This window comes from Chryseobacterium sp. ZHDP1, assembly GCF_018603435.1.
GTDB lineage: Bacteria > Bacteroidota > Bacteroidia > Flavobacteriales > Weeksellaceae > Chryseobacterium > Chryseobacterium indicum.
This window is the reverse complement of record NZ_CP075682.1, coordinates 1,845,491-1,903,161: the sequence shown is the minus strand read 5'-3', so window position 1 is coordinate 1,903,161 and position 57,671 is coordinate 1,845,491. Positions and strand designations below refer to the sequence as shown.

The following is a 57,671-nucleotide window of genomic DNA, read 5'->3' as shown; positions in this document are numbered from 1 at the left end:
TATCAATAGTTGTAAATCAGGTATAAAATCATTATTCGGAATGCTGAAATCTCGGTGAAAATTTCGTACTTTTGGCATGAAAAATTTCAAAAACTAAAAGTAAAATGGATATTATTTTCGACCTGATTGAAAAGGAAAGACTAAGACAAACTCATGGTATTGAGATGATTGCATCAGAAAATTTTGTTTCTGAGAATGTAATGAAAGCTATGGGAAGCGTATTGACCAACAAATATGCTGAAGGGTATCCCGGAAAAAGATATTATGGAGGTTGTGAAGTTGTAGACGAGGTTGAAACTTTGGCAATCAACAGAGCTAAAGAACTTTTCGGAGTAGAATATGCGAATGTTCAGCCCCACTCCGGATCTCAGGCGAATGCAGCAGTTTACTTAGCGGTTTTGAAACCGGGAGATAAGATTATGGGAATGGATCTCTCTATGGGAGGGCACCTTACGCATGGTTCTTCGGTTAATTTTTCAGGAATTCAATATGACGTTGTTTCTTATGGGGTTGAAAAGGAAACTGGGCTTATTGATTACGATCAGATGAGAGAAGTTGCTTTGAGGGAAAAACCTAAGATGCTGATTGCCGGTTTTTCTGCTTATTCAAGAGATTTAGACTATGCAAAATTCAGAGAAGTTGCTGATGAAATCGGTGCTACACTTTGGGCTGATATTGCCCACCCTGCAGGTCTGGTGGCAAAAGGTCTTTTGAACAATCCATTTGAATACTGCCATGTTGTTACTACAACTACTCATAAGACGTTAAGAGGGCCAAGAGGTGGGATGATCATGATGGGGAAAGATTTTGAGAATACTTACGGTCATAAAACTCCAAAAGGAGAAATCAAAATGATGAGTCAGGTTCTTGACGGTGCTGTTTTTCCTGGTATTCAGGGAGGTCCGCTGGAGCACGTTATTGCAGGTAAGGCGGTTGCTTTCGGTGAAGCACTGGACGATCAGTTCTTAATCTACGCAAAACAGGTTCAGTCTAACGCACAGGCTTTGGCTAAAGCAATGATCGACAGAGGTTTTGATATTGTAAGCGGAGGAACAGACAATCACCTAATGCTGGTTGATCTTAGAAATAAAAATGTAAACGGAAAAGAGACCGAAAAAGCACTTGTTCTTGCAGATATTACGTGTAACAAAAATATGGTTCCTTTTGATGATAAATCTCCATTTACAACATCAGGGATCAGATTGGGAACTGCAGCGATTACAACAAGAGGTCTGAAAGAGAATGATATGGACACTATTGCCGGATTAATTTCTGATGTGGTAGATAATATCAAAAATGAAGAAGTTATAACTTCTGTCAGAAAAAAAGTAAATGAATTAATGGAGGGTAAAGCTTTATTCAACTATTAATTTTCTTAGAAATAAATTATAAAGAATGGGCTTAGCTCATTCTTTTTTATGTAGAATATATGGAGAAAAAGTCTTTCACTTTTGACGAGATTAAAATGAAGCTGGTAAACTATTGTGTTTATCAGGATCGTTGCCATGCAGAAGTTGAACAGAAAATGAGGGAGTTTCTCCTGATTGATGAAGCGAAAGAAGAAATTTTGCTTTATCTGATGAATGAAAATTATCTGAATGAAGAACGTTTTACGAGAAGTTATATTCGCGGAAAATTTTATATTAAACATTGGGGGAAAACAAAGATTAAAATTCATCTTAAACAGAAACAGATATCAGATAAGTTAATTAATCTGTGTTTTGATGAAATTGATGAAGATGATTACGGTAAAACGATCCGTAGAATTTATCAGGATTATTATGATAAACAGAGCGGACTGAAAGAATATCAAAGAAAAGCCAAAACAATTAAATATTTAATGAGCAGGGGCTTTGAATATGAGAAAATAATTGATAATTTTGACAAAGCATAAATGATAAAATTATTTTAATTTGAAAGAGGAGAGAATCTGGCTTTCACCTCCGCATATGGGAGGCAGTGAGCTTAAATATATAAAAGAAGCATTTGATACCAACTGGATTTCTCAGTTTGGAAATAATATAGACCATTTTGAGAATATTCTTGAAGAATATTTGGGTGAAAATTCTTTTGTGGCTGCTCTTTCCTCCGGAACGGCTGCTATACATTTAGCTTTGAGATTATTAAACGTAGAAGAAGGAGATTTTGTGATCTGCCAGTCTTTTACCTTTGTAGCATCAGTAAATCCCGTATTATATTTAAAAGCTGTTCCCATTCTTGTAGACAGTGAACCTTCAACATTTAATTTATGTCCTAATGCGTTGGAAGACGCTGTGAAATTTTGCCTGCAGAAAGGAAAAAAACCTAAAGCTATTATTGCTGTAAGTCTTTACGGAATGCCTTTTATGGTAGACGAAGTTTTGGAAATTTCCAGAAAATACGATATTCCGCTTATTGAAGACAGTGCAGAAGCTTTGGGCAGTAAGTACAACAATCAGGCATGTGGAACTTTTGGCGATTTATCCATTATCAGTTTTAACGGAAATAAAATCATTACTACTTCCGGTGGAGGGATTCTTATTTCGAAAAGCCAAGTTACCAAGAACAGAGCCATTTATTTTGCGACGCAGGCTAAGGAGAATGAGGATTTTTACAGTCATTCAGAATTAGGATATAATTACCGGATCAGCAATATTTCAGCTGGCGTCGGAAGGGGACAGATGGAAGTGCTTGAAGAAAGGATTCGGGCAAGGCGGGAAAATCATCTCTTTTATAAGGAATTATTTGGAAGTTTTGATGATCTTCATTTATTTTCTGAACCTTCTGCAAAATTTTATTCAAATTATTGGTTGAATGTAATTTTGATTGAGGGAGAATATTGGAATAAAAAAAAAATGCGAAGCATATTTTCTGAAAATAATATAGAAACCAGATACTTATGGAAGCCAATGCATCTGCAGGTGCTTTATAAAGACTGTATTTTTTTTGGCAGTAATATTTCTGGTGCTTTTTTTGATAGAGGTCTGTGTCTTCCGTCAGGAAGTAATATTACGGAAAATTGTAAAGAAAGAATTACCAGAGCATTATATGACTATAGAAATTAAATTTGTTATTAATTCAAAAATCGATGAAATTTTATTGTAATTTTACGCGAAGATAAATAAGTTTATTTTTCTAGACATTAATTTTAAATTATATGAACACAACTCTAGACAATGTACGATTCTCTTAGAAAGAAGATTTTTGGAGGAGATAATGTTGTCAGTCTCTCTGATGTAAGATATTTACCCAGATGGATAATATTAATAATTGATATTATTATTCTGGTAGTATCCTTATTTTTATCTACCTACATTATAGAAAAAATTACCCAAAAGGAATTTATCTACGATGATAAGAATCTTGTATTTTTATCAATTATTGTTGTGAATGTTTTTTACATGTATATTTTTAAGACTTATGCAGGAATAATCAGACATTCAACATTTACCGATCTTTTTAAACTTCTGACTTCATGCTTCTGTACGATGGCTACCGTAGCAACAGTCAATATTTTTTATTTCTGGTTCACCGGAGGAAAATTCATTCTAACACCATATCTGATACTTTTTTTCATTATTTCCTTTATGGGATTATTTCTATTCCGATTATATGTGAAAGAATTTTTTCATATTGTAAGAGAATATAGAAGAAGTACCCTTAAAAAGAGAATTCTTGTTTTAGGGATTGATGAGCAGTCTATAGCCATTGCAAGAGCGATTTTGGATAATCCAAGCCTTCCTTATCACGTAGTGGGATTTCTTACTCAAAGATCAGATTCTAAGAGAGCATCACTATTAGGAAAACCAATCCTTTCAAAAGAAAAAATTGAAGGCCATACAAAGGAAGAATTGGTTGTAGACGGAGTGATCATTATAAAAGAAATGATGTCTAAAGACGAAATGAATTCGTGGGTGAATCTGTTTCTGGAAAAAGATCTTAATATTTTTAAAGCTCCATCTGTTCAAAAACTTAGAGACAGTGATCTGGGAGGATCTATCAGGAATCTGCAAATTGAAGATTTACTGAACAGGAAGCCGATTAAAATTGAAAGTGAAGATGTAAGAAGCAGACACTTTAATAAGACAATTTTAGTAACAGGAGGCGCAGGATCTATCGGTAGTGAAATTGTTAGACAGGTTGCACAATTTAACCCCTCTCTTATCGTTGTATTAGATCAGGCTGAAACACCTTTATATGATATTGAACTTGAAATGAGAGAAAAGTTTCCTCATATCACTTTTAAGTTCGTCTTAGCGGATGTTTCCAATAAACATAGAATAGAACCATTATTCCAAATGTATAATTTTTCTATGGTATATCATGCAGCGGCATATAAACATGTACCATTGGTTGAAGAAAATCCGCATGAAGGGATTATAGTGAATGTATTGGGATCAAGAATTATTGCAACACTTTCCAGTAAGTATAAGGTGAATAGATTTGTAATGGTATCAACAGATAAAGCTGTAAATCCTACCAATGTGATGGGAGCTTCTAAAAGAGCTGCGGAATTATTTGTTCAGTCATTACAGAATGTAGAAGGAAATAAAACCAAATTCATCACAACAAGATTCGGAAATGTTTTAGGATCTAACGGATCGGTTATTCCTTATTTTAAAAAGCAAATTGAGGCAGGAGGTCCCGTTACAATTACACATCCGGATATTGTAAGGTACTTCATGACAATACCGGAAGCTTGTGAACTTGTTCTTCAGGCAGGAACAATGGGGCATGGTGGAGAAATTTTTGTTTTTGATATGGGAGAGCCTGTTAAAATTTTGGATCTTGCAAGGAGAATGATAAAATTATCAGGATTCGAACCTAATATCGATATTAAAATTATTTATACGGGACTGAGACCCGGAGAAAAATTATACGAAGAGCTTTTGAGTGATGATGCAAAAACACTGCCAACGCATAATGATAAAATTATGATCTCAAAAGATCCAAGTATGGAATTTTCGGAGATAGAATCTATGATAAATCTTGTTACTAAGGCTGCTATCAAAAGAGATAAAGTGGAAGTGGTAAGAATTCTAAAAACCATAGTTCCCGAGTTTAGAAGTAATAATTCTATTTATGAAATACTGGATAAATAGAAAAATAATAAATGTATATTTGTACAATTTAAAAATATGATGAAAGCTAAAATACTGGCTGTATTACTGGCAGTTGCATTAGTTTCGTGCAAAACCAATCCCAGCGCACACAACGATCTAAATTATATGCAGAATATAGAAAATGTTGCAATAGATGCTTCTGCTAAAAATTCTCAAAATACTATTCAACCGGCAGATCAATTAATTATTCTGATTACTGCAAAAGATATGGATGTGGTTAGACCATTTAACCAAAATTATTCTTCTTCGGAATTTGTTCAGAGTAATACATTGGCAGGCGGCAATACACCAGGACAAGGATCAACAACTATTTCAGGACCAACTTATATTGTAGATTCAAATGGGGATATAGATTTTCCAATTTTGGGAAAACTCAATACAACAAACAAAACCTTAGTCCAATTCAAGGAGGAAATAAGTAACAGAATGAAAGAATTTGTTATTAATCCTACGGTATCTGTAAGACTTACCAACTTTAAAATTTCAATTTTAGGCGAAGTAAACAGGCAGGGCGATTATATTGTGACAAACGGACAGGCAACTATTCTAAATGCCTTGGCAATGGCCGGAGATCTCACTACCTATGGCCGAAGAGATGATATCCTGATAATAAGAACAGAAAATGGACAAATTACTCATGGAAGAGTAAACGTGCGGGATGCCAATCTTATTAATTCTCCTTTCTATAATCTCAAGCAGGGTGATGCTATAATTGTATCTGCGAACAATACAAAAGATGTAATCTCAAAACAGAATCCGAATACACCTCTTATTTTATCTGCAATTTCTATCGGTGTAACAGCAATCGCAGTTGTGATAGGTCTATTTAAGAAATAAAATGATGGAACAACAAAATATTCACTCAACAGAAATTGAAACAGAACTGAATGTAAGAGATATAATTCAACCTTATTTAAAACGTTGGATGTGGCTTATTGCAAGTGTTGTATTATCGGTAACTCTTGCGTATCTATATCTTAAAAGACAAGTTCCAATTTTTGAAGTCGCTTCAACAGTACTTATTAAAGATTCTAAATCAAATAATGCGGGAACACAGGATTTTGCAGCTTTAAGAGATATTTCGGGTATTGGTAAAATAGGTAGTAATGGAGTTGAAAATGAAATGGAAATTTTCAAGTCTAAAAAACTTGTACGAGAAGTTGTAAAGACATTAGGTCTCGAAACTAATATTTATAATGGAGATTTAAAACATGAAATTTACGGTGAAACCTCTCCTATAAAGGTTAGAGTTTTACAAGAAAAAGATGTAAAAGGTAAGATTTCAGGGGTTGTAAATTTAAAAATTGACGGAAATCAGTTGAAACTGTCTTCAGAGACTATACCCACTATTAATACAACCTTCAATAAAGTTATCAGTCTGCCTTTTGCTAATATAATGATTTTAAGAAATGAGGACTATAAAGCCGGCAAAAAATTAAATGAACTTATATTAGATATCTCTACAATTGATTCCAGAACGGATGCTTATCAAGCAGCTTTAAATGTATCACTTATAAATAAAGATGCTACTGTTATCAAGCTTGCAATGAATCATGCCGATGTTGATAAAGCTAAAGCAATTATTAATAAATTGGTTCAGGTATACAACGAGGATGCAATTGAAGATAAAAATACAGAATTTAGAAATACAGCTAAATTTATCAGTGAAAGGATAGAGCAGGTTGGTAAAGATTTGGGCGATGTAGAAAACCAAAAAGAAAGGTTTAAGCAGAGTAACCAAATATCCGATATAGAAACAGAAGTTAAATTAGGTTTACAAACAAATGCGGAAGCAAAGAGTAAAGAGTTGGAAATTAATGCGCAGCTTGAACTTACCGATGCTTTGTTAGGATATGTCGGTAATCAGAATTCTTATCAGACTTTACCTAGTAATTTAGGACTAAATAATCCTAGTGCAACGACTAATATTTCTTCGTATAATCAGTTAGTTCTGCAAAGAAATAAACTTCTTCAAAGTGCTACACCGGAAAACCCGCTTGTTGTTGATATTACAAAGCAAATCAATAATATCAGAAATTCTGTTATTCAGAGTTTACAGAAAAACAGAACAGGGCTTCAGTTAGCTAAAAATGGTTTAGCATCAGAACAAAATAGCATTTCAGGTAAAATTGCTAAAGTACCGGTTCAGGAAAAGCTATTCAGAAGCATTGAAAGACAACAGCAAATAAAAGAATCACTATATCTTCTTTTATTACAAAAAAGAGAAGAAACGGCTATATCCATGGCGGTTACTGCACCTAAAGCAAGAGTTATTGATAAGGCTTTTGTAGGAATGAATGTTGCGCCCAGAGCCATGGTAATTTTACTTTCCGGGTTTTTAATAGGCTTTTTGATTCCGATTGCGATCATCTATCTTCAGCAGTTATTCAATGATAAAGTAAAAACAAAACATGATCTTGAAAAACTAACGAACAGAAAACCAATCATAGGAGAAATCCCTAGTATGGAAAGAGGACAGGATGAGTTGGTAAAAATGAATGATCTGTCGCCAATGGCGGAGTCTTTCAGAATTTTAATTACTAACATGAATTTCATGTTCCCTAAAAATATCAAAAAAGGAAGAACTGTCTTTGTAACTTCAACCGTAAAAGGTGAGGGTAAAACGCACGTGTCGGTAAACCTTGCATTAACGATGGCAACTCCTAAGAAGAAGATTATCATCATTGGTTCAGATATAAGAAACCCTCAGTTACAAAGATATAATACGACAAGAAAAGGTTTAGCCGGACTTACAGAGTTTCTTTATGATGACCAGGTTTCTGTAGAAGATATTGTACACCAGAGTGCATTTAATCCTTATTTGGATGTAATTTTCTCAGGAAGTATTCCTCCAAACCCGACAGAATTGTTATCTAACGGAAGATATGAAGATCTTCTTGCAGACCTTCAAGGTACTTATGATTATATTATCATTGATACTGCTCCATTAATGCTGGTTACGGATACGTTGTTAATTGCAAATATGGCAGATGTAACGCTATATGTAACAAGATCGAGACATACTGAAAAATCTCTGATTGATTTTGCCAACAAACAGGTGGAAGGACACAAAATAAAGAATGTTGCTTTTATATTGAATGACGTAAACAAAGAGTACTTTGCTTATGGAAACAAATACGGGTATGGATATACAGCAACAGATGACAGAAGCTTTTTTGATAAGGTAAAAAGCATTTTTATTAAAAATGATGAAAACAAATAAAGATTTTAAAATTGCCGTAATCGGTCAGGGTTATGTTGGGCTTCCATTAGCTCTGGAATTTTCAAAACACTTACCTGTTTACGGATTTGATATTAATATCAAAAGGATTGAGGAGCTTAAAGAGGGTGAAGATCATACCTTAGAAGCTAATTCTGAAGAAATAAAAGAGTGTCTGAGCATTGCAGTTAAAAGTAATTTTACAAAAGGATATATACCATCTTGCTCTTTGGAGGAAATTGCAAACGCAAATGTATACATTGTAACAGTTCCTACACCGATAGACCGATTTAATTCTCCTGATCTTAGCCTGTTGATAAAGGCAAGTGAAATGTTGGGTAGAATTCTTAAAAAAGATGATATTGTGATTTATGAATCTACCGTATATCCTGGCTGTACAGAAGAAGAATGTATTCCGATATTAGAAAAAGAATCAGGATTAAAGCTCAATGTAGATTTTTACGTTGGATATTCACCCGAAAGAATTGTTCCCGGAGATAAAGTAAACACTTTGGTGACCATTAAAAAAGTCACATCCGGTTCTACACCCGAAATTGCTGAAAGTATAGATAAACTATATCAGCTGATTATTAAAGCAGGAACTCATAAAGCGCCAAGTATTAAAGTAGCTGAAGCTTCAAAAGCAATTGAAAATGCTCAAAGGGATGTAAATATTTCTTTTGTAAACGAGCTAGCATTAATTTTTGACAGAATCGGTATAGATACCCATGATGTTTTAGAAGCTGCCGGTACAAAATTTAATTTTTTAAAATATCGTCCTGGTTTAGTAGGAGGACACTGCATTTCAGTAGACCCCTATTATCTTGCTCACAAAGCAGGGCAGCTTGGTTATCATCCTCAGGTGATTTTAAGCGGCAGGAGAGTAAACGATATGATGCCGGAATTCATTGCAGGAAAGGTTGTGAAATTAATGATCCGGAAGGGTATTCAGATTAAAAATGCAAATGCTCTGATATTAGGAATTACTTTTAAAGAGAATTGTCCAGATATTAGAAATACAAAAGTCATCAATATCTATTCTGAGCTTAAACAGTATGGTCTTAATGTGGATATTTATGATCCGTGGGCAGATAAAGACGAAGTGAAATCTGAATATAATATCGAAACTCTTGAAAATATCATTAAGGATAAAAAATATGAAGTTGTTGTTTTAGCAGTTTCACATAATGAATTTAAATTACTCGATATTGCTTCATTAAAAGCTGATAGTTCTATATTATTTGATGTGAAAGCATTCTTAGATAGAGATGTCGCAGATGCACGATTATAAATAGATTTTGAATCTCAGGATAAGAATTACTACATAAGGCTGTAGGGATTAAATTAGAATATCTAAAAAAGATAATGATGCTTGAAAAAAAAAAGTTAGTAAGAAATATTGCTTCTTTGGGAATTATTCAGATAGTTAACTATATATTTCCATTGATTACCGTACCATATGTCTCCAGGATAATTGGTCCGGACGGATATGGAATTATTAATTATGCGATGGCATTTATTGGATATTTCACGCTTCTTATTGCTTATGGTTTTGATTTGACGGCTACCAGAAGAATATCACAAAATTCAAATAATAAAGAATATATTAATGAAGTTGTTTCTGAAGTATTTACATCAAGAATAATTTTATATGCAGTATCCTGCATTTTATTTGTTATTTCTCTTTATTTTTTTACCCCTATACAGAAAGATCTTTCAGTTGCAGTAATATTATTTACCGGCTGTATATCTACGGTAATTTCGCCACAATATATCTTTCAGGGATTACAGGAACTGGAAATTTTTGCTAAACTTAATTTTGTTAAAGGTATTATAAATACAGCATTAGTTTTCATTTTAATTAAACATAGTTCAGATTATTATTGGATTCCTCTGCTTTCGACAATTTTTCTAATATCTACGAATGTATTTCTTTTTCTTTACGCTGTCAGAAAATTTCATATTAAATATAGGTTGATATCGTTTAGAAAGTCATTCAAACTTATTCTTGATGAAAGAATAATTTTCTTTTCTACTATAGTAATTAGTCTATACACTTCTACCAATATTGTAGTTTTAGGTTTTTTTGCGGATACTAAAGAAGTTGGTTACTATACAACAAGTCAGAATTTCCTTAATATAGTTAATTCAATGCTTATGCTTCCGATTTCAACAGCACTTTATCCTTTTATTGGCAGGGCATTTTCTATATCAAGAGAGCATGGAATAACTCTAATTAAAAAAATTGTTCCAATAGTTTTTTATCTTACCTTTTTTGCGTCTGTTGCTGTTCTTTTATTTGCGCCATTTTTAGTTAGGCTTATTTATGGACATCAATTTGATAATTCCATTAATGTTCTAAAAATTATCTCTTTTGTACCATTTATTGTTGGTCTTTCAAATGTTTTCGGCATACAGCTTATGTTAAATTTAGGACTGGATAAAATGTTTTTCAGAACAACTTTCATAGCAAGTATCGCAGGTCTCATATTAAATATATTTATGAGTAAATATTGGGGATATATAGGAACGGCCTGGAATTGTGTAATCATAGAATGCTTAGTTACCATTTTAATGTATTTTGCTTTGAAAAAAGAAAAAATAGGTATTTTTAAAATGGATTACTTCAACCCAAAACAAATTTTCTTGACATTAAAAAATAGAAACGAATAATAAAATGAAAAAATATCTAATCATTGGATCTGGATTTTCCGGAGCTGTTATTGCAGAACAATTAAGTAAAAATCCGGAAAATCACATCACTGTAATAGATGAGCGGGATCATATAGGGGGAAACTGCTATACGGAGAGAGATTCGGAAACCAATGTAATGGTACATAAATACGGTCCACATATTTTTAATACAGACAATAAAGAAGTTTGGGATTACATCCAGAATTTTTGCGAAATGGTTCCGTTTGTAAATCGCGTAAAATCAATTTATAAAGGAAATGTTTATTCTATGCCTATTAATCTGCATACCATAAACCAGTTTTTTAATAAAACTATGCGTCCGGATGAGGCAAAGATATTTATAGAATCTATTGCTAAAAAAGATATTGAGGAGCCTCAAAATTTTGAAGAGCAGGCCATGAAGTTTATCGGGGAAGATCTTTATAAAGCTTTCTTTTATGGTTATACAAAAAAGCAGTGGGGATGTGAACCCACAGAATTACCTGCAAGTATTCTCAAAAGATTACCTGTAAGATTTAATTATAATGATAATTATTATGCAAATCCTTATCAGGGAATTCCAAGAGATGGATATACCGCAATTTTCGAGAAAATGCTTTCTGCCAGTAATATTGAAGTTAAACTTAATACGAAGTTTGATTCTTCATGGGATCTTTCAGAATATGAAAAAGTTTTCTATTCCGGACCTATAGATGCTTTTTTTGATTATAAATACGGAAGACTTTCGTATAGAACCGTTTATTTTGAAAGAGCTGTAGCAGAAGGAGACTATCAGGGCAATCCTGTCATAAATTATGCAGATCCTGAAGTTCCATATACCAGAGTACACGAGCATAAACATTTTACTCCTTGGGAAGAACATGAGAAAACAACTTACTTCAAAGAATTCAGTAAAGAAACTGAGGAAGCAGATATTCCTTACTATCCTAAAAGATTAACGGAGGATATGGAAAAACTTGCATTGTACGAAGAGGAGGTTAAAAAGATGGATAAAATTTATTTTGTGGGAAGATTAGCAACCTACAGATATATGGATATGCATCATGTAATAGGCGAAGCTTTAGAAATTTGTAAAAGTTATGGAAAATAAGATATATGTTTTATGTCCAGCTAAATACCAGACAGGAGGGACAGAATTAGCTCATCAACTTGTGGACTATCTTAATAAAAAAGGTCTGCAATGTTATATAGTTTATTATTTAAAGGATAAAATAGTAAATGAGGAAATTCCAGAAGGCTTTAGAAAATATAAGATTAAAACTTCTGTTGATATTGAAGATAATGATAAAAACTATTTGTTTATACCAGAAAGTTCTTTATACTTTGCTAGACAAACAAAAAATATTAAATTATTTTTTTGGTGGATGTCTTTTGATAACTTCTTTGGCATAGCTTCAATTTTTGACTACTTAAAGTACTTTTTTAAGGGATATTTTACATGGAAACAGTTATTAATTAACATATATTTTTATAATATTAAGTTGTGTACAAGTATTTCATCACTTAGAAAATGCTATAAAGATAGACTAATCAATGTTTATCAGTCCAAATATGCTCAGCATGAAATATTTAATTTAGGATTTTACAATCAAATGCCCCTAAGTGATTATATTAATAAAGAATTTATACAAGATTATCTTGCAGGAAACTCCAATCTTGTTAAACAAAATATAGTTTTATACAATCCAGCAAAAGGAATTAGGACAACCAGAAGATTAATTAAATCTGCACCAGAAATAAAATTTGTACCATTATCCGGACTTACACGTGTACAAATGAAGGAATTGCTTAGAACGGCAAAAGTTTATATTGATTTTGGTAATCATCCAGGAAAGGATAGGATCCCAAGGGAAGCATGTATAAATGGATGTTGTGTTATTGTAGCTGCAAAAGGATCTGCAAAATATTTCGAGGATGTTCCAATAAGTGAAAACTATAAATTTTCTAGAATCGATATTAAAAAGATTAAAAATACAATAAATAATATATTTGATAATTACGAACAACATAATAAAGACTTTGTCTACTATAGAAGTAGAATTGTCGAAGAGGAAAGTATATTTTACAAAGAGATAGATAATATTATTGAGTATATTAACTTGAAGAACATAAAGTCTTCTCACTAGATAAAATTCAGTAAATGCAGGTTTCAATAATAATTGTTAATTATAACACAAAAGATATTACCAATAATTGTATAAATTCTATTATCTCTCATACAAAAGATTTGGGGTATGAAATCATTTTAGTGGATAACGGTTCTAAAGATGGCTCTAAAGAATATTTCGAAGAGAGGAGAGATATAACGTATATTTATTCTATTGAAAATTTGGGGTTTGGCAAAGCTAATAATCTTGGAGCAGAAAAAGCTAAAGGAGAACTTCTGTTTTTATTAAACTCAGACACCATTTTAATTGAAAATTCCATAAAAAAAATGTTTGATTTCTTTTGTCAGAACGAAGAAGGGTTAAAAATTGGAGTTTTAGGCTGTCTTTTAATTGATGATAAGTATGAAATTAATGGATATGGCGATGAGTTTCCTTCCTGTAAAAAAGAGATTAGTAATTATTTATCATTAATTCCAATTACTAATTTTTTCGTTAAAAAGGAAAAGAGAAAACCGATTGAATTAACAAATGATTATTTTGAAATTGATTACGTGATCGGCGCGGATATGCTTATGAGAAAGAAAAATTTTCTCAAACTTAACGGATTTGATGAAGACTTCTTCATGTATTATGAAGAATCTGATTTACAGAAAAGGATGAGTAATTTGCTTGGTGTAAGAAATTTTATCTATACAAAAACTAGAATTATTCATCTAGAAGATGCTAGTGGAAAAAATATAAAGCGGTACACAAATAAAAAAAGGATTATTGTACATAAAAGCAAAAACTTATATTTGAAAAAGAACGATTTTGAAAACTTCAAGTTGTATAAAATTTATGACAATTTATTTTTGTGGCTCAGTAAATTCAATAAAAAATATACAAAACAAGAATATTTTGAATACTTCACTGAAATAAAAAAGACACATCTATGAAAATAGCGATTATAGGAAGCAAAGATTTTGATAGCTTAGAATATCATATACATGATTCTCTTACTTTTTTAGGACATGAGGTATTTCATATTGATATTTCAGATGTAATAAAAATTCCGTACAGATATAATTATTATGCTACAAAACTATTCCCAAAATATGATGAAAAAGTATTTCTTAAAATAGCAGATCGAGTTATTGATGAAAAACCGGATTTGGTAATCGGGGTTTATCGCTTTATACATCCGAAATGTATAAGAAAAATAAAAGATGAACTTAAAAATGTAGTAGCGATTCATATTAACCCGGATGCTTTAACCACTTTTGAGTATCAACAGATATTTGTTTCCGATTATGATGCATATTTTACAAAAGATCCTTACATTGTAAGTTTTATGAAAGGTAAAATGTCTCTGAATGCGCATTATCTTCCTGAGGCTTTTAACCAAAGAGTTCACAAACCTTTTGAAGAAAAAGACAGAAAAACATTGGAAGAAGAGACGAATATAGATGTTGTAACCTTTGGAAATATGTATCCTTACCGTGCCAATATGATTAAAAGTTTGGTAGAAAGCAATATAAACATAAAATTATTTGGCATACCGGATAAGAGATTCCCACAGAAGGCAGTTCAGAATAACTTTACCAATGAATATATTACTGGTGCCAGAAAATCAGAGGTTTTGTTAGGATCTAAAATAGTTTTTAATAACTTTCATTATGCGGAGATAGAATCTGTGAATGTAAAATTCTTTGAGATTGGTGGCATCGGTGCTTTTCAGATATGTGATTATAAACCTATAATTAAAGAATACTCTATAATTGACCCGGAACAATTTACGTTTAAAAATATTAATGAAGCTATAGAAAAAATTAAGTACTATATTGATAAGCCTAATGAAAGACACCTTTTAAGCAAACAGCAACGAGAACATTTCTTAACACATCATACTTATGACATAAGATTGAAAAAAATGTTAGATAGTATATTGTAATTTTCAAAAATTAGCAATTTGTGAGTATATATTTATTATTGTAGATTTTGATTATATTAAAGTGATAAAAAATTAATATATACAGTCAAATAGAAAAACGTAATGTTAAAATTAAAATTAAATAAAGCTACATTTATTGCTATAAATCTAATGGTATTTGGATTCATTGCATATAAATCTTTTTTTTTATTGAATGAGGTAAAGAATAGAGAAATTGAATATGAATTGTTATTAGCTTTTTTATCATCGCTGCTATCTATAGTGCCATTTACATACTCTTGGTATAAATTAGGAAAACCAAGACTTACAGATTGGGTGAAGTTTTCTACTTTTTTATATTTGATTTTTAATTATTACGATATAGCTAATTTGTTGGATTCTAAAGAGGTAGGAATATATGCGGAAAATTATGTGAACATTTCTTATGTTTATGGTGCTTTACTAACTGTTGTTATTGGTTTAATGACAATTAATATTGTAGATTTTCTGTTCATTTTTTTTGGTGCTGTAAAAAATAAAAATGTACTGAATTACGAGATACAAAATAAATATATTTTGAGAAATGAAAAACTTTTTATTATTTCTTCACTATCATTTATAGGACTCATGTATTTATTACTCGCGTTGGGTGTTATAGGGTATGGAGCTTCGGATGAAGTAAACATAGGATCTTTTTCATTCATATTTCAGGTAATTAATATCGTATCTCCTATTTTTTATTTGTCTTATTTAATCCTTAAGTATTCCATGCATTATAATTCTAGAATGTTTAATATAGCGTTTAAAACGTATATGTTTTTATATATTCTTTTTGGATTAATTGCCGGTATGAAAGGAATTCTTATTTTTGGAATTGTTCTTTTTTTAATTCCTTATCTTAATTCCGGAAGGAAAATAAATATAAAATATGTAGTGTTTTCATTTTTGTTTTTACTTATTCTTTATCCATTAAATAACAACTACCGAGATATTTTAGTTAAGAATCCAGGAGTAAGTAAAATTGCTGCTTTACAAGTCGCAACCGCCCAAACTGTATCATTAAATTTTGGAAAAAATGTTTCTTCCAGTACAAATAGCTACACTGATAGAATAGCAATGTTGCCCTATCTGGTTTTTGCTTTAGAAAAAGAGAAGGATTGGAATAATTATAAAAACTTAGATAGATTTATTTACTTACCTGTTTCATTAATCCCAAGATTTATATTGTCAAACAAACCGCAAGAAGACAATGGGGCAAAACTACAAGAAATGATTGTAAAAGGAATAAGAAATTCTCCCACGCCAACAATGTATGGTTGGGCATATTTGGAAGGAGGATTTATATATGTTGTATTTCATTTTTTATTACTATCTGTAGTACTCAACTATGTTGATTTTTGCATAAAGAAAAAATCTATTTTTCATTTAATTTTTTATGCAAATCTTTTGGTAAAAAGTATTATTATCGAACAAGATGTTTATTTCTTTATTGCCTCCTTGTTTCAAATGATATTAGTCTATTATTTTTTTACAAAGTTTTTTTTCGTACGATCCTATATTAAGTAATTAATTTGCTTTAAATTAAGTTTAGAATTAGTAAAATAATTTAACTTTATTTTTATTAGTTCTGGAGTATTGAAAAATATTTTTATAAAAAAAGAATCAAGAATATAACTTACCAGACAACTTTAGTATAGAATCATATCTTTAATGAACCACATAAAACAAGGCTTAAACAAAATGAAGAAGATTATAATTTTTATAAATAAATTGAAATACAATTTATTTATAGAAATTACATAATTAATAGAATTGCTTGTATTTAGATATTATTAATTATTATGATATTACTTACTCTATTTTTACTAATTGTATTTTCGATCTTATCATTCTTTGATTTGATAAAAACGAGAAAGAATATCATACTATATTTCTTTTTAATATATCTCGTAATCTTAGAGGCAATTAAGTATAGTAGTGGTACAGATTATTTTTTTTATTATTATGATTATCAAAATTATTTTACTCATCAAAATTATCAATCAAGATATGAACCTTTATATTCAATATTTTCAAAATTAGCTGTAGTTTTAAAATTACCATATCACCTATTTCTATTTATTTATTATTTCATTTATTATTTATTAATAGGGATTGTTTTAAAGAAAGTTTCTCCTTATCCGATAATATCATTATTATTATTATTTTGTATTTCTATAGGTCTTATGGGAAGCAACAGGCAGTTGATGGCAGCCGTCATCGTTTTTTTTACCTTTTTTACTTTTTTTATTAATAGTGCATCATTTAAAAATTATTTTTTGTTTTTTTTATCTGTTCTTATTGCCTGTGGTTTTCATTATTCCGCTATAGTTTTCTTACCTATAGCTTTATTTAGGAATCGAATAGCATATAGTTTTTGGATTTCTTGTCTAGTGATTGCTTTTTTGTTTTTAGCTTTTAACATTAATAGCTACATAATTTTTAATATAGACAATTTTATCCCTCAAGCTTATTCTAATCTCATAAACAAATATAAAACAACTGAAAATGTAGTTATACCTGTAGATTCCAATATAATACTAGGTTTTTTGCGAAGAGCATTACTTGTGATATTATTTTTAATATTTAAGACTGAGCATAAATTTCGTCCAATCTTTAATATTTTATATAATATTAGTTGGTTTTCGTTGATATTTTATATTCTTTTTTATACAATTCCTTTTTTAGCCTCAAGAGCTGGAACTTATTTCTTAATTTTTGAATGTATAAGTTATGTTACTCTTTTAAAATTGTTAAATCAGAAATATTTACAGCATATTTTTTTAGCTTTTATTATTTTATTTTCTATATTTTTGTTTTGCAAGAATATAGCCCCATATCCTCACTTATTTATCCCTTATAAAACAATTTTTGGAATTTTTTAAATGAAAATAAATTATTTTTTCAGAGCATATAATAGTCATCAAATAAGTATCGAAAAATTATTTGACATTATCATAAAATCCATAGAGGAAAAAGGTGTAAAAACTTATAAAATTGTTAATCCCTATAATTTTTCTTTTGTTAGCATGTTTAGATCCATGTTATATTTTAGAAAAAATCAGGCACAAATAAATCATATTACAGGAGACATCCATTGGGCAAGTTTGTTTTTAGATGCCAATAGAACAGTACTTACAATCCACGATTTAGTAGGATTAGAACAGATGAAGGGTGTTAAAAGAAAGTTATACTTTTTATTATGGGTTTATCTGCCCATTAGAAAACTGAAATATATTACTGCAATATCCGAAAAGACAAAGCAAGAAATTGTTAACTTAATACCCTGGTCTAAAGATAAAATTACGGTAATACCTAATTGTGTTTCCATTGAAATTAATAAAAAAGATGAGGTTAAGGAAATAAGTGATATTCCTAATATTTTAATAGTAGGGACGAGACAAAACAAGAATATAGATAGAGTTTTTAGAGCATTAAAAGGACTCAACATACATTTAACAATAGTAGGTAATTTATCAACTATACAAGAGATGTATTTGATGGAAAATAAATTCAAATACGATAATTTGGTTGGTATTACAGAAAGTGAGCTGTTAAAATGTTATCAAAAAGCTCATATTTTATGTTTTGTATCTGTTTACGAAGGCTTTGGCTTGCCTATATTAGAAGCGCAGGCTCAAAATTGTTGCGTTATAACATCGGATTTATCTCCAATGAATGAGGTAGCAGGAGAAGGAGCCCTACTTGTTAATCCATATTCAGTTGAAAGCATTCGCTCTGCAATAAAAGACCTTATAAATAACAAGGAAGAAAGGCAGCGTTTAACATTATTAGGTAAAAAAAACGTAGTAAAATATTCTGTAGAAAATGTGGCTAACCTGTATATAAAATTATATTTCAAAATATTAAGTAAATCATGATACTAATAGACGCATTATACATCAACAACAGCGGTGGGAAAGTTCTGTTAGATTATCTTATTGAAGAACTGGAGAAAACCGATAAAGAAGTTTTTTATCTTTTGGATGAACGTATTCAGAAAGAAAAATTACAGTTAAAAAAAAATAAAGTAATATACTTAAAGGCTTCTTTAATAAAAAGAAGAAACTTCTACAAAGAAAATAAAAATAAGTTTTCTTCGATACTGTGTTTCGGAAATCTTCCTCCTAATATTAAAACTTCCGCTAAAGTTTATACCTACTTTCATCAGCTTTTATTTTTGGATCTTCCAAAAGAAATGTCTTTTATAAGCAAAAAGATATACTACATCAAAACACGTTTTCTGAATGCTTTCAAAAAAAATACAGATTACTGGCTGGTTCAGACAGAGTTGGTTAAAGAAAAGCTGTCAAAAAAATATGGGATTCAGGGAAGTAATATTTTGGTCATTCCCTTTTATCCGCCTTTCACTTCAGAAGTTAAAACAAATATCAGAAAAGAGCATCAGTATATTTATGTCAGCAATGTATCAAAACACAAAAATCATCTTAGGCTGATTGAAGCATTTGCGAAATTTTATGATAAACACAAAAAAGGAAAACTCATTCTAACGATTCCTGATGATGCCTCTGAAATATTAAATTCAATTAATGAAAAAGTAAATCAGGGATATCCTGTTGAAAATATTGGATTCGTAGATCGAAATTCTTTATGCCAATTATACACAGAATCAGAATATCACATATTCCCATCCCTTACAGAAAGTTTCGGTCTAGGCTTAGTGGAAGCTATAGAAAACGGCTGTAAGATAATCGGTGCAGATTTACCTTATACCTATGCTGTCTGCAAGCCAAGTCTGGTTTTTAATCCTTTAGAAGTAGATTCTATTACTGAAGCATTATCACTATCTTTGCAAAAAAATACAATCAACTCAGAGTCTAAAGTAAAGAATGAAATCAATACATTAATTTCTTTACTGCATTAAAATATAAATTATGGAAATACAAAATAAAGTCCTTCTTATCACAGGTGGAACAGGTTCATTCGGAACGGCTGTTTTAAGAAAATTCATCAATACAGATCACTTCAGAGAAATCCGTATTTTTTCCCGCGACGAGAAAAAGCAGGATGATATGAGAAACCAGTTTAAAAGCGATAAACTGAAATTCTATATCGGAGATGTAAGAGATTACAGAAGTGTAGAACCTGCAATGAGAGGAGTAGACTATGTATTTCATGCCGCAGCTTTAAAGCAGGTGCCTTCCTGCGAATTTTTCCCGATGCAGGCTGTAAAAACCAATGTGGAAGGAACCCAAAACGTAATTGATGCCGCAGCTAAAAACAATGTAAAAAAAGTAATCTGTCTAAGTACAGACAAAGCCGCATATCCTATCAATGCAATGGGAATTTCCAAAGCAATGATGGAAAAAGTAGCCGTTGCCGCATCACGTAATCTGGAAAATACAACAGTTTGCCTTACAAGATATGGAAACGTAATGGCTTCCAGAGGATCGGTAATTCCGTTATTTGTAAAACAGATTAAAAGTGGCGAATCCATTACCATTACAGATCCGAGTATGACAAGATTCTTAATGTCGTTAGAGGAAGCGGTAGATTTAGTTCTTTTTGCTTTCGAACACGGAAACTCAGGAGACCTTTTCGTTAATAAAGCGCCTGCAGGAACTATCGGAGATCTTGCTCAGGCTTTGAAAGAAATGTTTAAAGCCGATAATCCGGTAAAAGTAATCGGAACGAGACACGGTGAAAAACTCTACGAAACCCTTTGTACGCGTGAAGAGATGCTGAAAGCCGAAGATATGGGAGATTTTTACAGAATCCCTGCCGATAACAGAGATCTTAATTACGCACAGTATTTTTCAGAAGGGGTAGAAGATATTTCCAAAATAGAAGACTACCATTCTCATAATACAAAACAGGAAGATGTTGAAGGAATGAAAAAACTTTTATTAAAACTCCCATTAATCAGAAAAGAAGTTCTGGGAGAAGATATAATGCAATATCCTGATTAATTTTTATTATGGCTATTCCTGCAATCATAGAAGGAGGAAAATATTCTGACGAAAGAGGCAGTTTGTTTTTTAACAATAACTTTGATGTTTCGGCAATTAAAAGAATATACTGTATCGAAAATAAAGATACAGATTTTATAAGAGGTTGGACAGGTCACAAAACTGAACAGCGATGGTTCTCTGCATTACAGGGAATCTTTATCATAAGATTAATAAAAATTGATCATTGGGAAACACCCTCAAAAGATTCAGAAATTTTGGAATTTGAACTTCATGCAGATCAGTTGGATATTCTTCATATTCCACAAGGATATGCAAGTGCTATTCAATCCAAAGTGCAAGAATCAAAATTATTGGTAATGGCAGATTATGCTTTGGGAGAAATAGAAGATGATTATCGATTTTCTATTGATTACTTTAAAAATTTACAGCAATGAAAAAAATAGGAATTACCGGACAGAACGGCTTCGTTGGTTCGCATTTATATAACACTTTGGGCTTACAGCCTGAAAAATTTGAAAGAATTTCTTTCGAAAGAGATTTTTTCGAATCTCCTGAAAAACTGGACGACTTCGTAAAGCAGTGCGACGTTATTGTACATCTTGCAGCCATGAATCGTCACCCCGATCCGGAAGTAATCTTCAATAATAATGTAGAGCTTGTTAAAAAACTGACAGACTCTTTACAGAGAACAGGATCAAAAGCACACGTTCTTTTCTCATCATCTTCTCAGGAAGAAAGAGATAATCTGTACGGTAAATCTAAAAAAGAAGGCAGAGAATTATTTGCAGACTGGGCAAAAAACAATGGAGGTAAATTTACAGGGATGATTATTCCTAACGTTTTCGGACCTTTTGGAAAACCGAATTACAATTCTTTCATCGCAACATTCTGTCATAAACTTACCCACGGCGAAAATCCTGTGATTGATAATGATGGAGAAGTAAAATTAATCTATGTCGGAGAACTTGTTCAGGAAATCATCAATCAGATTGAAGTTGCAGAAACCAACGAATTATATGAAGTTCCTCACACATCCGTAAATAAAGTTTCTGAAGTTTTAGCTAAACTTGAAAATTACAAAAAGCTTTATTTTGATAACGGAGAAATTCCGGTGTTGGAAACGAAATTCGATCTTAATCTTTTCAATACATTCCGTTGTTATTTTGATATTAAAAATCATTATCCCGTAAAATTTACACAGCACACCGATCCGAGAGGGGCTTTTGTGGAAGTAATTCGTTTGGGAATCGGCGGACAGTGTTCTTTTTCCACTACGGTTCCGGGAATTACCAGAGGAAACCATTTTCATACAAGAAAAATCGAAAGATTTGCGGTAATTAAAGGCAAAGCCCTTATTCAATTAAGAAAAATAGACAGCGATGAGGTCCTAGATTTTTATTTAGACGGAAACGAACCCGCTTATGTAGATATGCCGATTTGGTATACCCACAATATTAAAAACATCGGAGAAGAAGAACTGTACACTATTTTCTGGATCAATGAACCCTTTAATCCGGAAGATTCAGATACCTATTTTGTGGAAGTTTAATAATATTTAATTATAAACTTCACGGGCTTCTCCAATAAACAGACATTAAAATTTATCTTTGCAAAGGCAAAAAAAATACAATGAAAAAACTAAAAGTAATGACGGTTGTAGGAACACGACCGGAAATCATTAGACTATCAAGAGTATTATCAGCTTTGGATGCTTCCGAAGCCATTGAACATATTATCGTCCATACAGGTCAAAACTACGATTACGAGCTGAACCAGATCTTTTTTGAAGATTTGGGACTTCGTAAACCGGATTATTTTCTGGAAGCAGCAGGTAAAACGGCAACAGAAACGGTGGGAAATATTTTAATTAAAATAGATCCTCTTTTGGAAGAATTGCAGCCTGAAGCATTTTTGGTTTTAGGAGATACCAATTCTTGTCTTTGTGCCATTCCTGCCAAGAAAAGACAGATTCCTATTTTCCATATGGAAGCTGGAAACAGATGTTTCGATCAGCGGGTTCCGGAAGAAACCAACAGGAAAATTGTAGATCACACTGCAGATATTAATTTAACCTATTCAGACATCGCAAGAGAATATCTTTTAAGAGAAGGTCTTCCTGCAGACAGAATCATCAAAACGGGTTCTCCTATGTTTGAAGTGCTGAATCATTATCTTCCTCAGATCGAGAGTTCAGATGTTTTAAGCCGTCTGAATTTAGAAGAAGGAAAATACTTTGTGGTATCATCCCACAGAGAAGAAAATATTAATTCTGAGAAAAACTTCAACGGATTAATAGAAAGTTTAAATGCCATTGCAGAAAAATTTGGTTATCCGATCATTGTTTCTACACACCCGAGAACCAGAAACATGATCGATAAAAAGCAGGTTGAGGTAAGACCGGAAATTCAGTTCTTAAAACCGCTTGGATTCCATGATTATAATGCGTTACAGATGAGAAGTTATGCTGTTTTATCAGATTCTGGAACTATTTCAGAGGAGTCTTCTATCTTAAATTTCCGTGCTTTAAATATCAGAGATGCACACGAAAGACCGGAAGCAATGGAAGAAGCATCCGTAATGATGGTCGGTTTATCTCCGGAAAGAATCTTACAGGGATTAACGCAGCTTCAGCAGCAGAAAGTAGGAACAGAAAGAAATTACAGACCGGTTTCAGATTATTCAATGCCGAATGTTTCAGAGAAAATGGTAAGAATTATTCTGAGTTATACGGATTACGTTAACAGAGTTGTTTGGAGCAAAAAATAATGAAAAATCTCTGGATCGCAACCGAACTTTTTTATCCTGAAGAAACTTCAACTTCTTTTATACTCACAAAAATAGCAAACAGACTTTCGGAAAAGTATGATGTAAAAGTTGTTTGTGGAGATCCTGTGTATGACAAGCAAAAGAAAAGCAGTCATTTTAGTCTGGATTCCCGCGTAAATGTTCACAGAATAAAAGGATGGGGCGGAAACAAAAACAGTCTGTTGAGCAGATCTCTAAGATTTGTTTTTCTGTCTCTTTCTATCTTTTTTTATCTTTGGAAAAACGTTAAAAAGGGAGAAAAGGTTTTTATGGTTACGAATCCGGCGCCTTTAATTCTGCTTGTTTCAATCCTTAAAAGATTAAAAAAAATAGAATTAATTATTCTGGTTCATGATGTTTTTCCCGAAAATACCATTCCTGCCGGAATCATTAAATCTGAAAAGTCAGTACTATACAGAGTTCTCAGAAGTATTTTTGATAAAGCGTATTCAAAAGCTGATCTGCTGATTACATTAGGCAGAGATATGCAGCAAGTTATTGAAGCTAAAATCAGAAAATATAACCGCCATTCGAAAATTGAGATCATTGAAAACTGGGGAGATACGGAAGGTATTTATCCGCTCTTGAAAGAAGAAGTACTTAATGAGGATTCATCTTTAAAAGACAGGATCATCTTTCAGTATGCCGGAAATTTAGGAAGAGTTCAGGGATTAATTGAATTATTGCATATTATAAAAAAAGTGAAAAATAATCGTCTGGTTTTTCATTTTGTCGGAGAAGGAGCTGTTAAGAATACAATGTTGGAATATGTAGAGGAAAATAAGCTGAAGAATGTTTTCTTTGACGGAGCTTATTCAAGAGAAGATCAGCTTCAGGTATTAAATAAGGCAGATGTGTCATTTGTAAGTTTAGCGCCTAAAATGTTCGGATTGGGAGTTCCTTCAAAAACATACAATATTTTAGCTGCCGGAAAACCGGTTTTATATGTTGGAGAAAAAAACAGCGAAATAGATTTACTTTTAAGAGAAGAAAATATAGGGTATTCATTTCAGCATTTTGAAGAACAGAACATTCTGGATTTTTTTAATTCTTTCGATGAAACGTCTGTTCAAGAATTAGAAATAATGAAACAAAAAGCAAGAAAAGTAGCAGAGAAAAAATTTTCAGAAGAGATCATGCTGAATAAATTTTATAATATTATTTAAATGAAAGTGCTATTTACAGGAGCCAACGGTTTTTTGGGAAAAAATGTAATTCCTTTGCTTCAGAAGAAAAATTTTGAAGTAAAGACCTTTGGAACTTCCAATGCAGATTATATATTTAATATTACCGATGCCATAACTCCTTTTAAAGAAAAGTTTGATATTATTTTTCATGCTGCTGGTAAAGCGCATTCTGTTCCTAAAACTAAGGAAGAAGAAAGTGTATTTTACAAAGTAAATTTTGAAGGAACAAAAAACCTTTGTAATGCTTTGGAAGAAAATCTGCCGGAATATTTTGTTTTTATAAGCACAGTGGCTGTTTATGGTAAAGATTTCGGTGAAAATATAACTGAAGATATGCCATTGGAAGGATACACGCCTTATGCTGAAAGCAAATTGATGGCAGAGGAATTTCTTACTAAATGGTGCAAAGAAAAGAATGTAAAACTGTTCATTCTCAGACCTTCTTTAATTGCAGGACCCAATCCTCCGGGTAATCTGGGAGATATGATTAAAGCGATTAAATCGGGAAAATATTTTAATATTGCAGGAGGAACAGCAAGAAAAAGTGTATTCTGGGTGGAAGATTTTGCTGAGATAACCGTGAAAATGCTGGGAAAAGAGGGTGGAATTTATAATGTTTGTGATGATGCAAATCCTGCTTTTAAAGAAATCTCTGAAAAAATATCAGCCAAATTAAAAAAGAAATCTCCGAAAAGTATTCCTTTTTTTCTGGCAACATCAATGGCTTTAGTGGGTGACTTATTGGGAAATAAAGCTCCAATTAATTCTTTGAAATTAAGAAAAATAACAGATTCTCTTACATTTTCTAATGAAAAAATAAAGAGAGAATTAAATTATAATCCTTCAAACGTAATAGAAAAATTTCAACTGTAAACTATGGAATTTTTAATCGTAACAATTCTGCTTTTTATATCTATGCTCATCTATTTTAAAATAGCAGATAAATACAATATTATAGATAAGCCTAATCACAGAAGTGCACATACACAAATCACATTGAGAGGAGGAGGAATTATTTTTCCTGTTGCTTTCATTATATTTTCTGCATTTAATTTTAATGAAGTCATAGAAAACTACTGGTCATTTGGTTTAGGATTACTGGCAATAAGTACGATCAGTTTTATAGATGATATTGTAACCCTTTCAAATAAAATAAGGCTTTCCGTTCATTTTATTTCTGTAGTTTTATTACTGTATTTTACAGGAGCATTTAATTTAATGCCAATTTGGGTTTGGCCCATACTGTTTATTCTGATTATTGGTACCTTGAATGCTTATAACTTTATGGATGGCATCAACGGAATGACGGGTTTATACAGTTTAGTGGGCTTATCATCATTATTGTACATTAATGAAAAGGTAATTTCATTCACCGATGAAAATTTTATTCTTTATCCTGTTTTAGCCTGCGTCGTTTTTCTGTTCTTTAATTTCAGAAAAAAAGCAAAATGTTTCGCGGGTGATGTCGGAAGTATGGCAATCGCTTTTTGGGTAATCGGTCTTATTACCTTATTAATTATGAAAACTCAGGACTATAAATATATATTTCTTCTTTCCGTATACGGAATCGAAGTAGTTCTTACCATAGTAGAAAGATTACTGCTTAAAGAAAATATATTTGAGGCACACAGAAGACATTTATACCAGCTCTTTGCCAACGAAAAAAAGGTTTCCCATCTGCTGATAAGTTTTGTTTATGCTTTGGTACAGGCAATTATAAATTTATTTTTAATATATTCACACTGGGCAATCTGGATTATTATTCCTGTGATTTTTATTCCCGTAGGCATCATTTATCTCGGATTGAAATGGAGCTTGAAAAAACAATATCAACTATAATAAGTACTGATTCAAGAAATAAAAGTTATGAAAATAAAAGAAACTCCTTTAAAGGACTGTTATATTATAGAACCGACAATTTTCGAAGACGACAGAGGATATTTTTTCGAAAAATTCAATGAAAAGAAATTTGAGGAACTTACCGGAATGAACGGACATTTTGTTCAGGATAATATTTCAAAATCTTCTTATGGTGTTTTGAGGGGGCTTCATTTACAGAAAGGAGAACACGCACAGGCAAAACTGGTATCCTGTCTGGAAGGGAAAGTCTGGGATGTAGCGGTAGATCTTAGAGAAGACTCTCCAACGTTCGGAAAATGGTTTGGGATTGAGCTTACGGCGGAAAATAAAACACAGCTTTATATTCCAAGAGGTTTCGGACATGGATTTTCTGTTTTAAGCGAAACTGCCGTTTTCTCATATAAATGCGATAATTTTTATAATAAAGAATCAGAAGGATGTGTAAAATACAATGATCCGGATCTGAATATCGACTGGAAAATCTCTGACAGTGAAGCTGTACTTTCTGAAAAGGATGAAAATGCAGCAAGCTTTAAAGAAAAGAATTTTTAATATTATGAAAGCCACTTATTGAAGTGGTTTTTATTTTTTAATACAGACTCTTCAATATTTTGTATCTTTGCAAACTCAAAATCAAAAAGATGCGTACAAAATCCGTAGGGAAGAAAAAAATAAATGTAGTAACGTTGGGTTGTTCCAAAAATGTATATGATTCCGAAGTTTTAATGAGTCAGCTTAAAGCCAATGGTAAAGAAGTGGTACATGAAGACAAAGGAGACATCGTTGTAATTAATACCTGCGGATTTATAGACAATGCAAAAGAAGAATCTATTAATACGATTCTTGATTATGTAGAAGCAAAAAACAGGGGAGAAGTTGAGAAAGTTTTTGTAACAGGATGTCTTTCGGAAAGATATAAGCCGGATCTGGTAAGAGAAATTCCGGATGTTGATCAATATTTCGGGACGAGAGATCTTCCTATTTTATTAAAACATTTAGGGGCAGATTACAAACATGAATTGGTTGGGGAAAGACTTACCACTACACCAAAACATTACGCATACTTAAAGATTTCCGAAGGCTGCGACAGACCTTGTTCATTCTGTGCAATCCCTCTCATGAGAGGAGGTCACGTTTCAACTCCGATTGAAAAACTGGTTACAGAAGCACAGAAATTGGCAAAAAAAGGAACCAAAGAACTGATTTTGATTGCGCAGGATCTTACTTATTATGGTTTAGATATTTATAAAAAACGCGCGCTTGGAGACCTTTTAAAAGAATTGGTAAAAGTGGAAGGAATTGAATGGATTCGTCTTCATTATGCTTTTCCGAGCGGATTTCCGGAAGATGTTCTGGATATCATTAGAGAAGAACCCAAAGTTTGTAATTATATAGATATTCCTCTTCAGCACATCAATTCAGATTTACTAAAATCGATGAAGAGAGGGACTACTCACGAAAAAACGGATGCTCTTCTTTCAAAATTCAGAGAAAAAGTTCCGGATATGGCGATCAGAACAACGCTTATCGTTGGTTATCCCGGAGAAACTCAGGAAATTTTCAATGAGCTTAAAGACTGGGTAAGAGAACAGAGATTCGACAGACTGGGATGCTTTACTTACTCTCACGAAGAAAATACAGGAGCTTATGTATTGGAAGACGATGTTCCGCAGGAAGTGAAAGAAGCCAGAGTGGAAGAAATTATGGAAATCCAGTCTCAGATTTCATGGGAGAAAAATCAGGAGAAAATTGGGAACGTGTATAAATGCATCTTCGACAGAAAAGAAGGAAATTATTTTATTGGACGAACAGAATACGATTCTCCGGACATAGACAATACCGTTTTGGTTTCTGCAGAAAATACATATATTTCTATCGGAGATTTTGCGGAGATAAAGATTACCTCGGCTGAGGAGTTTGATCTGTATGGAGAATTAATTTAAAATTATTCCCAATTAGTTGATTTTTTATTAAAAAAAGACGTATATTGTTCTGATTAATATAATGTTATTGATTTATTAATAAAAATTAACATTTATGAAATCACGATTGTTAATTTTTTAATTTACTGATTATCAATATTGTTTTGTTTTTGTAAATTAAATTGTTAAAACTTTTTCATCTATTGTTATGAAAATAATTTTAAAAATATTAACTTTGCATTATAAAGAGATTTTACATAAGTATTAAGCTATCAATTAAGCTTTTATAAAATGTAAAAAAAATGTTTTTTGAAATTATATAATTAAAAATATTTTATTTTTACTAATGGATGCACACATTGGGGATGGCACCCTGATCTGAGAAACACATTCGTTAGTTAAAATGTAATTTAAAATCTTTAAAAACTTATGAAAAAATTTTTATTAACAGCGACTATGTTAGTCGGATTTGTAGCAATCGCTCAGGCTCAGCAAGGAAGAGTGGGGATTAATACAACTACTCCCGCTGCTACTTTAGATGTTGTCGGTACTCCTACTGACGCAACTAAGCCGGACGCATTATTGGTCCCTCGTTTGACAAGAGGTCAGTTACAGGCAAAAGATGCTGTGTATACTGCAACACAGAACGGGGCATTGGCATTTGTTTCCTCAATTGCTGATGGTGCTGCTTCTGGAAAAGCAGTAAATATTACTGCCACTGGATTCTACTACTATGATGCAACAAACTCAGTTTGGGTTGCCGTAGGTGGAGGAGGTTCTGCTACTGATACAAGTATTTATCTTAATGATGGTACTTTAGCAGGAAATAGAACTGTAACACAAAACAACAATAATTTAACTTTTTCTACGGGAACAGCAAAAACTATCGTGAATGGTAATTTCCAGACACAGGGTGCTGTATACGCTACCAGTGTAAGAACATATACAGGTTCTTCTAACGTAGACTGGAATTCTAGCGACTATTTAGTTGTTATTACAAATAATGCTATTAGCGGACAGCTTGCATTACCAAGCCCGACAGGAGCAAATACTGGTAGAGTTCTTATGATTAGAAATAATACGGGGGGTGCTGTAGCTCCTACAAATGCAAATGGTATTGCATGGCCTTTGAACTTTCCTAACTTAGCCGGAGGTTCTGCAGCTATGTTTATTTCAGATGGAACTAACTGGTGGAACAGTGCAAGTAGATAATACATTAATATTTAATAAAACAAAGCAATGAAAAATATATTTAGAGCCTTATTAGGAATTTCCCTTACGGTATTGGGTGTTAACTCTGCATCTGCTCAGGTAGCTAGTAATGGTATCGTAGCTAATAATATTACTGGAGAAAATCCATTCTTTGATGCTTCTTCTAATTTCGATACAGCATCTACAGGTACTGCCAATAATGTTGGAAAAGGATTGTATTTTCCAACTACTAACTTGGTAACCTGGACATTTAAAACAACAAATTTAGATGGTGTAACTTTCCCAACTGCTTTTGATGGTATGATTGTTTACAATAGCGGTACAGGTAATACTGTTTCAGGACAAGGTGTTCAGGTAGCTGTAACTCCAGGGTTTTATTACTTCTCTAATCCTGGTCAGTCTACAAGTATTGCCAATGGAAGATGGTTGCCATTAGGTGCTGCTTCTGCAAAATTTAATGCTGTAAATAACGCTTTAGCCGGTGTTGCAACAAACACATTGGTAGATGGTAATCCTGTTTATGCATATAAAGGACAGTTTACTACAACAGGAAGTTCAACAGCGGTAACTTTAGCTGTTCCAACAGGTCTTACTTCAATGTACGGAATTACAATCTTTAAAAAGGCTTCTACCGGAAATAAAATAGTTTTCTCTAAAGAATTATATTCTTATGATTCAACAACCGGTGCGGCAGTTACAGGTTCTCCAAGCATGTCTGTTGTTTATCCTGCAGATACTTATGACTATATTATTGAATATTTCAAATAATATTTTAAAAATATCTATATACAAAACCAATGAGACTTCTCATTGGTTTTTTTATTGATGAATTTGTTTAAATTTTTTATTAATCTTAAGTCTTAAAAACGCAGTAAAGTCAAAGATTTTTAATAAGGATTCAATCTTAATTTCATCGTAGATAAAATCTTTGCAGCTTAAGAGGAGAACGTATTTAATGAATATTTTGCGCCTTTGCGATGTTTATAGTTTAAATAATCAGAATGCTTTAAAATGTTTTTTGATTAAAGGATTTTTAAAAATCAAATGCTAAATATTATTATCCTGAATTCATACTAATTCATATTGATTGTAGGTCAGTATAACCGTGAGATCATCCAATTGATTTAAAATTTATTTGTTGGAAAACAAATGCTAAAATTCATTAACTTATTGATTGGTAGATGAATAATTATGTTAAAAAAATCTTAATCTTAATTATTTAGTTAAAATTGTTAACTTTTGCTTTTGTTTTTTAACACTTTTTAACACTGTGCCTTAAGTAGCCTGTTTATAGGGCGTTAAGAAAAATATTAACATAAAATTTTATTTTCATTAACACTTGTTAACAAATAAAGTAGGCACTTTAAAAGATTCCTTATAGATTTGCCCCTGTCAAAACCAATAAAATTTCAAAATGATGAAAAGATTCATTCTCGTAATCATAATGATGATTTCAACCCTTGGTATTTATTCTTTCAAAATGAATGCCATAGATGCGAAAAAAACAAGTTATGCATCGTACTACCACGATAAATTTAACGGTAGAAAAACAGCAAGCGGAGAGATCTTTGATAATGCAAAGTTCACCGCAGCCAACAGAACGCTTCCATTTGGAACAAACATTAAGGTAACCAACCTTAATAATGGTAAAGAGGTAATAGTGAAAGTAAATGATAGAGGACCTTACCATTCATCAAGAGCTTTAGATATGTCTAAGGCAGCGTTCGATGAAATCGGAGATACCGGCAGAGGTACAATTCCGGTGGAATATGAAATTGTCGACTAAAATTTATGATTTAAATTTTAAAAAGCCAACTGATTCAGTTGGCTTTTTGCTTTGTTTTAAAGGCTTAATTCTACCAGCGCAGGACAATGGTCAGAATGTACGGCTTCCTTCAAAATAACGGCTCTGGAGAGCTTATCTTTTAAACTGTAGGAAGTGAAATTATAATCCAGTCTCCATCCCTTATTTCTTTCCCGGGAATTTTGTCTGTAACTCCACCATGTATAATGGTCGGGTTCATTATTAAAAAACCTGAAACTGTCGATCAGTTCACATTCATTGATGAAATTCGTCATCCATTCTCTTTCCATCGGTAAAAAGCCGGAAACATTTTGTAAACCTTTCGGGTTATGAATATCTATTTCTTCATGACAGATATTAAAATCTCCTGAAATGATCAGATTCGGAATTTCTTTCTTTAAATTTTTAATGTACTCTAAAAAATCATGGCAAAACTGCATTTTAAAATCCAGCCGTTCGATATTTGAAGCAGAAGGAACATATACAGAAATGACGGAAAATTCATCAAAATCTGCACGGATGATTCTTCCCTCATTATCATAGCTTTCAATACCGCAGCCGTATTCTACATGGTTGGGCTTTATTTTAGACGCAATTCCAACGCCGCTGTAGCCTTTTCTTACTGCGGAATGCCAGTAACTGTGATATCCCAGTTTTTCGAGACTTTCAATATCGATCTGGTCATTTCCTGCTTTACTCTCCTGAATGCAGATAATATCCGGATCAGCCGTTTTCAGCCAGCCTAAAAAATCTTTCGTAAAAGCAGCACGGATTCCGTTGACGTTATAAGTGATTAATTTCATAATTCAAAAGTATTAATAAAAAAGAAGCGGAAAAAATCTTTGATTTTTTCCGCCCCTCTCGTCACCCGAAGTCAAACTATGAAAAACTACTTGGGTTCCAAAATACTGAATGGAATGATACACTCTTCCAGTGAAATCCCTCCATGCTGGTACGTTTCTTTATAGTAATTTACAAAGTGATTATAGTTCTTTGGATAAGCAAGGAAAATATTATTCTTCGCAAAAATATATTTAGAACTTAAATTTCCTTTCGGTAAAAACAGCTTTTCAGGATTCGTAATTGCCCAAACATCACTGTCGTCATACGTTAAACTTTTTCCGGTCTTGTAACGGATATTCGTAGAAGTTTCTCTGTCTCCTACAACTTTACTCGGTTTTTTTACGTAAACTGTTCCGTGATCAGTAGTAATCACCAGTTTGAAACCGTTTTCTGCGGCAACCTTGATGATTTTCAATAAAGAAGAATTCTCAAACCAGTTCAACGTTAAAGATCTGAAGGTTTTATCATCACGGATCAGCTGATCTACAATATGATTGTCCGTTTTCGCATGAGAAAGAATATCAATAAAATTATAAACAATTACCAATAGATCATTGTTTTTATGCTGGTTAAAATCGTCGTAAATCTTTCTCTCGAAATCAGCATTCAATACTTTCAGATATTTCATGGATTTCGAGCTTAAACCGATTCTTTTCATCTGATCTTCAAGAAAATCGCGCTCAAATTCGTTTTTATTTCCTTCTTCATTGTCGTTAAACCATTTGTCAGGAAAACGTTTTTCAATCTCTGAAGGCATTAAACCTGCAAAAAAAGAATTTCTTGCATATTGGGTTGCAGTCGGAAGAATACTGTAATAATAATCCTCAGAAACCTTGTTGTAATACTTCGTAAATAAAGGTTCAATAACTTTCCACTGGTCATAACGAAGATTATCAACCATCAGAAGCAAAACCTTATCTTTTTCAACCTCAGGTTTCACTTTATCCTTGAAAAGCGTATGGCTCATGATCGGTTTATCCGAATCGTGAAGCCAGTCTTCGTAATTTTTTTCAATAAATTTGGCAAACTGGATATTGGCTTCCTCTTTTTGTGACTGAAGAAGATCCGCAAACTCATTATCCGTTACTTTATCAAATTTAATTTCCCAGTTAAGAATTTTCTTATAATATTCCGCCCAATCCTGATACGTTCTTAAATAAGAAAGCTCCATAGAAAGATTCCTGAATTCCTGCTGATACTGCAGAATCGTTTTCTGCTCCACAAGGTTATCCTGCTGAAGATTTTTCTTTAATGACAGTAAAATCTGGTTAGGATTTACCGGTTTCAGGATGTAATCTGCAATCTGCGATCCGATTGCTTCTTCCATGATATGTTCTTCCTCACTTTTCGTTACCATAACGATTTTCAGTGAGTTGTCTTTATCCTTAATCATCGGAATCGCTTCAAGACCTGAAATTCCGGGCATATTCTCATCAATCAGCGTCAGCGCAAACTTCTCCGAGTCCATAAGTTCCAGAGCCTCATTAACGTTATTAACGGGAGTTACCTGATATCCCTTTTTTTCAAGAAAAACGATGTGTGGTTTAAGTAGATCTATTTCATCATCTATCCATAATATCTTTTCCGACATAATTATTTTTTTACATGGTTATTGTATCAAATTGCTGACCAATTAATTCTAAAATCTGCCAAAATCCGCAGACGTAAAGTTAAATATAAGTTAAATGAAATAACGGAATAATTACGTTTTTCTTTTATTTAATTTCCACTTTTTAAATATTCCAGAGCTCTTTCCATAATTTCGTCTTTTCCCTGCTGTATTCCCTTCACGGTCGGTCGTACGATAATATCCGGAATAATCCCGATGCGCTGCGTTTCTCTTCCGTTCGGATAATAGGCTCCCAAACCTGTAAAACACGTTTCGAGACCGGCAATATTAAATGAAATGACATCACCGTTTGCGCCGGAAGTATAGCCTCCGATTACTTTTGCTTTCGGATGCTGCTTAAGCATCATTACAGTAGTTTCAGCCTGACTTTGGGTAACTTCATTAACGAGAATGACCACATTTCCTTTATAATAGTCCGGATTATTTCTTCCAATGCTGTTTTTACGGCGGTAAAATTTGCTTAAATACCGGGTTTCAGGAAAAATAAACTCATAGTAAATTTTATTTTCTGGAAGCAATAATCTGCTTAAAGGCAAAATCGTCATATTCGGATAATTTCTGGAGTCGAAAATGATGGATTCCGTATTTTTCAGATTTTCAAACATGTTATTCAAATCAGATCTTTTAATCAACCCCATGTTCACATAACCCACCTTTTTTTCATCATCAAGAAACTTCCATTTTTCAGGAACCGGAGGATTTTCCCGGATAATTTCTTTTTGTGAGTACGTTTTTACTTTTAAGGCTGAATTTTTGCCATTCCTTTCAATTTTAAGCTCAAGTGAATCTTTATTGGTATACAGAAAAAGATATTTTCGACTTGTTGATCTTTCCCCAGGAATTCGAAGCTGGAATATATTTTCCAAATAAATTAACTTTCTGAGGAATCGTTAATCCTTCAATATCATAAATAACATCGCCGGTTTTCAGCGGATTTTCTTCATTGAAAATATTCGGATAGGCTTTCGTTACAACAAGCTTTCCTTCCGCGTAAGAATACTGCACCGGAACATTTTTCCTTCCATATTGGTTTAAACTAATCAGCCTTGAAAATAAAAAAGCATGCGAATCATCCGTTTTGGTCACAAGTTCAGCTAAAGTTAAATGATAGCTTTCATCATTATCAACAGCAAGAAATTTAGGAATCATTTCTCGTAAAACATCATTCCAGTTCTGATCGGTTTTATATTTGTAGGCAAAAAAATATTCTGCATAATTCCAATATCTGAACAGTTCAAAAAGGGCAATTTGTTTTGAAGTAAATTTCGATCCGTAAGAATTTTCATTCTTGAAATAAACCTTTCTTCCGTTTAATCCGAAATAATAATTTTCACCGATATTCCTGTTGTTCTCAATAAATTTCAGCTTTTCACTTACATTTTCAGAAAAAATACGCTGATCATCCATCCATCCGAGATCAAAATTTTTTAAGAAATAAACTTTATCGTTATCATTTATACAATTTTTACAATCTTCAGTTTTTCCGAGACTTTCAATCCAGTTAGAATACAATTCATTCAATTGATCTTTATCGTTAATATTTTCAAGTTCATCAATTTTCTGAAATAACTGCTGATCCCAGTTAAACTTACCTTTTGCTACATTCGGATGATAGTATTTCAAAAATCCCCATACTTTACATAACGATTCAAGCTTTTGGGTTTCCGATAAAGCCTGTGCTGAAAATTGTAAACAGAAAAATAGAATGATAAAGAGTGAGAGTTTTCTCATGAAAAGGTTATTCAGTCAAAGATAGCTTTTAAACACAAACAGCACAACTATTTATTAGAGAAGATTTTTATCCAGCCTTTGCTGAGTGAAACGCCTTTCCGAACGAAAATATGCAGCACAACTGTAAAAAAAATCTTTGCGGACTTTGTGTTAAAAACAAATTCAACAAAGAAAGTTACTTTTAAAACAACAAACAGTTTAATGAAAATTAATTACCTCTAAAATATAAAATTCCTAAATTTGTTTGCAAATACAGACGTTTTCAATGCAGAACAAGCTAAAAATTATCAACGATCCCGTTCACGGATTCATCAAAATTCCCCATGAAATTTTATTCGACATCATCGAGCATCCTTACTTTCAGAGATTAAGAAGAATCGGGCAGACAGGACTTTTAAACCTGATTTTTCCGGGCGCGACACATACAAGATTTCACCACGCTTTGGGAGCCATGCATTTGATGTTTACGGCTTTGGAAACCTTGAAGCAGAAAGGCGTGAAAATTTCAGAAGAGGAAGAAAAAGGGGCAATGTTGGCGATTTTAATGCATGATATTGGTCATGGTCCGTTTTCCCACGCTCTGGAAAGTATGCTGATGGACGATTGGCATCATGAAAAACTGTCTTTATTGTTAATGAATCGTCTGAATGATGAATTTAACGGAGAATTATCCTGCGCTATCGAAATGTTTCAGGGAAAATACCACCGAAAGTTTTTCAACCAGCTTATTTCTTCACAGCTTGATGTCGATCGTTTGGATTATCTGAAACGGGACAGCTTTTTTACGGGAGTTTCCGAAGGAAGCATCAATACACAAAGAATCATCTCCATGATGAACGTCTGTGATGAGGGCGAGCTGGTAATTGATGCAAAAGGCGTTTATTCTATTGAGAATTTCCTCACGGCCAGAATGTTTATGTATTGGCAGGTGTATTATCATAAAACATCCGCTCTGGCAGAATTTCTTTTGGTTAAAATTCTGGAAAGAGCCAAGCTTCTGGTTTCACAGGGAATCGATTTGGTGGCAACTGAAAACCTGAAATATTTTCTGCATCGCGGAAAAAGTGCAGCCACGGATGAAGATGTGGAACGTTTTACACAACTTGATGACAATGATATTATTCAGGCAATGAAAAACTGGCAGAATGCAGAGGATATGATTCTCTCGTATTGGTGTAAATGTGTGATCCAGAGAAACCTTCCGAAAACCATTATTTCATCTCATCCTTTTGAGCCGGGTTTTATTGAAGAAAAAATAAAGAATGTGAATGAATTTTTCGGAATCGATAATGGGAGCGAACTCGTACACGAAATAAAAAGAAAACTCCTTCCTTACGATACCGAAAAACAGCCGATTTATCTGTTGCAGAAAAACGGTAAAAAAATACGTCTTGACGAATCGGAAGACCAGCTTTTATCGGGCTTGATGATAAATAAAACCACAAGATATATTCTTACATTTCCAAGAAATATTTCACACATTATTTCTTAAAGAATATTAAAATTCACGTTCCGAAAACTAAAAAATGTTTGCGAATTACAGAATTTCTTATCTTTGCAGAATATGGAATTTACAGCTTCGCAAATTGCAAGTTTTATCGACGGAAAAATAATAGGTGACGAGAATGCACTTATTACTGGAGTTTCGCCTATAGAAAGCGGGGAAACAGGACATCTTTCTTTCATCGCGCAGGATAGATTTTCGCATTATTTAGAGACTTCAAAATGTTCCGTTATCATTGTTTCGGAAAAGCTTATCTCAAAAGATTCTTACCTTCCTACTGTTATTGCAGTAAAGGATGCTTATCTTTCTTTTCAGGTTCTCATGAATTTATATCAGGAAATGCAGGGAAGAAGAAAAGGAATCGAAAATGGTTCATCCATTCATGAAACTGCCGTAATCGGAGAAGATGTGTATATCGGAGCTTTTACCTACGTTTCAGAAAAGGCAAAAGTGGGAGAGGGAAGCCAGATTTATCCGCAGGTTTACATCGGAAAAGGGGTGAAGATCGGGAAAAACTGTAAAATTGACAGTGGAGCGAGAATTTACGATTACTGCATCATCGGAGACAATTGTGTTATTCATTCCAATACCGTAATCGGAGGAGACGGTTTCGGATTTCAGCCGACTCCGGACGGATTCAAAAAAATTCCGCAGTTAGGAAACGTTATCATTGAAGACGATGTGGAAATTGGTTCCAACTGCAGTATAGACAGAGCAACCATTGGTTCTACCGTAATCGGAAAAGGTACTAAAATTGATAACCTGATCCAGATCGCACACAACGTAAAAATCGGAAAAAACAATGTAATTGCCGCACAAGCCGGAATTGCAGGATCTACAACCATCGGAGACTGGAACCAGATTGGAGGTCAGGTAGGTGTTGTAGGACACATCAAAATAGGAAATCAGGTAAAAATACAGGCTCAGAGTGGCGTAAATTCCAGCGTAAACGACAGAGAAACCATTTATGGATCTCCGGCGATCAGCTACAACGACTATCTTAGAAGTTATGTACATTTCAGAAACTTACCTGAAGTGGTAAAAAGAATAAATAATCTCGAGAATAACTCAAAAGATTAAACTAATGAGTGATATGCAAAAAACACTTCAGCAGGAAGTGACACTTTCCGGAATCGGACTTCATACTGGTAAAGAAGTAAAATTAACCATGAAACCTGCAAAAGAAAATACAGGTTTCGTATTCGTAAGAACAGATTTGGAAGGGCATCCTCAGGTCGAAGCAGACGTTAATTACGTTGTAGCTACAGAAAGAGGAACAACATTAGAAAAACTGGGAGTAAAGATCACAACTTGTGAGCATCTTTTAGCGGCTTTGGTAGGCTGTGATATTGATAATGCCATTCTTGAAATGGATGCTTCCGAACCGCCGATCTTAGACGGTTCTTCAAAATTCTTTGTAGAAGCAATCGAAAGCGTAGGAGTAGTAGAGCAAAATATAGCAAGAGAATATCTTGTGGTAAAAGAAGTTCTTACCTACAGCGATCCGGCTACAGGATCTGAGATCACCATTATTCCTTCAGATACCTACGAAGTTACAACGATGGTAGATTTTGGGACCAAAGTTTTGGGAACTCAAAATGCTACGCTTAAAAATATTTCTGAGTTTAAAGAAGAAATTTCATCAGCAAGAACATTCAGCTTTTTACACGAACTGGAAATGCTTTTAGATCACGGTTTGATCAAAGGCGGAGATATTTCCAACGCGATTGTTTATGTAGATAAAGATCTTACACCGGAAACTACAGAAAAACTAAAGAAAGCCTTTGGTAAAGATAACGTATCGATAAGACCAAACGGAATTCTTGATAATTTGAACTTAAACTATCCCAACGAAGCCGCAAGACACAAATTACTCGATGTGATCGGTGATCTGGCTTTGGCAGGAGTGAAAATAAAAGGAAAAGTAATAGCCAACAAACCGGGACATTACGTAAACACACAGTTTGCAAAAAAACTGAACCGTCAGTGGAAATTGCAGAAAAAGAAAAATGTTCCTGATTTTGATTTAACAAAAGAACCTGTTTTCGATATCAACGGAATCATGAGACTGATGCCTCACAGACCACCGTTCTTATTGATTGATAAAATTCTTGAACTTTCAGATTCTCACGTTGTAGGTCTTAAAAATGTTACAATGAACGAACCATTCTTCGTTGGACATTTTCCGAAAGAACCCGTAATGCCGGGAGTTTTACAGGTAGAAGCTTTGGCACAGACCGGAGGAATTCTTGTTTTGGCAAGCGTTCCGGATCCTGAAAATTACTCTACGTACTTTATTAAAATAGATAAAGTAAAATTCAAGAGAAAAGTAATTCCGGGAGATACGCTTATTTTCAAGATTGAATTGATAGAGCCTATCAGAAGAGGAATTGTTCATATGCAGGGTTATGGTTACGTAGGAGATACAGTAGCGGTAGAAGCAGAACTTATGGCCCAAGTTGCAAAAAATAAAGTTGATTAAATGATTCATCAATTAGCAGCCGTAGATAAACGTGCGAAAATCAGCAAAAATGTAATCGTAGAACCTTTTACTACAATTGCAGGGGACGTGGAAATTGGCGAAGGAACATGGATTGGTCCCAATGTTACCATCATGGATGGTGCAAGAATCGGTAAAAATTGCAGAATTTTTCCGGGAACGGTAATTTCTGCGATTCCTCAGGATTTGAAATTTGATGGTGAAGATACGCAGGTAATTATCGGCGATGAAACAACGATCAGAGAATGTGTAACGGTAAACAGGGGAACAAAAGCCCTTGGTTTTACCAAAATTGGAAAAAACTGCCTTATTATGGCAACTTCCCACATTGCTCATGATTGTGTAATCGGAGATCATGTGATCATCGTAAACGGTTGTGGTATTGCAGGTCATGTGGAAATCGGGGATTATACTGTGATGGGTGGTCTGTCGGCTGTCCATCAGTTCGGGAAAATCGGAAAACATGTAATGATCTCGGGAGGAACTCTGGTAAGAAAAGATATTCCGCCTTATGTAAAAGTGGCAAGAGAACCGATGTCTTATGCAGGAATTAATTCCGTAGGTTTAAGAAGAAGAGGATTTACCAATGAGAAAATCTTTGAAATTCAGAAAATTTACAGAGCAATTTTCCAGATGAAAATGAATGTTTCCCAAGCGTTGCTTTACATCGAAAAAGAAATGCTTCCGACGGCTGAAAGAGATGAAATTCTTCAGTTTATCCAGAATTCTCCAAGAGGAATCGTAAAAGGATACGGAACAGGGAAGGAAAGAGAATAATAAAGAAAAATTTAGCATTGTTATCAATGAAAAGTAAAAGTCTGATTTTTGTTTTAATGCTTTTTACAGTATCATTTTTGTCCGGACAACAGACAGAAGGATTAAAAACGGAGAGAACAGCCAAGACTTCTATTCTGGAAAGAAGACTACCTTCAAAATCCAGTGACAGCATTGCTAAACATAATCTGAATGATATTCTGAAACAGAATAATTCCGGCGGAAACTCAATTTTTGGAACCGCAAATCCCTATCATTCCGAGATACAGACGAATGTAAACAGACTGAATAATAATGTGAACTCATTCAATAATAATGTTTTCAACAGACTGCCAACTCAGGGAGAAGGAATACAATTTAACAAAAGAAAATAAAAATATATAATAATTAATGGCAACAAGTAACGATATCAGAAAAGGACTTTGCATCGAATACAGCAACGATATTTATAAAGTTATCGAATTCCTTCACGTAAAACCGGGAAAAGGTCCTGCTTTCGTTAGAACAAAATTAAAATCTGTAACCAACGGTAAAGTAATCGACAATACTTTCTCTGCAGGTCACAAAATTGATGAGGTAAAAGTAATCACAAGAAAATACCAGTATCTTTACGATGATGAAAATGGTTTCCACTTCATGAATAACGATGACTTCTCTCAGTTATACCTTAACAAAGAAATGATCGAAAACTCCAACCTGATGAAAGCGGGTGAAGAAGTAACCATCATTTTGAAAGAAGCAGACGAAACTCCGCTTTCAGCAGAATTACCGCAGTCCGTTTATCTGGAAGTAGTGGAAGCTGATCCGGGAGTAAAAGGAAACACAGCAACCAACGCTCTTAAAAACGCAATCGTAGAAACAGGAGCAAGAGTAATGGTTCCTCTGTTCATTGAACCGGGAGACAAAATCAAAGTAAGCACAGAAGACGGTTCTTACTTAGAAAGAGTAAAAGAATAATTATTCACAAATAATATGAGGCTGGAAGTATAACAACTTTCAGCTTTCATTTTTTATGGCAGCTTTGTAGTTTACCCTGAGCTTGTCGAAGGGTCCGGTCGGGCTGCAATTAAAATTGGAAAAACAAAGCCGTGTCTGGATTTCAAGACACCGTTGAAAATTTAAAACATCATTTAAAAAAAATATGACGTTTCATCAGCCACAAAAACTGAAAACCATTGCCGAACTTATCGGGGCAAAATTTGTAGGTTCAGAAGACTTCGAAGTGTTGGGAACGAACGAAATTCACATGGTAAAAGCCGGTGAAATCGTTTTCGTTAACCATCCCAAATATTACGATAAAGCATTAAATTCCGCTGCGACGATTATTTTGATCGATAAAGAAGTAGAATGTCCGGAAGGAAAAGCACTGTTGGTTTCAGAAGATCCTTTCAGAGATTTCAATAAAATCAATACCCATTTTACAAGAATCTATAACTTCACGGAAGAACTTCATGATGCTGAAATAGGAGAGGGAACAAAAATTCATGCTTCTGCGGTCATTGGAAATAACGTGAAAATAGGAAAAAACACCCTGATTTTTCCTAATGTTGTCATCGGCGACAGAACAGTAATCGGAGATAATGTAGTGATCCAGTCTAATACCGTTTTAGGCGGTGACGCTTTTTATTACAGAAAACTGAACGGCAATTTCGACCGTCTCATTTCGGTAGGAAACGTAGTGATCGAAAACAATGTAGAGATCGGAAACGGTTGTACTATCGACAGAGGAGTTACAGATTCTACCATTATCGGAGAAGGTTCTGTTCTGGATAATCAGATTCAGATCGGGCACGATACCGTGATTGGAAAAAAATGTCTTATCGCTTCTCAGGTCGGTATTGCAGGATGCTGTGTTATCGGTGATGAGGTTACCTTATGGGGACAGGTGGGCATTGCCTCAGGAAATAAAATTGAAAGCGGTTCTGTATTATTAGGGAAAACCGGAGTAAACAGAGATCTCGAAAAAGGAACTTACATCGGGATGTTTGCGGAAGATTTTAAAACGTATCTTAAAAAAGAAGTCAAACTGAGAAATCTCAAATAAACAAATTAGTTAGATTTATCTTAAATCAAAGAAATTTAATTAAATTTGTGTGCATTTAAAAAAGTAATAAATAAATTAAATAAATAATAAAATGTCAATTTTAGTAAACAAAGATTCTAAAGTAATTGTACAAGGATTTACAGGGAACGAAGGTACTTTCCACGCAAGCCAGATGATCGAATACGGAACCAACGTAGTAGGAGGTGTTACTCCGGGAAAAGGAGGAAGCGAGCACTTAGGGAAGCCTGTATTCAATACGGTAGCAGATGCTGTAGAAAAAGCCGGAGCTAACGTAAGTATTATTTTCGTACCGCCTGCATTTGCTGCTGACGCTATTATGGAAGCTGCTGAAGCTGGGATCAAAGTTATTGTATGTATTACTGAAGGTATTCCTGTAGCGGATATGGTGAAAGTAAAATCTTACATTGCTGACAGAGACTGCAGATTGATCGGTCCGAACTGCCCGGGAATCATTACTTCTGAAGAAGCTAAAATTGGGATTATGCCAGGTTTCGTTTTCAAAAAAGGTAAAGTAGGTATCGTTTCTAAATCTGGTACTCTTACTTACGAAGCTGCAGATCAGGTAGTAAGAGCGGGTTACGGTATCTCTACAGCAATCGGTATCGGTGGAGACCCGATCATCGGAACAACTACAAGAGAAGCTTTGGAATTATTCATCAACGATCCTGAAACTGAAGCGGTTGTAATGATCGGAGAAATCGGTGGAGGTCTTGAAGCGGAAGCAGCAAGATGGTACAAAGCAAGTGGTTCTACAAAGCCGGTTGTAGGTTTCATCGCAGGACAGACTGCTCCTAAAGGAAGAACAATGGGGCACGCAGGTGCAATCGTAGGCGGAGCAGAAGATACAGCTCAGGCTAAGATGGAAATCATGAGAGAAAACGGAATTAACGTGGTAGACTCTCCTGCTGATATTGGTGCTACTGTTGCAAAAATTCTAGGATAACATAAACATAACGATATGAAAAAATTTTTATTAGCCTCTGCATTGGCACTTTCTACCATGTCTTTCGCACAGATCGATTTTAGTAGCACAAGATTTGGTGTCACTGTCGGAGGAAACTATTCCCGAGTGAAGAATGCTCACAATCCTTCCGGTCCTAGATATACCGTTCAGGCAGGAGTATTGGCTTTAATACCGATAGGTTCAGACAACCAGTTCTTCATACAGCCTGAAGTAGTTTACTTTGGAGCAGGAGAAACAGGAAAAGATAAGGATGCTAAAAACTATCCCGGTTATGATGCGGTATACGCAAATAACTATCTGAGTGTACCGATTTCATTTAAAGGGTATTTTTCTGAAGCTGAATCTGAATTTTTTGGATTAATAGGTCCTAGATTTAATTTTTTATTAAGTCAGAACGTTAAAAACGCACCTAAGATCTACTACACAAAAGATCAGATTGATCCGAATTATCCTAATGTAAATGGTAAAGCGAGTTCATTTAACTTTGGAATAGGACTAGGAGTAGGATATAGCTATAAAAGACAGCTGGAGCTTACGGCAAGATATGATTTCGGAGTTACGAATACATATCCGGGACTTAATCAGGAGCCGAAAGGAACTGATAAAGGTAAGTCTGAGCAGGTTCTTAGCTTAAGCTTAAGCTACATCTTCAAATAAAAATTGATTCTAATCAGAACATAAAAACTCCCGAAACTGAATGTTTCGGGAGTTTTTTATATAAAATAATTCTGCTTACAGCTTATCCTTTAATCCATTTCCAGATTTCCTTCAGAGTAGCTTTATTTCCGTACATTAAAATTCCTACACGGTAAATTTTACCTGCCAGAAATATCATAAAAAGAGTCGTTCCTAGAAGCAAGCCAATAGACAGCGCAATCTGCCACGCCGGAACTCCGTAAGGAATTCTCGCAATCATGGCAACAGGAGACGTAAACGGAATAATAGAAAGCCAGAATCCTAAAGGACCATCCGGATTATTCATTAACGTGAAACTCCCATACATTCCAAGCATTAAAGGCAGAACTGCAAATAATGTGAACTGCTGCGTTTCTGTCTCGTTATCTACAGCAGAACCGATTGCGGCATAAATGGAACTGTAAAAGATATATCCTAAAAGGAAAAATGTTATAAAAACGAAAATAATTAAAGGGAAATTCAGTTCCAGTAAACTATGCGAAATCTGAGTTCCCATCTGTAAAACATCAAATTTTTCAGCAACACCTTCATTCCCGGGAATATTTTTCGGAATGGCAGAAAATCCTGTATTCAGAACCAAAGCTCCGATAACCGACATCGTGATCCAAACGATAAATTGAGTAAGTGCAACCATTGTTACCCCCAGAATTTTACCCATCATCAGTTCAAAAGGCTTCACCGAAGAAATAATAATTTCCACAACACGGTTATTTTTCTCTTCCAGTACGCTTCTCATCACCCTAACTCCGTAGATAATGATAAACATGAATGTCACGTACATTAAAAGCATACTCAGAACGCTTTTTACGCCGAAAGCAAGATCAGAATCTTCTTTGTTATTTTCCGAGACGTTAATCGTTTTTAAATTGAAACTTTTGTCAAGATTATCAAGCTGTACTTCAGCGATACCCAGTTTTTTTATTTTCTCTTTTTTGATGACTTCATTAATGTCCGAAACAATTTTCTGCTTCGTATCGAACCCGATTTTATTGTTGATAACAAGCCTTGTATTCTTTTCCAGATCATCAAAATTCTGATCTTTCAGTTCAGGCAGAACCAAAATCCCGTCTAAAGATTCATTATTCTTCAGATTGTTGATCTTTGACTTTTCATCTGCCGCAGAAACAAAAACATAGTTCAGTTTATCATTCGATTTCAGTTGATTTTTAAACAAACCGTTTTTATCAACTACTTCAATAATGCTGTAAGATTCGTTAGCCTTAAACATCAAACCGATAACAGCACCAAAACCAAGTAAAAGGATCGGAGCTAAAAGCGTTAATATGATGAAAGATTTTTTCTTAACCTGCGTAAGAAATTCTCTTTTTGTAATTAAAAAAATATTATTCATAATTAAGAATTATTGCTTACCGCATTAATAAACACCTCGTTCATACTCGGAATTTTTTCGTCGAATGACCTTACTTTTCCCACATGTATAAGATCCAGAAGAATATGATTCTGGTCGGCTTCATTTTTCAGATCAAAGGAAAGCAAATTGTTTTCATTGCTGATATTGAAAATTTCATATTTATTTCTGAAAGCCTCCAGTTGAGAATCATTGACATCAGAAACCGTAATTCCGAAAATATTTTTCTTGAATTTCTCGCGTACATCAAAAACTCTTCCGTCGATAATTTTTTTTGAGTTATTAATCAAAGCCACATAATCGCACATTTCCTCCACACTTTCCATTCGGTGAGTAGAAAGGATAATTGTGGTGCCGTTGTTTTTAAGATCAATGATCTGGTCTTTAATTAAATTGGCATTTACAGGATCAAAACCGGAAAAAGGTTCATCAAGAATCAATAAATGCGGACGGTGAAGAACGGTAACCACAAACTGGATTTTCTGTGCCATCCCTTTTGACAGCTCAGACAGCTTTTTCTTCCACCATTGGTCGATGTGAAGTTTGTCAAACCACTTTTTTGCTTCCTGCAAAGCATCATTCTTTTTCATGCCTTTCAGTTCTCCGAAATAGAGAAGCTGATCTCCAACCGTCATGTTTTTATAAAGCCCGCGTTCTTCAGGCATATAACCGATATCTTTAATATGATCCGGATTAAGCTTTTGTCCGTTGATCTGTATTTCTCCGGAATCTGCCTGTGTAATTTGATTGATGATCCGGATAAAAGAAGTTTTTCCGGCTCCGTTCGGACCTAAAAGACCATACACACTTCCTTTCGGAACATGGATGCTGAAATCATCCAAAGCTACCTTTTTTCCTGCGTTATAGGTCTTTCTAATATGTTCAGCTTTTAGCATTAATTTGTTTTTATAATTAGTATAAAAATGTTCCGAAAGTTACGGAATAATTAAGCTAAAAGAAAAAATCCTGATGATTATCAGGATTTAAATTATTGTTTCATAATCTGTGTGACTTTCATCGTGTTGTCACTCAGAATATATCGGATTAAATATTTACCGGGCTTTAGTTTTTCAATATTAATCTCACCGGAATTCATGTTTACCGAGTAGCTTGCGATCTGTGTACCCAAAATCGAATAGAAAATCACACTTCTTATTTTCAGGTTCGGATCTTTCGCTTTTACGATAAGGAAATCCTTAGCCGGATTAGGATAAGCAACAAGCACTCCGTCATCAGACTTCTGAGAGAAGGAAGCCGGCTCCTTTATCTGCGCTTTCATATTGCCGGAAAATCCAACAAATGCGCCTAAAAAGATAAACAAAAGTAAAAGTTTTCTCATCAAATTATAATTTCTAAGGGATATTTTAACAAAAATAAATAATTCTGCAATTCTACGCAATAGTTTTTTTATATAAGTTGTAGTAAATTTGCATTAAATTTCATTCAAAAAGTATTCCAAAATGATACATTCAAGAAATAGAAGGCTGAGAGTAAACGAATCTGTAAGAAGTCTGGTAAGAGAATGTTCTCTTACAACCAATGATTTTGTAATGCCGATCTTCGTAATGGAGGGCGAGAATAAAGAAGAACCGATCCCGTCGATGCCGGGAATTTTCAGAAGAAGTATTGATCTGACGGTGAAGGAATGTAAGGAATTATTTTCTTTAGGCATAAAAGCGGTTAATCTTTATATGAAGGTTTCAGAAGACCTGAAAGACAATACCGGAAAAGAAGCATGGAATAAAAACGGACTGATGCAGAACACGATCAGAGCTATAAAAGATGCACTTCCCGAAATGGTAGTGATGCCCGATGTTGCTTTAGATCCGTATTCTATTTACGGTCACGACGGAATTATCGAAAACGGAAAAATTGTAAATGATGCTACAAACGATGCTTTGGCAAGAATGTCTGTGTCACATGCAGAAGCCGGAGCAGACATTGTGGCACCAAGTGACATGATGGATGGCAGAGTTCAGATCATTCGCGAAGCTTTGGAAGACAGCGGATTTACCGATGTGGGAATTTTAAGCTATGCTGCAAAATATGCAAGTTCGTTCTACGGACCTTTCAGAAGTGCATTAGACAGCGCACCAAAAGATAATATGGAAATTCCGAAGGATAAAAAAACATATCAGATGGATTTTCATAATTCCAGAGAAGCGTTAAACGAAGTTTTTAAAGATATTGAAGAAGGAGCTGACATTATTATGATTAAACCGGGACTTCCGTATCTGGATATTGTTTCTAAAGTTCGTGAAGCGATTGATCTTCCGATTGCGGTTTACAACGTGAGCGGAGAATATGCTATGGTAAAAGCGGCTGCGCAAAACGGATGGCTGGATAATGACAAAACTATTATTGAAAGCTTAACCTGCTTCAAAAGAGCCGGAGCTGATATGATTTTCACCTATTTCGCGAAAGAAGCTGCAATGATTTTGAACAGATAATTTTTTCACATTTTACTTTAAATGAAAAACATTTAGGATCGAAATGTTTTTATCAATAGAAACGGGCTTTAGCCCGTTTTTTATTGATGAACTCCAATTAGGCTTTAGCCAAAACTTATTTTGAAACCAAAGAAAATGAATGATGATTATAAACTTTGGCTAAAACCCCTTCCTAAAAGCATCAGGAAATATTGAAATCTTTCCCTTTCGTAAATTTTGCAGCAAAAGGAGCTTGGTTTCCTGTATATTTCAGAACGAAATTCTTTTTTGTATCTGTATCAACATTGGCTTTCACTTCAACATTCTGCGTCTGGAAACTCACATCAAGATTCACTCCTGCGTCTTTTTCAAGATTAATTTCCACACTTTCTGCATAAAATAAAGAAGTACTCAGATAATTAAATTTGATGTTCTTCCTGTATGATCTGGATTCGTTTTGTGTAAATTCAGAATATTTTCTAAGGATTTCTATTCCGGGAGAATCAATGTTGGTGATTCTGGATTTTGTAACGCCGTTTACTTTTACAGAAAAATCTTTGGCACTTTTAATGTCGCCTTTAATTCCGATATTGAAAAGAGAGGGAAGAGCAAGCCCGAATTCAATCATGCTGTCTTTCGTAAATTCAAAATCAGGAATCAGAGCCGGAAATTTCTGAACATTCATCAGTTGATTTTTAACCGTACTTAACTGGTCGCTGCCAAATAAATAACCTATGAGATTATTATTTGTGGTTCTCCAGTTTCTTCCGTTCCATTCGTAGATTTCGCAAAGCAAAGTATCCGTTGAAGAATGCGGAAGCAGATCCATATCCTGCCATTTGAAAACTTCTTTGGCATAAGGTCTTCGGTTGATGATGTTTACACCAAGATCTAAAGCTAAAAGCTCAGTAAGCTGTTGGTTATTTTCCATAGTAATAATAAGTGTTGATGAAAGCTTAAAATTATGGAAATAAAATAAAGTTTTTTAAAAATTTTGAGTTAAATATTATTCGAAGAATCTTTAAACGATGTATTAAAATTTCACAAAACTTTCAAGTCCATTTTTTAATCTAAAATTTGAATTCAAAAAAACTTTATCTTTGCCCTTATGATTTTACGCGGAGAAAACTTAATCAAAGAATACGGTCCTAAAAAAGTAGTAAAAGGCGTTTCTGTACAGGTTCAGCAGGGAGAAATTGTGGGTTTGCTTGGTCCGAACGGAGCAGGAAAAACCACTTCGTTTTATATGATTGTCGGTTTGGTTAAGCCTACTTCCGGAAAAATTTTCCTAGACAAACAGGAAATTACCACCGATGCCATGTACCGCAGAGCTCAGAAAGGTATTGGCTATCTTGCTCAGGAAGCATCTGTTTTCCGTAAACTTTCGGTAGAAGACAATATCATGGGCGTTTTGCAGTTAACCAAGCTTTCAAAGCGCGAACAGCAGATGAAATGCGATGAGCTGATTGAAGAATTTTCCTTACAGCACGTCCGTAAAAACCGTGGAGACCTTTTGTCAGGAGGGGAAAGACGTAGAACAGAGATCGCAAGATGTCTTGCCACCGATCCGAGTTTTATTCTTCTGGATGAACCTTTCGCCGGAGTAGACCCGATTGCGGTAGAAGATATCCAAAAAATCGTAAGAAGTCTTACGGATAAAAACATCGGAATCCTGATTACCGACCACAACGTTCAGCAGACTTTGGCAATTACCAACAAAACATACATTATGTTTGAAGGAAGAATTCTGAAAGAAGGACTTCCGGAAGAACTGGCAAACGATCCGCAGGTAAGAGAAGCTTATTTAGGAGAAAACTTCGTGTACCAAAGCATTTTCGATAAACCGCAAAAGAAAAGTTACGGATATAATATCTGGGCTGGAAATTTCGATTCTAAAACCCAGTTTCAGAATTTTGTGGACGAAAATTTTGCTCAGTTTGATGATCTCAGATTGCTGTATGGCTTTGAAGATATCAGTTTTGCCTCATTGGGAAATTCGGAAATTCAGCATATTTTTAATGAGGTGGTAGATAAAAATGCCAATAATTCTTTTGTGTTTCAGAAGAAAGAGATTAATTCAATGTATTCTTTAGAACAAGCAGAAACAGACTCAAAAGCCGCGAGTAAACCTGAGTTGCATTACCTTACGACTTACGTATTCGAAAATTAAAATAAAGCAATTATTTGCTGAAAAATAGAATAAAACGTACCTTTTTCTCTGTAAAACGGTACGTTTTTTATTAAAATCATTCTATGGCAAAACCTTTCAACAGAACCGTCACCTTATTCGGAATCTATAAACAGCTTGTTCCTTTCATCAGACCGTATCGTTTGATGATCTACGGAACGCTCTTTCTAACCTTTTTGGGAGCTTTGGCGGCGCAGGTCAATCCTTTGGTTTTAAAATATACGGTAGATGAGGTAACCAAACTTACGCATCTTCCGCATCCGATGTCGGAAGGAATTCATATTCTTGTTGTCATCTCAGTCATTTTGTTAGGAAAAGAACTGCTGAACATCTTTATCAATTTCGGACAGAAATTCTATGGCGAAAAGATCAGGATTAATGTAAGTTCTATTCTCGCACAATCTGCCATCGATAAAATTTTAACGTACAGAGTTGCCTATTTTAATGATGAAAATCACGAATCCGGAAAACTACAGATCAGAATAGACAGAGGAATTGAAAGTTTAACACGACTGGTGCAGAACTTTTTTATAGATATGCTGCCTTTGTTTTCCAATGCAATTATCGCTTTAATCATCATGTATCTGCAAAATGTGTACGTCGGAATTGTTTCCACCATCATTGTTCCCATCTATTTTTATGTAAGCTCATTACAGGCGAAAAAATTAAGCGGAGTGAGAAGAACTCTGAGAAACCAGCGTGAACAGAAAACTTCGGGACTTTTAAATTTAATCAATTCCATCATGGTGATTAAAAGTTTTGTCCGCGAAAAATTCGAAGGAAAAAAACAGTACGACTTGCAGATGCAGTTGATGGAAAGTCAGATGTTTACGAGAAAAACAAACTTTATTTATGATGGTTTAAAAATGTTTATCGAACAGTTTGGAGTGGTTTTAATAATCCTTCTGACAGTTTATCTCGTTCTCGATCAGCAGATGACCATCGGAGCGATTATGCTTCACATCATGCTTTTCAATAATGTTTCGGCTCCCATTCGACAACTGCACAGAATTTATGATGACATGAATGATGCGATGATTTATGCAGAAGGGTATTTTGATATTTTAAATGCAGACGACGAAAAAGAACCGAACGGAAATTTTGTAGAAAAAGATATTAAAGGAAATTTTGAATTAAAAAACATCAATTTCACGTATCCAAACGGGACACAGGCTTTACACGATGTTTCCATGAAAATTGAAAACGGAAAAACCACTGCTTTGGTCGGATTAAGTGGCGCAGGAAAATCAACGATTATCAATCTACTGTGTAAATTTTACCTTCCCGATTCCGGAGAAATTCTTTTGGATGGGGTAGATCTCAATCATTTCGACAATACTTTTCTGAGAAATGATCTGGGATTGGTACTTCAGAAGAACCACATTTTCCAAGGAAGCATCGAAGATAATATCCGCTACGGAAATATGAATGCGACGTTCGAAGAAATTGAAGAAGCTGCGAAAAAAGCCTATCTCCACGAACAGATTTTAGATTTACCGGAAAAATATAATCATGATGCCACGCAACTTTCCGGAGGACAGCAGCAGAGAATTGCCATCGCCAGATTATTCTTAAAAAATCCTCCGATTATTTTTCTTGATGAACCAACGGCGAGCCTCGATGCCATCGCCACAGAGCAGATCAAAAACTCTCTGGATGCAATAAAAGAAGGCAGAACCGTGATTATCATTTCCCATTCTTTATCGCAGATTTTGGATTCGGATAAAATTTACGTCATGAAAAAAGGCAGAGTAGTGGAAAGCGGAACTCACGATGAACTGGTACAGATCAACGGAACCTACAGAGAAATTTTTGATGCCTCTGCAAGAAGTTTAAATCTGGATAAATTGGTTAATACTTATAATGATAAAAGATAAAAGATAACTTTGCTAAAACACTAAAACACTAAAACACTAAAACACTAAAACACTCCGACCTTCATACCCAATGAACGACCATTATCTTAAAAAACTCGACCGCGTCACGGCAATTCTCACCCAATTACAGTCGAAACCGCTTGTAAGAGCGCAGGATCTGGCTGCCAAATTTGATGTAAGTGTTCGTACCATTTACCGCGACGTAAAAACACTGGAAAATGCCGGAATTCCAATTATTGGTGAAGCAGGAAGCGGTTATTCTTTGATGGATGGCTATAAATTGCCGCCCGTCATGTTTACCAAAGAAGAAGTTCTGAGTTTCATTACCGCCGAGAAACTAATGCAGAAATTTTCGCATCAGAGTTTGGGAAATCATTATCAGACTGCGATGGAAAAAGTGCGTTCCGTTTTAAAATTTTCCGACAGAAATTTAATCCAGAATATTGAAAATCAGATTGATATTTTTCAGTATCATGCCGAAACCGAAGATACCATTAAAGACGTTCTACCCACGATTCTGGAAAGTATAGCCGAAAAACGGCAGTTAATCATTGAATATAAAACCGTTGACGAAGAAATTTCCACAAGAACCATTGAAGCAGTCGGCGTTTTCTTTGAATTCAATTATTGGTACATCATGGCTTACTGTACCCTGAGAAGCGACTTCCGGCAATTTCGTGTCGACCGGATTTTAAAGATTTCGAAAACCCAAAATCCGTTTTTAGGAGAATACGGGCAGATTAATGATTACAGACAAAGCAGCAACGGCAATAAAACACTCGTAAGACTTCTGGTGGAGAAAAAGATCATGACTTTTCTGGTCAATTCCAAAAAATACTACGGTCTAACCAAAGAAATTGAGGCAGAAAACGGAATGGTAGAACTCACCTTCGAAACAGAATCCATTAAAGACGGATTTCCGCGTTGGCTTATTACTTTTGCAGATTATGCAACAATTTTAGAACCGGAAACCCTCAAAGTACAACTCAATGATTTGTTGTCAAAGATTGCAGACAAACATCAATAAAAACCCCAACAATTGCTGTTGAGGTTTTGAATAATTCAATATAAAATGATAATGTTTAAACTTTTATTTTTTACCGCAAAAGAAGCAAAAGATTAACACTTTAGTTATTTTAAGTTTAATGATTAATATAAAAAGAACACAGAAGTTAACAAAAATCAAAGGTTCCTTTTGCAAACCTTTTGAAATATCTTAATAAATTCTATAAAGTCTTTTGCGGTTAAATTTAAAATTAGCTTAAACAAACTTCATGTTTAAAGAAGAGCGGATCCGCAGATCATAAAAGTTCGTTAAAATTTAATCTATGAGACGTATCTCCGCTCTTTTTCCTTACTGCGGTTTCGTGAGAGAATCAATGATTTCAGTTTGAACAAAGGCATTAACGAACCGAAAATCTCTCCCAAAAAAAAGGCGGTTCAATTCCCAAAGCTCTTAAATAAACATAGCCTTGTCCACGGTGATGGATTTCATTATCAACGAAATACAGAATATTCTGATACACAGGAAATTCATACTGTCCGAATAAATTAAAAGTCTCCTGAAAACGCTCCTCCGAAATCTGTGCAAAATAATGATTGATCGTTTCCGTTTCTTCGTCCCACTTTTTCAGAAGCTCCTCCTTCGTTTTCGGCACAAAACCTTCTTCATTGTAAGCTTCCATATTCTTGTCGACAATCCCCTTCAAAGCAGGTCCGCCAATGCTGATTAACTCAACCGCTAACTTTGCGAACGGTCTCATTCCCGCAATTGAAAATTCAAATAAATCCTTTTCAGGAAACGCCTCGATTACTCTTCTCGTTAAATTTCTGTGACCCTGCCAATGTTCTAATAATTGTCCTGAAGTCATAAACTGTTTTGTAATGGTTGCTGTAGTTGTCATAGTTTTAATGTTGTTTGTTATTGTTGATACAAAGATAAACCGGGGTAATGACAACAGTTTGTCAGTAGGATTATACAGATAAATTTTTTTTTCTTTTTAAAATAATTTTTACTATTTCTCCGTTAGATAATCATACTTAAAGCAATGTTAGGTAGATAAATAATTTGAGGGTGACCGGTTTTTAATCGGTCATTTTTTTGAATCATGTTTCAAACACGAAACCCAAAACCAAAAACCATCAACATTAATTATTTGAAGCTGTTTCCAGCTTTCCGCACTCGCTATTTACAAAGTTTCGGCTGCGGCGGCTTTGCCGCCGCAGCCGAAACTTTGTAAATGAGCTCAGACAAATGCTGCAATCTGGGCTAGGTTGCAGCCGTAATCAGAAATGTAAAGTTCCTTAAACTCAAAATTTGTAAACCTAATTTTAAAAAACTAATTTAGTCCTATGAAAATTTATACGAAAACAGGAGATAAAGGTCAGACTGCTTTGTACGGCGGAACAAGAGTTTCAAAAGCAAGTGCGAGAGTCGACAGTTACGGAAATATAGACGAGCTGAATTCCTTCATCGGAATTGCCAAAAGCCATATTGAAGATGAAGAAGTGTTAAGACAGCTGAAAAAAATCCAGTTCGATTTATTTACCGTCGGTTCCGAAGCGGCAACACCGGTGGATAAACTCATGTTGGCAAACGGAAAATCGCGCCTTCCTTTAATCATTTCAGATGCCGAAATCGAAGAACTCGAAAACTGGATGGATGCTTTTGACGAAAAATGCGAACCGCTTCAGTATTTTATCCTTCCCGGAGGCGGAAAAGCAGCAACATTTTTACATGCAGCACGTACAATCTGCAGAAGAGCAGAACGTTCTCTGGTTTTCTTAAATGAATCGGAAGAAGTGCGTCCGGAACTTATTAAATACCTGAACAGACTTTCCGACTATCTTTTTGTTCTGGCAAGATACATTTCAAAAATCAATAACGAACCGGAAGAATACTGGAACCCGAATGAAAGATAAAGTGCTGCTTTTCATCAACGGAGATCCTTCCAAATCTTTTCCCAGCACTGAAGAATACAGTCTCATTGCCTGTACAGACGGTGCTTTTCATTATTTAAAAAACCTGAATTTCCCTCTGGAGAAGCTGGATTTTATTTCAGGAGATTTCGACTCGCATTCTGGTTCGGACGAAAATGTATATGAAGACAAATTCATTTACACACCCGATCAGGATAAAACGGATTTCCAGAAAGCTTTAGAAATTATAGCAGAAAAAGATTTTAAAAAAGTAGATGTTTTTGGAGGAAGCGGAGGAGAGCAGGATCATTTTCTGGGAAATCTTACCGTGGCTTTTGGATTTAAAGATCAACTCGATATCAAATTCTATGATGAATTTTCCGAATATTATTTTATCCCGAAGCAATTTGCTATAACAGGAGTGAAAGACAAAATGATTTCATTGTATCCGTATCCGTCAGTTGAAAATATTACGACCAAAGGATTAAACTGGGCTTTGACAAACGGAAATTTAGATATTACTTCCAGAATCGGAACGAGAAATTTTGCTGTAGAAGATGAAGTTTCTATTCAATATGAAACAGGAGATTTGCTGATTTTTGTTGGGAAAAACTATTTGTAGTTTAAACACAAATTGCACGAATTATTTTCACAAATTTCACAAATTTATTTTTGCAATTAAGAATAAATAATGAACTAATAGAATCAATAGGAAAGGACTTTGCTCAGTTTTCTAATTGCCAATGTTTCACAAATTGCACGAGCTTGGTTTTAATAAAAATAAATAATAAAGTTATCCGTATCAATAGGAACGGGCTTTAGCCCGTTTTCAAATTAAAAAACATCAACCGGCTTTAGCCAAAACATAAAAATCAAACACGAACATCGGTGTAGATTCGTAAAATATGTGATAAAATAAAAATGAAAAACCTCATCAAAATATCATTCCTGACCATCACATTACTCTCTGTTTTCTCCTGCAAAACACAACAATTTTCCACGCCCGAATTTGGAAAAAAAGAAACCGGAAAAAATATTCAGATTAAAAAAGTCAACAATTTCAGAACGGTTGAAAACATCAGAAATATTGACGGAAAAACCCTCAAAGAAGGTAAGCTTTACAGAAGCGGAAATTTATATAAACTGAAAAAAACTTCTTTTAAACAACTTGAAAATTTAGGCATCAGAGAAATTATCGATCTTCGGAATTCAAAGGAGATTGCAAAAAAGCCCGATCATCTTCCGGAAGGAATTGTTTACAAAAATTATTCTGCATTTGAAGACAAAGGCGATCAGTTGGATCAGGCAAAGAAATTGGTTTTAAAAGGAAAAGTCAACGGTGCAGATGCAGACAAAAGAATGCATGAGTTTTACAAAGACTATGTTACAGAAAACCCTGAAATCATAAGAAAAATTATCACAGAAATTTTAGAATCAGATCAGCCTGTTTTATACCACTGTACTGCAGGGAAAGACAGAACCGGAATCACAACCGCTCTCATTCTTACAATTTTGAAATTCGATAAAGAAACCATTTATAACGATTATCTTTTATCCAATAATTACAGGAAAAAGTTAATCGATAAAAGACTTCATCTCGCCAATAACCTGCATTTTATCTACCCGAAATTAGACATCAAAGTTCTGGAAAAATTAAGTTGGATAGAAACCGGTTATCTGGATGCTGCTTTTAATGAAATTAACAACAAATACGGTTCTATGGATCGATATATTCAAGAGGCTTTGGGAATTTCTGAAAATAAAAGACAGGAATATATTCTTAAGTTTACATATTGATAATTTAGCTTTGTTTTCTTCAATAAAATCCATTAAAATTTATAATAATTTTAACGCTAAAAAACCAAACTTTTTTAGCAATTTTGCATTCTTAATTCACTTGTTTAGAAATGAAAATAAAGTACTCGGAACTTATTGATCAGACGTTGTATTTCCCTACCGAGGAATTCAATGTTTCTGAGAACAATTTGTTGTTTCACGACATTCCTTTAATGGATGTTGTTGAAAAATTTGGCACCCCGCTAAAAATTAGCTACCTGCCGAGAATTTCTCAAAATATCCAGAAGGCCAAAAGCTGGTTCAGGGAAGCCTTTGAGAAAACCGATTATAAAAAGAATTATAGATATTGCTATTGTACAAAATCCAGTCATTTTAAATTTGTATTGGAAGAGGCTTTAAGAAACGACATTTCCATAGAAACTTCTTCAGCCTATGACATGGATATCGTAAAATCTCTTTACAAAGAAGGAAAAGTAACGAAAGATATAGAAGTAATCTGCAACGGTTTCAAAACAGACGATTATCTGGCGAAAATTTCGGAGATGATTAACAGCGGTTTTGAAAATATTACCCCGATTCTGGATAATTAC

53 protein-coding genes and 1 pseudogene (1 of these 54 cut by a window edge) are annotated in these 57,671 nt (G+C 34.0%); 45 read left to right on the top strand and 9 right to left on the bottom strand.

Features of this window, described 5'->3' with window-relative positions:
• The first annotated feature begins 104 nt into the window (after positions 1-104).
• From glyA to KKI44_RS08550, 28 genes are all read left to right on the top strand, one after another.
• Positions 105-1,370, top strand: a complete 1,266-nt coding sequence (gene glyA, locus KKI44_RS08685) for a serine hydroxymethyltransferase (protein ID WP_214590645.1) — start codon at positions 105-107, stop codon at positions 1,368-1,370.
• Positions 1,371-1,429: 59 nt separating this feature from the next.
• The gene (locus tag KKI44_RS08680; protein WP_214590644.1) at positions 1,430-1,894 is read left to right on the top strand and encodes a regulatory protein RecX; all 465 of its coding nucleotides are present in this window, start codon (positions 1,430-1,432) and stop codon (positions 1,892-1,894) included.
• Positions 1,895-1,913: 19 nt separating this feature from the next.
• Complete coding sequence (locus KKI44_RS08675) at positions 1,914-3,044, top strand: DegT/DnrJ/EryC1/StrS family aminotransferase (RefSeq protein ID WP_250902183.1); 1,131 nt, start codon at positions 1,914-1,916, stop codon at positions 3,042-3,044.
• 111 nt (positions 3,045-3,155) lie between these two features.
• Positions 3,156-5,081 carry a polysaccharide biosynthesis protein gene (locus KKI44_RS08670; protein WP_214590643.1) on the top strand — a complete coding sequence of 642 codons (1,926 nt, stop codon included), beginning with the start codon at positions 3,156-3,158 and terminating at the stop codon, positions 5,079-5,081.
• 36 nt (positions 5,082-5,117) lie between these two features.
• The gene (locus KKI44_RS08665; RefSeq protein ID WP_250902182.1) at positions 5,118-5,939 is read left to right on the top strand and encodes a polysaccharide biosynthesis/export family protein; all 822 of its coding nucleotides are present in this window, start codon (positions 5,118-5,120) and stop codon (positions 5,937-5,939) included.
• 1 nt (position 5,940) lies between these two features.
• Positions 5,941-8,325, top strand: a complete 2,385-nt coding sequence (locus KKI44_RS08660) for a GumC family protein (protein WP_214590642.1) — start codon at positions 5,941-5,943, stop codon at positions 8,323-8,325.
• Positions 8,309-9,613, top strand: coding sequence for a nucleotide sugar dehydrogenase (locus tag KKI44_RS08655; protein ID WP_375181744.1), 1,305 nt, complete (start codon positions 8,309-8,311; stop codon positions 9,611-9,613). Before KKI44_RS08660 ends, KKI44_RS08655 begins: the two co-directional genes overlap by 17 nt.
• 74 nt (positions 9,614-9,687) lie before the next feature.
• Positions 9,688-10,995, top strand: a complete 1,308-nt coding sequence (locus KKI44_RS08650) for a flippase (protein ID WP_214590641.1) — start codon at positions 9,688-9,690, stop codon at positions 10,993-10,995.
• Between the two features lie 4 nt (positions 10,996-10,999).
• On the top strand, positions 11,000-12,106 hold the full coding sequence (gene glf, locus KKI44_RS08645) for a UDP-galactopyranose mutase (protein ID WP_214590640.1): 1,107 nt from the start codon (positions 11,000-11,002) through the stop codon (positions 12,104-12,106).
• Complete coding sequence (locus tag KKI44_RS08640) at positions 12,096-13,142, top strand: hypothetical protein (protein WP_214590639.1); 1,047 nt, start codon at positions 12,096-12,098, stop codon at positions 13,140-13,142. The genes glf and KKI44_RS08640 overlap by 11 nt, the downstream gene beginning before the upstream one ends.
• A gap of 14 nt (positions 13,143-13,156) precedes the next feature.
• Positions 13,157-14,059 (top strand): glycosyltransferase family 2 protein, encoded by a 903-nt coding sequence (locus tag KKI44_RS08635; protein ID WP_214590638.1) that lies wholly within the window; start codon positions 13,157-13,159, stop codon positions 14,057-14,059.
• Positions 14,056-15,054, top strand: coding sequence for a glycosyltransferase (locus KKI44_RS08630; RefSeq protein WP_214590637.1), 999 nt, complete (start codon positions 14,056-14,058; stop codon positions 15,052-15,054). The genes KKI44_RS08635 and KKI44_RS08630 overlap by 4 nt, the downstream gene beginning before the upstream one ends.
• Before the next feature lie 102 nt (positions 15,055-15,156).
• The gene (locus KKI44_RS08625; protein ID WP_214590636.1) at positions 15,157-16,599 is read left to right on the top strand and encodes a hypothetical protein; all 1,443 of its coding nucleotides are present in this window, start codon (positions 15,157-15,159) and stop codon (positions 16,597-16,599) included.
• A gap of 275 nt (positions 16,600-16,874) precedes the next feature.
• The gene (locus KKI44_RS08620) at positions 16,875-17,957 is read left to right on the top strand and encodes an EpsG family protein (protein ID WP_250902181.1); all 1,083 of its coding nucleotides are present in this window, start codon (positions 16,875-16,877) and stop codon (positions 17,955-17,957) included.
• Entirely contained in the window at positions 17,958-18,953 is a 996-nt protein-coding gene (locus tag KKI44_RS08615; protein ID WP_214590634.1) for a glycosyltransferase family 4 protein, read from the top strand.
• Positions 18,950-19,957 (top strand): glycosyltransferase, encoded by a 1,008-nt coding sequence (locus KKI44_RS08610; protein WP_214590633.1) that lies wholly within the window; start codon positions 18,950-18,952, stop codon positions 19,955-19,957. Before KKI44_RS08615 ends, KKI44_RS08610 begins: the two co-directional genes overlap by 4 nt.
• 10 nt (positions 19,958-19,967) lie before the next feature.
• Positions 19,968-21,002: a polysaccharide biosynthesis protein gene (locus KKI44_RS08605; protein WP_214590632.1), complete on the top strand. Its 1,035-nt coding sequence runs from the start codon at positions 19,968-19,970 to the stop codon at positions 21,000-21,002.
• Positions 21,003-21,010: 8 nt separating this feature from the next.
• Positions 21,011-21,439, top strand: a complete 429-nt coding sequence (locus tag KKI44_RS08600; protein WP_214590631.1) for a WxcM-like domain-containing protein — start codon at positions 21,011-21,013, stop codon at positions 21,437-21,439.
• Entirely contained in the window at positions 21,436-22,554 is a 1,119-nt protein-coding gene (locus KKI44_RS08595) for an NAD-dependent epimerase/dehydratase family protein (RefSeq protein ID WP_214590630.1), read from the top strand. The genes KKI44_RS08600 and KKI44_RS08595 overlap by 4 nt, the downstream gene beginning before the upstream one ends.
• An 80-nt stretch (positions 22,555-22,634) precedes the next feature.
• Positions 22,635-23,771: a non-hydrolyzing UDP-N-acetylglucosamine 2-epimerase gene (gene wecB, locus KKI44_RS08590; protein ID WP_214590629.1), complete on the top strand. Its 1,137-nt coding sequence runs from the start codon at positions 22,635-22,637 to the stop codon at positions 23,769-23,771.
• Positions 23,771-24,976 (top strand): glycosyltransferase family 4 protein, encoded by a 1,206-nt coding sequence (locus tag KKI44_RS08585; RefSeq protein WP_214590628.1) that lies wholly within the window; start codon positions 23,771-23,773, stop codon positions 24,974-24,976. The genes wecB and KKI44_RS08585 overlap by 1 nt, the downstream gene beginning before the upstream one ends.
• A complete protein-coding gene (locus KKI44_RS08580; RefSeq protein ID WP_214590627.1) occupies positions 24,977-25,870 on the top strand; it encodes an NAD-dependent epimerase/dehydratase family protein in 894 nt (297 codons plus the stop codon). It begins immediately after the preceding gene.
• A gap of 3 nt (positions 25,871-25,873) precedes the next feature.
• Positions 25,874-26,836, top strand: a complete 963-nt coding sequence (locus KKI44_RS08575) for an MraY family glycosyltransferase (protein WP_214590626.1) — start codon at positions 25,874-25,876, stop codon at positions 26,834-26,836.
• A gap of 27 nt (positions 26,837-26,863) precedes the next feature.
• On the top strand, positions 26,864-27,409 hold the full coding sequence (gene rfbC, locus KKI44_RS08570) for a dTDP-4-dehydrorhamnose 3,5-epimerase (RefSeq protein ID WP_087709307.1): 546 nt from the start codon (positions 26,864-26,866) through the stop codon (positions 27,407-27,409).
• A gap of 89 nt (positions 27,410-27,498) precedes the next feature.
• Positions 27,499-28,800: a 30S ribosomal protein S12 methylthiotransferase RimO gene (gene rimO / locus KKI44_RS08565; protein WP_214590625.1), complete on the top strand. Its 1,302-nt coding sequence runs from the start codon at positions 27,499-27,501 to the stop codon at positions 28,798-28,800.
• A 408-nt stretch (positions 28,801-29,208) separates the two neighbouring features.
• On the top strand, positions 29,209-29,991 hold the full coding sequence (locus KKI44_RS08560; RefSeq protein ID WP_214590624.1) for a hypothetical protein: 783 nt from the start codon (positions 29,209-29,211) through the stop codon (positions 29,989-29,991).
• Between the two features lie 27 nt (positions 29,992-30,018).
• Positions 30,019-30,759 carry a hypothetical protein gene (locus KKI44_RS08555; RefSeq protein ID WP_214590623.1) on the top strand — a complete coding sequence of 247 codons (741 nt, stop codon included), beginning with the start codon at positions 30,019-30,021 and terminating at the stop codon, positions 30,757-30,759.
• A gap of 646 nt (positions 30,760-31,405) precedes the next feature.
• On the top strand, positions 31,406-31,777 hold the full coding sequence (locus tag KKI44_RS08550; protein WP_214590622.1) for a septal ring lytic transglycosylase RlpA family protein: 372 nt from the start codon (positions 31,406-31,408) through the stop codon (positions 31,775-31,777).
• A gap of 56 nt (positions 31,778-31,833) precedes the next feature.
• On the opposite strand, the gene KKI44_RS08545 is transcribed toward KKI44_RS08550, so the two are convergent.
• The 4 genes from KKI44_RS08545 to KKI44_RS08530 form a co-directional block, all read right to left on the bottom strand.
• Positions 31,834-32,598 carry an exodeoxyribonuclease III gene (locus KKI44_RS08545; RefSeq protein ID WP_214590621.1) on the bottom strand — a complete coding sequence of 255 codons (765 nt, stop codon included), beginning with the start codon at positions 32,596-32,598 and terminating at the stop codon, positions 31,834-31,836.
• 86 nt (positions 32,599-32,684) lie between these two features.
• Positions 32,685-34,229: a PglZ domain-containing protein gene (locus KKI44_RS08540; protein ID WP_214590620.1), complete on the bottom strand. Its 1,545-nt coding sequence runs from the start codon at positions 34,227-34,229 to the stop codon at positions 32,685-32,687.
• Between the two features lie 128 nt (positions 34,230-34,357).
• Positions 34,358-35,134 (bottom strand): S41 family peptidase, encoded by a 777-nt coding sequence (locus tag KKI44_RS08535; protein WP_214590619.1) that lies wholly within the window; start codon positions 35,132-35,134, stop codon positions 34,358-34,360.
• Positions 35,058-35,999, bottom strand: a complete 942-nt coding sequence (locus tag KKI44_RS08530; protein ID WP_214590618.1) for a hypothetical protein — start codon at positions 35,997-35,999, stop codon at positions 35,058-35,060. Before KKI44_RS08530 ends, KKI44_RS08535 begins: the two co-directional genes overlap by 77 nt.
• A 265-nt stretch (positions 36,000-36,264) precedes the next feature.
• Between KKI44_RS08530 and KKI44_RS08525 the strand changes: the two genes are divergently transcribed.
• The 9 genes from KKI44_RS08525 to KKI44_RS08485 all read left to right on the top strand — a co-directional run bounded on the left by KKI44_RS08525 (position 36,265) and on the right by KKI44_RS08485 (position 44,463).
• Complete coding sequence (locus KKI44_RS08525; protein WP_214590617.1) at positions 36,265-37,491, top strand: HD domain-containing protein; 1,227 nt, start codon at positions 36,265-36,267, stop codon at positions 37,489-37,491.
• Between the two features lie 72 nt (positions 37,492-37,563).
• Positions 37,564-38,583, top strand: a complete 1,020-nt coding sequence (gene lpxD, locus KKI44_RS08520) for a UDP-3-O-(3-hydroxymyristoyl)glucosamine N-acyltransferase (RefSeq protein ID WP_185204981.1) — start codon at positions 37,564-37,566, stop codon at positions 38,581-38,583.
• A gap of 4 nt (positions 38,584-38,587) precedes the next feature.
• Positions 38,588-39,985, top strand: coding sequence for a bifunctional UDP-3-O-[3-hydroxymyristoyl] N-acetylglucosamine deacetylase/3-hydroxyacyl-ACP dehydratase (locus KKI44_RS08515; protein ID WP_087709291.1), 1,398 nt, complete (start codon positions 38,588-38,590; stop codon positions 39,983-39,985).
• Entirely contained in the window at positions 39,986-40,780 is a 795-nt protein-coding gene (gene lpxA / locus KKI44_RS08510) for an acyl-ACP--UDP-N-acetylglucosamine O-acyltransferase (RefSeq protein WP_076395592.1), read from the top strand.
• 26 nt (positions 40,781-40,806) lie between these two features.
• Positions 40,807-41,151: a hypothetical protein gene (locus KKI44_RS08505; protein WP_250902180.1), complete on the top strand. Its 345-nt coding sequence runs from the start codon at positions 40,807-40,809 to the stop codon at positions 41,149-41,151.
• A gap of 16 nt (positions 41,152-41,167) precedes the next feature.
• Entirely contained in the window at positions 41,168-41,734 is a 567-nt protein-coding gene (gene efp / locus KKI44_RS08500; RefSeq protein ID WP_027379799.1) for an elongation factor P, read from the top strand.
• A 184-nt stretch (positions 41,735-41,918) separates the two neighbouring features.
• Positions 41,919-42,821 carry an LpxD N-terminal domain-containing protein gene (locus KKI44_RS08495; protein ID WP_214590616.1) on the top strand — a complete coding sequence of 301 codons (903 nt, stop codon included), beginning with the start codon at positions 41,919-41,921 and terminating at the stop codon, positions 42,819-42,821.
• Between the two features lie 91 nt (positions 42,822-42,912).
• The gene (gene sucD / locus KKI44_RS08490; RefSeq protein WP_047488432.1) at positions 42,913-43,785 is read left to right on the top strand and encodes a succinate--CoA ligase subunit alpha; all 873 of its coding nucleotides are present in this window, start codon (positions 42,913-42,915) and stop codon (positions 43,783-43,785) included.
• 15 nt (positions 43,786-43,800) lie between these two features.
• Complete coding sequence (locus KKI44_RS08485) at positions 43,801-44,463, top strand: porin family protein (protein ID WP_214590615.1); 663 nt, start codon at positions 43,801-43,803, stop codon at positions 44,461-44,463.
• Positions 44,464-44,545: 82 nt separating this feature from the next.
• Here the strand turns inward: KKI44_RS08485 and KKI44_RS08480 are convergent, their stop codons facing one another.
• The 3 genes from KKI44_RS08480 to KKI44_RS08470 all read right to left on the bottom strand — a co-directional run bounded on the left by KKI44_RS08480 (position 44,546) and on the right by KKI44_RS08470 (position 47,210).
• Positions 44,546-45,853 (bottom strand): ABC transporter permease, encoded by a 1,308-nt coding sequence (locus KKI44_RS08480; RefSeq protein ID WP_214590614.1) that lies wholly within the window; start codon positions 45,851-45,853, stop codon positions 44,546-44,548.
• A gap of 2 nt (positions 45,854-45,855) precedes the next feature.
• Entirely contained in the window at positions 45,856-46,767 is a 912-nt protein-coding gene (locus tag KKI44_RS08475) for an ABC transporter ATP-binding protein (protein ID WP_214590613.1), read from the bottom strand.
• Positions 46,768-46,859: 92 nt separating this feature from the next.
• Positions 46,860-47,210 carry a T9SS type A sorting domain-containing protein gene (locus KKI44_RS08470; protein ID WP_214590612.1) on the bottom strand — a complete coding sequence of 117 codons (351 nt, stop codon included), beginning with the start codon at positions 47,208-47,210 and terminating at the stop codon, positions 46,860-46,862.
• A gap of 121 nt (positions 47,211-47,331) precedes the next feature.
• Between KKI44_RS08470 and hemB the strand changes: the two genes are divergently transcribed.
• Positions 47,332-48,321, top strand: coding sequence for a porphobilinogen synthase (gene hemB, locus KKI44_RS08465; protein WP_214590611.1), 990 nt, complete (start codon positions 47,332-47,334; stop codon positions 48,319-48,321).
• Positions 48,322-48,502: 181 nt separating this feature from the next.
• On the opposite strand, the gene KKI44_RS08460 is transcribed toward hemB, so the two are convergent.
• The gene (locus tag KKI44_RS08460) at positions 48,503-49,231 is read right to left on the bottom strand and encodes a hypothetical protein (protein WP_214590610.1); all 729 of its coding nucleotides are present in this window, start codon (positions 49,229-49,231) and stop codon (positions 48,503-48,505) included.
• Positions 49,232-49,408: 177 nt separating this feature from the next.
• On the opposite strand from KKI44_RS08460, the pseudogene lptB reads away from it, so the two are divergent.
• The 3 genes and pseudogenes from lptB to KKI44_RS08445 form a co-directional block, all read left to right on the top strand.
• Positions 49,409-50,134: pseudogene (lptB, locus tag KKI44_RS08455) on the top strand (LPS export ABC transporter ATP-binding protein); the annotation flags it as partial.
• A 500-nt stretch (positions 50,135-50,634) separates the two neighbouring features.
• Positions 50,635-52,365: an ABC transporter ATP-binding protein gene (locus tag KKI44_RS08450; RefSeq protein WP_214591119.1), complete on the top strand. Its 1,731-nt coding sequence runs from the start codon at positions 50,635-50,637 to the stop codon at positions 52,363-52,365.
• 70 nt (positions 52,366-52,435) lie between these two features.
• Positions 52,436-53,392: a helix-turn-helix transcriptional regulator gene (locus KKI44_RS08445; RefSeq protein ID WP_214590608.1), complete on the top strand. Its 957-nt coding sequence runs from the start codon at positions 52,436-52,438 to the stop codon at positions 53,390-53,392.
• A 376-nt stretch (positions 53,393-53,768) separates the two neighbouring features.
• Here the strand turns inward: KKI44_RS08445 and KKI44_RS08440 are convergent, their stop codons facing one another.
• Positions 53,769-54,269 (bottom strand): DinB family protein, encoded by a 501-nt coding sequence (locus KKI44_RS08440; RefSeq protein ID WP_214590607.1) that lies wholly within the window; start codon positions 54,267-54,269, stop codon positions 53,769-53,771.
• Between the two features lie 448 nt (positions 54,270-54,717).
• On the opposite strand from KKI44_RS08440, the gene KKI44_RS08435 reads away from it, so the two are divergent.
• The 4 genes from KKI44_RS08435 to KKI44_RS08420 all read left to right on the top strand — a co-directional run.
• Positions 54,718-55,287: a cob(I)yrinic acid a,c-diamide adenosyltransferase gene (locus KKI44_RS08435; protein WP_116096043.1), complete on the top strand. Its 570-nt coding sequence runs from the start codon at positions 54,718-54,720 to the stop codon at positions 55,285-55,287.
• A complete protein-coding gene (locus KKI44_RS08430; protein WP_214590606.1) occupies positions 55,277-55,906 on the top strand; it encodes a thiamine diphosphokinase in 630 nt (209 codons plus the stop codon). The genes KKI44_RS08435 and KKI44_RS08430 overlap by 11 nt, the downstream gene beginning before the upstream one ends.
• Positions 55,907-56,205: 299 nt before the next feature.
• Positions 56,206-57,081, top strand: coding sequence for a tyrosine-protein phosphatase (locus KKI44_RS08425; RefSeq protein ID WP_214590605.1), 876 nt, complete (start codon positions 56,206-56,208; stop codon positions 57,079-57,081).
• A 110-nt stretch (positions 57,082-57,191) separates the two neighbouring features.
• Positions 57,192-57,671, top strand: the start of a protein-coding gene (locus tag KKI44_RS08420; RefSeq protein ID WP_087709214.1) for an arginine decarboxylase. The gene runs 915 nt beyond the window's last position; the window shows 480 of its 1,395 coding nt (coding positions 1-480); the start codon lies at positions 57,192-57,194; its stop codon lies beyond the right edge, outside the window.

Coding starts and splice junctions, on each gene's coding strand:
- glyA (WP_214590645.1), top strand. CDS start 105: ATGGATATTATTTTCGACCTGATTGAAAAGGAAAGACTAAGACAAACT.
- KKI44_RS08680 (WP_214590644.1), top strand. CDS start 1,430: ATGGAGAAAAAGTCTTTCACTTTTGACGAGATTAAAATGAAGCTGGTA.
- KKI44_RS08670 (WP_214590643.1), top strand. CDS start 3,156: ATGTACGATTCTCTTAGAAAGAAGATTTTTGGAGGAGATAATGTTGTC.
- KKI44_RS08665 (WP_250902182.1), top strand. CDS start 5,118: ATGATGAAAGCTAAAATACTGGCTGTATTACTGGCAGTTGCATTAGTT.
- KKI44_RS08660 (WP_214590642.1), top strand. CDS start 5,941: ATGATGGAACAACAAAATATTCACTCAACAGAAATTGAAACAGAACTG.
- KKI44_RS08655 (WP_375181744.1), top strand. CDS start 8,309: ATGATGAAAACAAATAAAGATTTTAAAATTGCCGTAATCGGTCAGGGT.
- KKI44_RS08650 (WP_214590641.1), top strand. CDS start 9,688: ATGATGCTTGAAAAAAAAAAGTTAGTAAGAAATATTGCTTCTTTGGGA.
- glf (WP_214590640.1), top strand. CDS start 11,000: ATGAAAAAATATCTAATCATTGGATCTGGATTTTCCGGAGCTGTTATT.
- KKI44_RS08640 (WP_214590639.1), top strand. CDS start 12,096: ATGGAAAATAAGATATATGTTTTATGTCCAGCTAAATACCAGACAGGA.
- KKI44_RS08635 (WP_214590638.1), top strand. CDS start 13,157: ATGCAGGTTTCAATAATAATTGTTAATTATAACACAAAAGATATTACC.
- KKI44_RS08630 (WP_214590637.1), top strand. CDS start 14,056: ATGAAAATAGCGATTATAGGAAGCAAAGATTTTGATAGCTTAGAATAT.
- KKI44_RS08625 (WP_214590636.1), top strand. CDS start 15,157: ATGTTAAAATTAAAATTAAATAAAGCTACATTTATTGCTATAAATCTA.
- KKI44_RS08620 (WP_250902181.1), top strand. CDS start 16,875: ATGATATTACTTACTCTATTTTTACTAATTGTATTTTCGATCTTATCA.
- KKI44_RS08615 (WP_214590634.1), top strand. CDS start 17,958: ATGAAAATAAATTATTTTTTCAGAGCATATAATAGTCATCAAATAAGT.
- KKI44_RS08610 (WP_214590633.1), top strand. CDS start 18,950: ATGATACTAATAGACGCATTATACATCAACAACAGCGGTGGGAAAGTT.
- KKI44_RS08605 (WP_214590632.1), top strand. CDS start 19,968: ATGGAAATACAAAATAAAGTCCTTCTTATCACAGGTGGAACAGGTTCA.
- KKI44_RS08600 (WP_214590631.1), top strand. CDS start 21,011: ATGGCTATTCCTGCAATCATAGAAGGAGGAAAATATTCTGACGAAAGA.
- KKI44_RS08595 (WP_214590630.1), top strand. CDS start 21,436: ATGAAAAAAATAGGAATTACCGGACAGAACGGCTTCGTTGGTTCGCAT.
- wecB (WP_214590629.1), top strand. CDS start 22,635: ATGAAAAAACTAAAAGTAATGACGGTTGTAGGAACACGACCGGAAATC.
- KKI44_RS08585 (WP_214590628.1), top strand. CDS start 23,771: ATGAAAAATCTCTGGATCGCAACCGAACTTTTTTATCCTGAAGAAACT.
- KKI44_RS08580 (WP_214590627.1), top strand. CDS start 24,977: ATGAAAGTGCTATTTACAGGAGCCAACGGTTTTTTGGGAAAAAATGTA.
- KKI44_RS08575 (WP_214590626.1), top strand. CDS start 25,874: ATGGAATTTTTAATCGTAACAATTCTGCTTTTTATATCTATGCTCATC.
- rfbC (WP_087709307.1), top strand. CDS start 26,864: ATGAAAATAAAAGAAACTCCTTTAAAGGACTGTTATATTATAGAACCG.
- rimO (WP_214590625.1), top strand. CDS start 27,499: ATGCGTACAAAATCCGTAGGGAAGAAAAAAATAAATGTAGTAACGTTG.
- KKI44_RS08560 (WP_214590624.1), top strand. CDS start 29,209: ATGAAAAAATTTTTATTAACAGCGACTATGTTAGTCGGATTTGTAGCA.
- KKI44_RS08555 (WP_214590623.1), top strand. CDS start 30,019: ATGAAAAATATATTTAGAGCCTTATTAGGAATTTCCCTTACGGTATTG.
- KKI44_RS08550 (WP_214590622.1), top strand. CDS start 31,406: ATGATGAAAAGATTCATTCTCGTAATCATAATGATGATTTCAACCCTT.
- KKI44_RS08545 (WP_214590621.1), bottom strand. CDS start 32,598: ATGAAATTAATCACTTATAACGTCAACGGAATCCGTGCTGCTTTTACG.
- KKI44_RS08540 (WP_214590620.1), bottom strand. CDS start 34,229: ATGTCGGAAAAGATATTATGGATAGATGATGAAATAGATCTACTTAAA.
- KKI44_RS08530 (WP_214590618.1), bottom strand. CDS start 35,999: ATGAGAAAACTCTCACTCTTTATCATTCTATTTTTCTGTTTACAATTT.
- KKI44_RS08525 (WP_214590617.1), top strand. CDS start 36,265: ATGCAGAACAAGCTAAAAATTATCAACGATCCCGTTCACGGATTCATC.
- lpxD (WP_185204981.1), top strand. CDS start 37,564: ATGGAATTTACAGCTTCGCAAATTGCAAGTTTTATCGACGGAAAAATA.
- KKI44_RS08515 (WP_087709291.1), top strand. CDS start 38,588: ATGAGTGATATGCAAAAAACACTTCAGCAGGAAGTGACACTTTCCGGA.
- lpxA (WP_076395592.1), top strand. CDS start 39,986: ATGATTCATCAATTAGCAGCCGTAGATAAACGTGCGAAAATCAGCAAA.
- KKI44_RS08505 (WP_250902180.1), top strand. CDS start 40,807: ATGAAAAGTAAAAGTCTGATTTTTGTTTTAATGCTTTTTACAGTATCA.
- efp (WP_027379799.1), top strand. CDS start 41,168: ATGGCAACAAGTAACGATATCAGAAAAGGACTTTGCATCGAATACAGC.
- KKI44_RS08495 (WP_214590616.1), top strand. CDS start 41,919: ATGACGTTTCATCAGCCACAAAAACTGAAAACCATTGCCGAACTTATC.
- sucD (WP_047488432.1), top strand. CDS start 42,913: ATGTCAATTTTAGTAAACAAAGATTCTAAAGTAATTGTACAAGGATTT.
- KKI44_RS08485 (WP_214590615.1), top strand. CDS start 43,801: ATGAAAAAATTTTTATTAGCCTCTGCATTGGCACTTTCTACCATGTCT.
- KKI44_RS08480 (WP_214590614.1), bottom strand. CDS start 45,853: ATGAATAATATTTTTTTAATTACAAAAAGAGAATTTCTTACGCAGGTT.
- KKI44_RS08475 (WP_214590613.1), bottom strand. CDS start 46,767: ATGCTAAAAGCTGAACATATTAGAAAGACCTATAACGCAGGAAAAAAG.
- KKI44_RS08470 (WP_214590612.1), bottom strand. CDS start 47,210: ATGAGAAAACTTTTACTTTTGTTTATCTTTTTAGGCGCATTTGTTGGA.
- hemB (WP_214590611.1), top strand. CDS start 47,332: ATGATACATTCAAGAAATAGAAGGCTGAGAGTAAACGAATCTGTAAGA.
- KKI44_RS08460 (WP_214590610.1), bottom strand. CDS start 49,231: ATGGAAAATAACCAACAGCTTACTGAGCTTTTAGCTTTAGATCTTGGT.
- KKI44_RS08450 (WP_214591119.1), top strand. CDS start 50,635: ATGATCTACGGAACGCTCTTTCTAACCTTTTTGGGAGCTTTGGCGGCG.
- KKI44_RS08445 (WP_214590608.1), top strand. CDS start 52,436: ATGAACGACCATTATCTTAAAAAACTCGACCGCGTCACGGCAATTCTC.
- KKI44_RS08440 (WP_214590607.1), bottom strand. CDS start 54,269: ATGACAACTACAGCAACCATTACAAAACAGTTTATGACTTCAGGACAA.
- KKI44_RS08435 (WP_116096043.1), top strand. CDS start 54,718: ATGAAAATTTATACGAAAACAGGAGATAAAGGTCAGACTGCTTTGTAC.
- KKI44_RS08430 (WP_214590606.1), top strand. CDS start 55,277: ATGAAAGATAAAGTGCTGCTTTTCATCAACGGAGATCCTTCCAAATCT.
- KKI44_RS08425 (WP_214590605.1), top strand. CDS start 56,206: ATGAAAAACCTCATCAAAATATCATTCCTGACCATCACATTACTCTCT.